Source organism: Daejeonella sp. (assembly GCF_017495225.1).
Lineage (GTDB): Bacteria > Bacteroidota > Bacteroidia > Sphingobacteriales > Sphingobacteriaceae > Daejeonella.
Map to the genome: position 1 here is coordinate 173,015 of NZ_JAFEIG010000007.1, position 48,796 is coordinate 221,810.

Here is a 48,796-nt window from a genome sequence, read left to right on the forward strand (position 1 = left end):
AACACCAATTGTGTTAAGCACTTCTTGAACACCGTAATTACTATTTAAAGCATATTCTGTTGGTTGATTTTTTCTACCACTCTTGGTAGTAACTACAATTACACCATTTCCACCTTTCACACCATAAATTGCGGTGGTAGCTGCATCCTTCAATACGTTTATTGATTCAATATCAGCAGCATTAATTGAATTTAAATCATCCATACTTTGAATTGATCCATCAACTACTACTACAGGATCAGTCCCAGTGTATGAAGGAATACCTCTAATAAGCACTGTTGGCTTAGAGCCTGGAGAACCATTAGAAATTACAGTAACCCCTGAAGCACGACCTTGCAAAGCATCCTCTGCACGTACAGGTCTTAATTTTTCAATGTCAGCTGCCTTTACAGTTGAGATAGCTCCAGAAATTTTAGTAATCTTCTGAACGCCATAACCTACAACTACTACTTCATCCATTGCAGTTAATGAACCTTCAAGTTCGATAGTAATTGCATCGGCATTGTTAACCTGATAACGAAAAGGATTCATTCCCGTAAAGCTTACTAGCAATGTAGCTCCCTTTTGAACGGAAATTTTAAAATTTCCCTGAGCATCAGTTACTGTAGCAGTAGATGCTCCTATTACAGATACCGTAGCACCTGGTAGGGTTTCTTTGGTGGTTTTGTCTTTTACAATACCTGAAACACTTAGCGTTTGAGCTATTGTTTGTTGGTATAACGCAACCAAAAACAAAACTGTGAAGACTAATTTGATTTTAAATTTCATACAGAAATTGAGTTTAGTAAATAATAATTGTTCTTTAAATTTTAAATTCTTTATAATTGGAGCATAAAGGTGCGGTTAAGCAATACAACAATCAAAAAAATAACTACTTCAATACTACATCATAATGCAGAATTGAATCAATTATGCGATATTTAAAATACAACAATACTACATCATAAATTTTGAGAAAACGCCCACAATAGCTTTAATTTATATATTCATGAGAAAATTATTATTGTTATTATTAATTCCCTTTCAGTTGTTTGGACAGAATACCATCGGACTTCCGGATGTAATCAACTACGACAAGCAACAATACAATGCCGGTTTACAGAATTGGGACATCAAACAAGATAAAAATGGGATCATTTATGTGGCAAATAATGAAGGTTTACTCACCTTTGATGGTAAGTATTGGAATTTATTCCCATTACCTAATAAAACCATTGTTCGATCTATTGAAATCGGCTTAGACAATAAAATTTACGTTGGTGGGCAGGATGAAATTGGATATTTTGCTCCAACAGCTAACGGAAGGTTATCTTATCATTCATATACCTCATTAATAGATGAGAAAAACAGATCATTTGGCGATGTATGGGATATTGTACGAATCAATCAAAATATATTTTTCCGCACTTCAAACAAGATTTTCAAGTTAATTAATGGCAAAATAGCTAGTTATAAAGCTTTGAGTGAGTGGAATTTTATGGCAGCGTCTGAGGGCACTTTATACGCTCATGATTTTAAAAGCGGATTAAATAAGTTTGAAAATGATACGTGGGTTCCTATACTACGACAGGAGGAACTTCCTAAAAACGACCCTATTACAGGTATTTTGCCTATTCAAAACAAACAATCAATTGTAACTACATTAAAAAACGGCTTGTTTTTACTCAATAATGAAGGTTTAAGCAAAATAAAAACTGCTAATCAGAAAATTTTTGAAAATGAAAGAATCTATTCTGCTACATCTATAAATAAAAATTGGATTGCAATAGCTACAAGCAATGGAGGGGTTTATATCATTGATTCGCGAGGTAATACTATTCAACGTTTTTCAAAGATTGAAGGGCTTCAGAATAATAATGTTTTAAGTATTTTCTTAGATCAGCAGCAAAATTTATGGCTAGGATTAGATAATGGCATCGATTTCATAGCTTATAATAGTCCCATAAAACAACTAAATCCTATACTTCAAGATGGTTCAGGATATGCCGCCATGCTATTTGACAACCAGCTGTTTTTAGGCACTTCAAATGGACTTTTTAGCGTTACCTTACAAAACACCAAGGATTTAAGTTTTAGTAAAGGCGATTTCAGGGCGGTTGAAAACTCAAAGGGACAAACATGGGGGCTTTCAAGAATCAATAAAGATTTGCTCCTAGGGCATCATGAAGGCGCTTTTTTAGTTAAAAACAATAAATTAGAGCAAATATCCAATCTTAGAGGCTATTGGAACTTCTTACCCTTAACTGATGCATTCGGGAAATCACAAATGGTAGCAGGCACCTATGATGGTTTAGTGATTTTCGATTCAAACAAGCAAAAATTCATCCCTAAACAGAAAATACCCAACTTTACTGAGTCATCACGATTTCTTGCTATCGATAATGACGGTTTTCTATGGGTTTCGCATCCATATCATGGCGTTTATAAAATCAAGCAATCGAACACTAACAATTATTCCATTTATACCTTTACCCAAAAAAACGGTTTACCCTCAAACGTAAATAATCACGTTTATAAGATTAAAAACGAAGTATTAGTTGCAACAGAAAAGGGAGTTTATAGCTATAACAAAAGCAAGAATTTATTTGAGGTATCAGAATATTATCAAAAACTACTTGGCGACGCAAGTTTGCGTTATATGAAAGAAGACGCAAGTGGGAATATTTGGTTTATCAGAGAAAAAACATTGGGTGTAATAGACTATACCAGTGAAAACCCGAAGGTAATTTACCTGCCTGAATTAAATAACAAAATGCTGAGTGGGTTTGAATTTATTTATCCCATCAATCAAAATAATATCTTAATTGGTGGCGAAAAGGGCTTTTTCAACATAAATTATGAAAAATACAAACAATCCATTCCAAAATTGAAAGTCCAGGTAAGATCCATCAAAATCAACAATCAAAGCGATAGCCTTCTTTTTGGTGGATTTTACAATACGAGTCAAAAGGAACAAATTATACCAGAAATAACAAGCGATTGGAATACAATTCAAGTGGAATTTTCATCACCATTATTCGGATTCCAATCGAACATAGAATATAGCTACCGATTAAAAAAATTCGATAGAAACTGGTCGGAATGGTCGAAAAGAACAGAAAAAGAATATACCAACTTACCCTTTGGAGATTATGTTTTTGAAGTTAAAGCGAGGAATAATTTAGGAAATGAATCGGAAGTAAGTAGTTATTCGTTCAAAGTTCTTCCTCCTTGGTATTTGTCAGTTTGGGCAAAAACTTTCTATTTCGGAATTATTGTGGGATTAATTTATGTGGTTTATATATGGCAGGAGCGTAGATTACAAAAACAACAAGAAAAACATCAAAAAGAGCAAGCCAAACTATCCTATATCCATGAGCTAGAGTTAAGTCGCACAGAAGGTGAATTAGCGCTATTAAGAAATGAGAAACTAGAGGTAGAAATTAATTTAATGAATTCCGAATTGGCTTCATCCGCTATGCATCTTGTGAAAAAAGCCGAACTTCTGAGTAAAACTAAAGAAGAGCTCAATAAGGTAATTAAAGTAATTGATCATCCAGAAGCCATTTCTGAGCTAAAGAAAATGGTTAAAACATATAATGAGGATGATCGCATGGACCAAGAATGGAAAAACTTCACTAAACATTTTGATAAAGTCCACAGTGATTTTCTAAATATAATTAAGGAAAGACACCCCAATATCACATCCAATGAGCTTAAATTATGTGCTTATTTACGCATGAATTTAAGCACTAAAGAAATTGCACAATTTGCAAATATTTCAGTTAGAGGAGTAGAAATAGGACGGTATCGATTACGCAAAAAATTACAAATACCTACAGAAATTAGTTTGTTCGACTACTTGATTGGGATAGGTTAATTAATAGCTTTGAGGAATAAAAATTAAATGAACTTTCTAGAAGCTAAATGGGAGAATCTGATTATGGCAAATTATGCTGTAGAACCGGATGTGCTGATTCCATACCTACCAAAAGGAGTCGAATTAGACCCCTTTGAAGGTAAATTCTATGTGAGTTTAGTAGGTTTTATGTTCAATAAAACCAAGATATTTAAAATACCTATCCCCTATTTGGGTTCGTTTGAAGAAATAAATCTGAGGTTTTATGTAGTCAGGAAGCAGGAAGGCAGAACAAAAAGAGGAGTAGTTTTCATCAATGAAACAGTTCCTTATGCACCCGTTGCATGGATGGCCAATTACCTTTATAAAGAACATTATACGGCTGTGAAAACAAAACATGATTGGCAAATTACTGAAGGCCTAAAAAAAAATAGATTATGCTTGGAAAAAGGATAAAAAATGGAATAATATCCTTGTAAATGCACATAATCAAGGCAATGAAATGAAAGCTGGTAGTGTGGAAGCTTTCATATTTGAGCATTATTTCGGTTATACTCGAGTAAATGAGCATAAAACATTGGAATATAGAATTAATCACCCAAGCTGGAAAGTGAATCAGGTAATTGACTATAAAATTGGCTGTGATTTTGAAAAAATGTACGGTTCTAATTTTAAATTTTTAAATGGCATGCAGCCAGACCATGTAATACTTGCTGAGGGTTCGGATGTTTCTGTAAAGTGGAAACGAATTTCAATTTAAACATTAATTTATCGATATGAAATTTATCATTAGCCTATTTTTAACTGCATTTTGCACTTCGCTATTTGCCCAAGAAGTTCAAAAACCTATAATTAATGTCAATAAAATTAGCATTGCGCGCGATAATTACGGCGTGCCACACATATTTGCACCTACAGACCCTGAAGTGGCCTATGGCTTAGCTTGGGCTCATTCGGAAGATGATTTTAAAACAATTCAAACCTTAATTTTAACAGGGCAGGGTAAGCTGAGCACTTACTTGGGTAAAAGTGGTGCACCCGTTGACTATGTATTTGGCTTATTAGATACCAAAACTACAGTGCAGCAGCAAATAAAATCTATGGACCCCAAATTTATACAATTGGTTCAGGGTTATCTCATGGGACTAGAAGCCTATGCAAAAGCACATCCAAATGAAGTTTTAAATAAAAACGTATTTCCCATAGCAATAGAAGATTATATTGCCACAACCATGTTTTCTGTTGCAGTTTTTTGCGGTGTAGATAAAACATTACCCAAAATACTCAATGGATCTATTGCTAACTTGCCAGGCTTTACCGGCGAAGGGAGCAATGCATTTGCAATTAGTGCTTCAAAATCAGCTACAGGTGAGCCCATGTTGGTCATTAATGCACATCAACCCATTGAGGGCGCTACGGCCTTTTATGAAGCGCATGTTCAAAGTGATGAAGGTTGGAATATCTTAGGGGGACTATTCCCAGGGGGGCCACTCATTTTTCACGGGGTCACTCCTAATTTAGCTTGGGCGCATACCGTAAATTTTCAAGATAAAATTGATGTGTTTCAATTGCAAACCGATAAAAAACGTCCTGGGCAATACCTTGTGGATGGAGAATGGTTGACTTTAGAGAAGAAAAGAATCAAGCTTTCCATCAAAGGAATTCCATTTCCCATTTACAAATCAGCCTATAAATCAATTTACGGACCAACAGTTAAAAGTCCTAATGGACAGTTTTTCTCACTGCGACTTCCAGCATTGATGGATGCCGGTGCTCTTCAGCAATGGTACGCCATGAATCGTTCTACTAATTTAAAAGAGTTTAAAGAGGCCCTTGAACAAAACCATTTGGCCATGTTCAATATTATGTATGCCGATAAGGAAGACAATATATTCTATATCTCTAATGGGAAAATGCCCTACCGTAATCCGGATAAAAGATACGATTGGAGTACAACATTGCCTGGAAATACACGTGCAACTCTGTGGGACAAATTCAAGCCATTGAGCGAATTACCACAACAATTGAACCCAAAAAGTGGATACTTATTTAATACAAATCATTCCCCTTTTCTGGCTACATCCGAAAATGAAAACCTGAAAGCCACCTCTTATGACAAAAATGATGGATATGAAACCTATCATAATAATCGGAGTCAGCGGGCAAAAGAATTAATTGAAACTTATGATAAAATTAGTTGGGATGATTTAAAGCGAATAAAATTTGACCGTCAATTGCCCACTAAAATATTATACCCTTATGGCTTTTATTCAGATGCGTTTTTTGAGGTTGATGAATCTAAATACCCGAAATTAGAGCCCCTAATTAAAGAATTAAAAGCTTGGGATCACAATACAAACCCAGAAAGTAAGGGCGCTTTAATTTATAATTTAGCTTACTATCAAATTTCAAACACGATGAACGAGCGTCCACAAGATACGCTTAGCAATGAAGGTGCGGTAGAAGTCTATGAGTTTATCCATAAACATTTGATGAAAAATTTTGGGACTCTAAATGTAAGTTTGGGAGATTTTCAACGATTACAAAGAGGAAAAGAAGATTGGCCACAAGGAGGTATGCCAGACGTGTTAGCCGCAGTAATGACCAAGCCTTATGTGGATGGCAAACGCAGCATGACTAGCGGAGATGCCTATATTGGCTTTGTGAAATTCCCGAAAGGTGGTGGTTTACCATTAATTGAGACTGTAAACACGTTCGGAGCAAGCTCTGATCCAAATTCAAAGCATTTTTCTGATCAAAGAGAGCTGTACCAATCTCAAAAAACAAAAAGAATGACCCTTGATAAGGCAGAAATATTAAAGAATGCACAAAAAGTTTATCAACCTAAATAAATACTTTGATTCATTTTTTATGATTATAAACTGGAAATACTAGCTGGAAAATTTAGGCTCGGAAAACTATTCCACCCCCATCAAATTTGCAATCCATTTTAGGTTCTGTATTACTTCAATACGTTTTGCAGAAATCTCATTGGTCTTTTCCCTAACTTCTAATAATTTCTGCTCTCTGGAGTTAACAAGAAAAAGGGAGCTCTCGCCGGCACTAAACTTGATTTCTTCGCCCTTTAGTAAACTGGAACTATTTTCTTCCATTCCTCGGTACAATTTGATTTGATTATCAAGGTTTTGCAGATCATTCTTATAATTTTCCCACTTAATTGCTGTCAAGTTCCTTTTATCCAAAAAAGCATATTCCGCATCCTTTAATTTCAATTTGGCAAGGCTATAACTTGCTCTTTGCTTGGTGAAGGTAAGTGGCATAGAAAAAGTAAAACCGAACTTTTGATTATTTTGTAGCCATGCTGGATTCATATTATTAAAAATATTTCTGCCAGAATTTAGCAAACCAAGATTCACATTTAAGCTTGGTTTAATTTGATCTAACTTTAAGCGTCTTTCCACCTCCAATTGTTGAACTTTTATTCCGTAATTCTTGACTTCCGGATTTAAATCAGCTATAATCGAGGGTTCTTCATTCAAAAGACCATCAGGCAAATTCAAGCTTAATACTTGGGGGTCGGGACTGATATTTAGGAGTTTTGGATCTACAGGAATAGCATTCTCAAGCCACAGGTAGCTCGCCAAATCATTTTTGCTAGTTATTAATTTCGTCTCATAATCAATCAATTTTTGCTGACGAGATTGCAATAAAATCAATGCCTCAAGCGTATCAATTGCCGGTAGGTCGCCATTATTAAACAATAATTTAACACCCTCTGCACGTTGCTTTGCCAACGCTACAGCCTCACGATAAATTTCGGTATTTAGCCAATTATTGAGCCATTTTACATAAGCACCAGTAGCATCCACAAACAATTGATTTAGAATTTGTTGCTGCTCATTGGCCGCCATATTTTGAAATAAACTAGCTTGTTTTAAGGCCGCTCTACGCTCATCAATAATTAATCCGCTACCCAAGGGAACGCTCAAGCCTACAAAGCCCAAACCAGCCTCCGGGACTCTATTTTCAGGATTTACAAAATTACCTGAGTAAGTAGTATAGCTACCCTTCAAATCAATCCCATACCACAATGGCAACTTCACTTGAGGAATCAAATAATCGTAGTAGTTAGTCCCATTAAAAACCTTTTTCTCCTGGGCCAGCTCCAACTTCGGATCAAAAGCACCCAAGGCCTCACGACGAAGATAAAAAGCACGATCTACCCCAATTCCAGCCTGTAGAGCCACCGGGTGATAGCTTTTTATTAATGAAAGATATTCATCCAAAGTCAAGCGCTTTTCTTGAGCCCAAACAGAGTTAAGAGATAGAAATAAAACAAAAAAGCTTAATTTTTTCATTTCTGGATATTGGTTTCTTTAGATTTTGGATTATAAAAATTAGGTGGGAAGCCATTAAATCGGCGCCATAGCTCATACCAAATTGGCACATCATCAAGCAAAGCAATAGCCTGACAACCAGTCCCATAACGCAAATTCTGAGGCCATTTTTTATCACCTTGGACTGGGATTACCCAAACTTTAAATTTCCCCGATTCATCAATAGTATTGTCGATTGCCGAAATACGGCCACTAAATAAACCATAAGATGCTTGAGGCCATCCCGAAAAAATAATGGCAGGGAAACCATCAAACTGTATTCTTACCAGCTGTCCTAAATTAATGAGTGGCATATCATTTGGATCGACTTTTATTTCAATAGCCTGCATCAACTGAGCTGGGACTATCGTTAATAGCTTTTCTCCATCTTTAACCGTTTCACCAATTCCCGCCTTTCCGCTCTGAAGTACTTGTCCATCTTGAGGTGCAATGATGTAGTGAAAACTCTTTCTCGCACTATAATTGAAAAGTACATTCCGAAGCTTCGAGGCTTCGCCATCACTCGAGGCAACCTCAGATAAAGCAGCGTACTTGTCGCCAGCTGCCTTAGATATTTTCTCTGAATATTCTTGTGAAGCTGAAGAGAGCTCTAATCGTATGTTTACAAGCTCATTCTTGCTATTTTGAAACTTGTTTTCAGTCCCAATTTTTTTCGCCAGCGCATCCTGAAAATATTGTTGTCTAGCTTCTAATTCCACCAAAGATTTTAAACCTGCTTTAAAAAGCTCTTCCTGCCTTTGAACTTGAACGCTAGCAATTTTAAACTGACCAGCAGCGGCAGTCATCGCCATGCTATCCGATTGAACTTGAAGCGTATATTGCCTAAGCTTAATTTTGAGCTGCGATAATTTAAGCTCCAGACCCTCTTCAAGCGCACTTATTTGTTGTAGGCTAGTATTTACTTTATTTCTGTAAAAATCTGCCGACTGACTTTTAGCATTGAGCTGTTCGGTGGTTCGCTGCAATAGCTCCGGATCTAAATACTCATCCTTTGTTTCTGCCAAGGCCAATAAAGTATCTCCCTTTTTAACAAAATCGCCATTTTGAATATACCATTTGGATATTCTAGCGCTAATTAAGCTATTCACCTCTTGCGGGCGCTGCTCTGGGTTAAGCGTAGAAACATTCCCCCTTGAACGGATATTCTGTGTCCATGGTAAAACTAGCGCCGCAATCAATACACCCAAAATAATTAGCATCCACTTGGTTTTGCGCAGGCGTTTAGTGGGCGCTGCTGTAACCACAAATGATTTGAACTGCGAGAAGTTCGTTAAATCTGTCTTTTTCTCAAGAAACATCGTCTTATCTTATTTATTATTCTTTGCAATATGAATGGTACGGTCGCAAGCAGATACTAGTTCTGGAAGGTCTGTAATGGCAATAAGACTAAAAGACTTATCCGAAATTAATTTATTCACAATGTGTTGTCGGTATTCCATTTCTATAGCTTCCCATCCGTTTTCCATCATTAATATTAAAGGCTTTCTCAATAAACAGCGCGCTAAAAGAATTTTTTGAATAACGCTATGAGGAAGCTTCTGCCCTTGTGAATCAATCATAATATGATAACCTTCTACCTTGCTTTGTATAAATGGAAGGAGCCCTACAAGCTTACAGGTTTCATTAATTTCCTCAAGCGATCTATCGAGATTGCCTAATGTGAGATTTTCGAGCAGCGTGCCATTAAACAGCTCCTCTTGGGCAAAAAATACGGCTATACCATTCCTCCAATCATCCACAGGAATATTATGAAGTGGCAGCTCATTCACCAGTATTTGACCAGAATATCCACCATAAAGTCCTGATAAGACCCTAATCAAAGTCGTTTTGCCCGAGCCCTGATTACCACTAATACAAATCTTCTCGCCAGGTTTTAGTTCAAATGAAACATTCTCCAATACCTTTTTCCCATTAGGGAATGAGAATCCCAAATTTCTTACCGAAAGATCAAAGCCCTTCGAATAATCGGAATCGAAACCCTTAATACGCTCTAGATCTCTGTCTTGGGGCTTTTGTAAAACATGATCTAATTTTTCAATTGCTGTAAGTACATCATAACCCGTAGCTAAGCTCAAAATCAATTTTTCTACGGAATTTAACACAGCAATTATGATCAGTTCGGCTGCAATAAACTGTCCTAAATTGATTTTTTGATCTAAGAATAATAAGGTTCCAATAATCAACATGGATCCTGTAATCAACACTTTGAAGGCAATTAAGGTCTTGTATTGAAGAACAAGCACTTGAAAATGTAAACGTCTTGCCGATAAGTATCCTAGGATAAGTTCATCCACTTTATTTAAGTGAAACTGCCCTTTTTGAATGAATTTAAAAGTTTTGATTGCTCTTGAAATCTCTTCTAACCAATGCCCCACGCGATATTTGAAATCGCTCTCCTCCATGCTAGAGTTAAGTCCCTTATTGCTACTACCCGATATGATAAAAACAATGAAGATTAAAAGTATGAAGCCAAAAACAGCGAAAGCAGGATGATAAAAGGTTAAAAGCAGTATCCCGAAAATAATTTGAATGGAAGCGGTTGGCACATCTAATAATAACTTTGCTAATCCCTTTTGAAGATTTGCAGTATCAAAGAAGCGATTTACAAGTTCAGGGAGATAATAATTGTCGATGCTCAATAAATCAATTCTCGGAATCCGATAGGCATAGGCAAATGTTAAACGAGTAAAAATACGCTGCTGGATATTCTCTGTTACATTCATCTGCATCACCTGAATAAGCCCTCCCAAAAACACACCAACAACCACAAATGCAATCAAAACAATAAGCGAAACCGATAAAATTCCGCCAAACAATAAACCAACTATGGCCTGTATACCTAAAGGAAGAGATAATTGAATCGCTCCAATAAGAATTGCATAAAAATAAATTTGTCCTACCTCCCTTTTCTCAAGGTTGATGAGTTGAACTAGTTTTTTTAATGCCGCGGTAAAAGAATACCTAATTGCTTTATTCATAATTTTATTAAAATTGAATTCAAATATTTATCATTAACAACTTAACTGATATCTAGTTTAGAACTTAAATGGATGGCTCCATTTTTACGCTCTATAAACTCGCAGGCTTCAAACAATATTTTTTGCAAGCGGTGAATAGACTCAGCATAGTGTGCAATTTTATCTGGGTCATTTTCCAATTCCACATTCCTTTGGTACATGCTAATCTCCACATGGATATATGCCGTTAATATTTCCATCGCATCTTTAGCTTTAAAATCACCTTCTGCTAAACTGATTTCCTTCATATCAATTCTTATTAATTTGATATTGCAAAATTGTTAAGTCCAATTCATATATTTTCATTTATCTTTATAATGTTATCCATAAAATATTTTTATGCATTATACTTTACATCAGCTTCAGATCTTTTTAAAGATTACCCAGACTAAGAGTATCACAAAAGCGGCCGAAGAGTTGCATCTCACGCAGCCTGCAGTTTCAATTCAATTAAAGAATTTGCAAGATCAGTTTGATATTCCGCTTACTGAGGTGATTGGGAGGCAGTTATACATCACCGACTTTGGGGCAGAGCTTGCTATAGCAGTTGAGAAAATATTGGCTGAAGTATATGCAATCAATTACAAAACGCTGGCTTATAAGGGGCAGCTTAGTGGGCGACTTAAACTCTCTGTAGTATCTACAGGTAAATATGTGATTCCATATTTTTTATCTGATTTTTTGAAGCAGCATCAAGGCATTGAGCTTTCGCTTGACGTAACAAATAAAGAGAAAGTAATTGAAAGCTTGGAAAAAAACGAGGTTGATTTTGCTTTGGTTTCGGTCTTGCCCGAAAAGTTACAAATTGAGTCTATAGAGCTTATGCCAAACAAACTTTATTTGGTTGGTGGTTCAGAAAAAATGCATAATTATGAGGAAAACAGTCATGAAATATTAGAGAGTTTACCAATTATCTATCGTGAGGAGGGCTCAGGAACCAGACATACCTTTGAGAAATACCTATCCTTACATAATCTTAAAGTTAGAAAAAAAATGGAGCTCACTTCCAATGAGGCAGTTAAGCAAGCGGTAATTGCCGGTTTAGGATATTCAGTTATGCCCTTAATCGGGATAAAAAATGAACTTATCAATGGTGAACTTTCGATCATACCTATCAAAGGCTTCCCTTTAAGTTCAGTATGGAACATTATTTGGCTAAAAAATAAAGGATTTTCTCCGGTGGCAACAGCATTTTTAGAGAATTTAAAGAAAGAAAAAGAAAAAATAATCGATGAAAAATTTAATGGTTTAAGGAGTATATTGGACGAAATTAGTAAAGTTTAAAAAGATAATTTTAGGAAAAAAATTACCCCCAATAAAAAACATGAAAACACCACCCAAATGGAAATTTGCAATTATGGTTTGGATAGCCATTTATCCTACTATTACCTTAGTACAATTTTTAATTGGAGATTCGCTTGTTCACCTGCCAATACCATTAAGAACCCTGTTTTTAACCTTAATTTTGGTCCCCCTAATGGTTTTTATTTTACTGCCAGGTTTGAGGAAAGTGTTCGATAAATGGCTACATAATTAAAAACGCCACATAATTTGAATTTTTATGTGACGCCTTTTTTCAATACCAGTGTTTACACTTCCTTACCTTTCAGCATTTTATTCCAATAGAGGTAAGGCAGAATATATTTTTTGAGCATCCATAATCTCCAATGCTCTTTATAGCTTTTAAACACAAGCATTTGCTTTAATTTGGGATCGGGGGTGAATTCATTTTTATAATTAAACTCGGCTAGAACCATTTTTCCATAGCCAGTTACTAGCGGACAAGAAGAATAGCCATCATATATTTTTTCAGCCAATTTATTCTCCTTAATAAGTTGTAAAATATTGCCAATTACAACAGGCACCTGCTTACGAATGGCAGCACCAGTTTTTGCTGTTGGGAGTCCTGCAACATCTCCAAGTCCGAAAATATTAGCATACTTTTTATGTTGAAGTGTGTGAATATCAACGTCTAACCAACCCGCATCGTTCACTAGGTCCGAATTTCTTACAAATTCGGGAGCTACTTGAGGGGGTGCAATATGAAGCATGTCAAAAGGCATCTCTACGAGTAAATCGCCCATATATTTTTCCTTAATTGAGGAGTCGGCATGTATTAAACTCTCTTCCGCAACATTCACCTTAAAGGTTATAATTTTATTCTCCCCATCAATTTTTACAGGAGCATAACTTGGTTTAAACTTAATTCCATAGCCTTTTACTACCTCCATTAAGGTTTCTTTAATCAGCTGAACTCCAAAAATAACTGTCCCAGGCATGGCTAAAACCACATTTGTTTTAGATTGAATACCCGTTTTCCGGAAGTAATCTGCTGCCAAATAAGCAATCTTTTGAGGAGCGCCGCCACATTTAATGGGCGTAGTTGGTTGGGTAAAAATTGCATTCCCTCCCTTAAAATTCTTTAAAACTTCCCAGGTATGCTGAGGATTGGTATAATTACTACACACAACACCCTTTCCTAAAGCTTCGGTTAATCCTTCAATTTGGGATGTATCCATAACCAAACCAGGAGAAACAATTAAAAAATCATAAGAAATATCACCAGAAGCTTTGGTAGAAATGCTATTTTTTGCGGAGTTAAAAGCTGTCGCAAAGTCTTTAATCCATGTAACACCCTTAGGCATAACATCGGCCATTTTTTTTCGTGATTTCTCAAAATCAAAGGTATTTGCCCCTACTAGAGTCCAGGCGGCTTGATAATAATGATATTCAGCAGGCTCTACTATTGCAATGCTCAAAGATTTATCTTTAGCCAATAAAGTAGCAGCAGACATGATTCCGCCAGTGCCTCCCCCAATAATTACGATTTGAAAATGATTATCCATAATATATTATTAACTAGTTTATCTATTAATCTTGGTATATCTCAATTTACACAATTTTTATGAGTATTTGAGTAACATTTGTTACATATGCCATGATTGTTGAAATAAGAATCAAATGAAAAACCCAGCGGCTTTTGACCACTGGGCTGTTAAAGGTTAGTTAACATGTTTTCCTTAATTCAATATCATTATTCGAATCAATACTTTAAGGGTATAAATCAAATATTATTTAATGGATTAAAATAATTCTGAATTTTTTAAAAACAGAAATTACAATTAATTACCAAGTCTAAGAAGCATTAATCCATTAAATAATTCTTTTGATGATACGATTAAACAAGTCTAATCAATAATTCTCCGAAGCCCTAAATAAATTGCGTTATTCGTGTGATGTAACGGAATGTAACAGGTTATTGGGGGCTTAAATAAATTTAATTCGAGGATTTCGGGGACATAATAAATCCCCAAAATTGATTTTTTATTGCAAGGAAAATTTCCAGAGAAAGAAAATAATCAGCGCTCATTTTGCATGCTTGTATTTTGATTTAATCAAAAACAGGAATTCTATTATTTGTAAAAGGATACCTCTTGGGATTATTTATTGACCAGATATTTCCTCATTCCCAAATTAGATATCAGACAAAATCTATCATTTCATCAAGCTTAAATTGACGCAATTCAAAAAAGCCGAAATTAAAACAAGCTTGTCAAATGAGGATTTGAGGAAAGATTTAGCAATAGTTTTGGTGAAAGATTTAAAGGCCTAAAGCAAAAAATACTTTTTTAAATACAAAGGCCAGATTTAAAATCTACAATTATTGATGTTATAATTAAAATCATGCTGAATAATAATTCAAAAACAGAAAGCCTCCTTTATCATATTATTATAGATAATAGCAAGAGTATGCAAGTGCATCAGCCAGAACTCTATACGATGTTGATCAGGCATTTGCAAAATTTAAATAAATCAATTACGGAGCAGGGGAAATTGATCCATATTTCTTGTGGCTATTTCAATACCGAGAATTTAGGTTTTGAAGAGAGTTACCTCCCCACTTTAAAGTTCCTAAAGAAAAGCAGAAACATTGAACTAAGCGGTAATAGCAATATATTCGATGCCCTCGCAGAAAATTTGAGCTACCTCAATCAAAAACTAGAAAGCCCTGAATTTAAAAAAGTAAGCAAAGTATATCTAGCTCTTATAAGCGATGGTCATGAGAATAAATCAAGCAAAACTACATCGCAAGAATTAAACAATGAACTGATAAAATTTCGTGAAAATCATGGAGCCGAATTTATAATAATGAGTGGTGTTTTCCATAATTTAGACTATGATATCAAGCTAACTATACCCCTAATGGCCCAATACGCAAAAGATCCCTTATGCATTCAAAATGCTCTTAGCAACCTGGAAAAATATATTTGTGGCGACTTGATTTAAATCTCTCACAAGAAAATTAATCGTGTTAAAATTATATTTTATAATTTGGCATTAAATAATCTCTATTCTAAGCATATTCTACCACATATCATGAAAAAAATTAATTATAAAGTATGGTTAGTTCGCTCACCAGAAGTGAGCAAAATCGAATATTGGAATGTGTACAATCTCCTAAAATCGATTCCTGGTATAATTACTTATTTAACTAATGAAAAGGAAGATTTTAATGTAGAAGAGGAAGAGAATGAAATTCGAAATATTTCTGAAGAGAAGATTAAGCATAACTGGTTTTTTGAACAATGTGATAAATTTAGATATGATTCAGATATAGCTGAAACAGATATGGTTCTATATCTCACCGATCTTCCCAATGAAAATAATCTTTTTCTTAAATGCGATGAGGAAAATAGGCTGAATGCCTATATTCAAACTTCAGATTACCACAAATATTTCCCAGGTAACGATACTCGTTATCCTATAGCCTATCATATTGCAGTTACAGTTTTAATGATGCAGTGGTTCGAAAATACAGAAGAAGCTACAAAAACTATCAATATGAACAGGAGTAAAGGTGGTATCCTAGACTTCTGCAGTTATAAAAAAGATGTGATTTTAAAACTTCGTACTGCCGACCTTTCTGCTGAAGAAATTGATAGTCTTATTGAGAAAAAAGTTGACCCGAACCTGATTTTAACAGTGCTGGAGATTTTAGAAAAATTAAGAAGCTTCATGCTTTTGAAAAACCGTTGGGGCTTAGCACCTAAACCTCTTGTAATGACCATAGACCTCCGAACTAATAAATTTTACTTTGAGGAATTAGGAAATATTGAAGTGGCTTTAAATCCTGTTCAAATGGCACTTTATCTGACTTTCTTAACTCATACAGATGGGATTATTTATGATAAAAAGAAATCTCATTTGGAACATCGTAACCTAATGTATAAGTATTATAATAATATGAAATCTGATCCATTAGACATTTTAGACTCTGGTTTTAAGGATAGAATGGCTTTAATAGAAAAAACTTGGAAAACCAATGATTTTAGTATTCAACTTGCCAAAATAAAAAAAGAATTCATTAAGACTTTAGGCAGTGAATTAGCAAAACTATATTATATAACCATTGATGAAAATTCAAAGACAAGAAATATTGTTGTTGATCGTCAATATATTGAAATATTAGATTGGAAAGGTGAAGTTCAGGATACTAAGTCCTATTTACAAAAGTATATTGAGAAAACAAGCTTGTAAAATAGGAAATTAGCTTAAAAAGCATCCTTACCTTTGAATATCAAATATGAAATTCCATTCTTGTTTGATTTTGTGATTAATAATTGTGTTTGAAAATTGAGCGCCGTTTTTACGGCCTCAATTTTTTATTTATAGCTAATTGTAAATTAAATAGATGACATCATTCTACTCAACAAAATACCCCATGATTTCATAAAATCAAAAATAATTTCAAAATACAAGCTTGTAAAATAGAATCTGTTTACAATTAGTTCTAACACCTTTGCAACATCAAAAGCTAGAACATGAACACAGAAACTTTAATGACAAACACCACAGTAAGAGAGAAAATTACAACATCTTGGGACTTCATGAATGAAGATGATTGGTACGATGATATCGATTGTTTCCCAGGTGATTATGATGAAGAATATGGCATTGAAGCCGATTTTCATGATAAAGTGGATGAAGTAATCAACTTAAATCTCAAGAATGCATTAAGCCGTTTGGAAACAGTTTTGGAAAAATTTCCTATCCATCATATTTCTGTGAGTGTGGATTTAAATGGGATGGAAAATACCGACGCATTCTGTATGAATTCAGGCGACTTTGAAACTACAGGAAGAAATAGTATCGGAATTGGCGTAGGACCACGAATGTTAAGATCATTTCTGGAGAAGCATTTTTATGCAAACTCATTTAATGACCCCTATTATGAATTAAATTTTGATCATGAATTAATTCACGGAATGGATCAAAACCTATGGAAATACAGTCCGAAAGGACTTAGTGCGAGGACTCCTAAAGAACATCTTTTACATTATTTATTGAAATACCAAACCGAAGGTCTAGCCTGTTTTTCAACTTTTTTAAGAGGTCATTTAGCCGAAAAATCGTTTATCAAAGCCGCATCAAAATTTGACAAGAATTGGAGATTGATAACAAATTTTGATGAACAAAATCCAGAGAATTGGAAGAACATATCAAACAAGATGGAGAGTCATCAAAATGATCCATATAATTTAGGTCCCATGATGGTGCTTCAGGCAATCAAAGTAAAAACCAGCGAAAGCAATGATTCAAGGCTTCTAGATCTGCTAGAAAAAGCAATGAAAATTGAGTATTTAAACAATGATGAGATTAACCATTTAATTATCGCCGGACTTGAATTAAGCTTTCCAGAATTTGTAAATGGATTATATAAACCTGATTTAAAGGGACGATCATTCATGAATAAAAATGTTTTATTTGCTGCATTTGAGCAGGTAAATTCATGGGAAGATTATCTAACAGAAGAAGAAAAAAATAAAGCTTCACAAAAAGTCTCCATTTCGGATTTGGAACATGAACTTAATTCCATTAATCATCTTGAAGATGAAACGTCGGTATTAAAGAAATTGGAATTAAATTATCACATTAAGACTGGAAAAGAATATCAAAATTACCAGGCAAAATGCCATGATTTCTATGAACAATTGCTTTAGCCTAGCTATAATATAATCATTTTTTAATAATTATCCTATATTTAATACAAAAAATCTATCATGGCAATTACAAAATTTTCTATTGAATTAATTGAAGGCGCGCCAGTTTTTCGCGATAAGGGAAACATTATCTTATTGGATACGGGTGCGCCAAAAACTATCCATACTTCTACAGAATTATTTTTTTTAGGTAAAAGTTTTGATGTAATCACTACTTATGGACCTATTAATATGCAAACCATTAGTGGCAATATGGGCACACCCATTACCACGCTTTTGGGTATGGATATAATAAAAGATTACAAAATCATTTTCGATTATAAAAACTTGGAAATTAGTTTACTTACAGCCGATGAAGAGGATGTACAGGGAGAGGAAATTCCAATGACAGAACATTTGGGCATTCCGGTAATTGATGTTTTACCTATAGATAAATACATTCCTATGTTTTTAGATTCAGGTGCTCATTTATCATATATCAAAAGTGATCATACGCAAGACCATAAAAATTTCGGTCAAACAGAAGACTTCCACCCTACTATTGGGAAATTTACAACTACTAAATTTTTAATCTCCAGTAGAGTTGGTGAACACTATATTGAAGTTTTTTATGGTAATCTACCTAGTCAGTTAGTATCATTTTTATCCTTAATCAAGGGTGATAATGGAATTTTAGGATATGATTTCTTCGCGAAATTTAAGATCTGCTTGGATATGAAAAAAATGAAATTGACGATTTTGGAAGGACCGCATTATTATTAATATTGTCCGAAAAAATAAAAAAACAGGGCCAGAAAGCGATTATTGATTGGGTGATTTCTGGCTCTGCTTATGATTAAATATGTGACAGGTTGTGGATTAACGTAAGTTACAGGTGACGTATTTATGGAGAATGACTTTAATAAAAGAGTTATTGTGAGTAATAAAATTTATGATATAAAAAATCTATATTCATAAGCATAATTATCAATTTTATCTATATCCCTATAAAGAAAATCTATTTTACTCGATAAAAATTGCTCTCAATTTCTATTCATTAAAATTTTAATGAATAACTTTTCTGGCTAGAACCCCAAAAAGCCCTTTTTTTTTAAAAAAAAACAAGCTTGTAAACTGAGCATCCTCCAAAAAAAGCTGAATACCTTTGCTGAACAATTTAAAAAGGTAATAATTAAAAAAATAGGAAAGATGAATATTAGTCAGGCGTTAAAACAGAAATCTAGAATTATTAGAGACATTCAAAGAGAAAGTAGTCGACTCTATAAGTGGAACATTTACACGGTAGGTTCTACAGTGCCTTATGAGGCAAAAGAAACTTACCAGATTTGGTTAAATCTTAAAGAGGAGTTAATCCTTTTGAAATCTAAAATCCACAGAGCCAATCAAGGCATCCAGGAAATGATTTTCAGACTCTCAGAACGTAAAGATACCGTAGAAAGCTTAAAAGCTTTGAGTTGTATTGAGGGTGAAAAAATAACAGAAAGTTATTCAAACATAAGCGTGGAGGTTTCAAGTATATCTTTATTAGAACGAGATAAAATAATTAAAGACTTGGAAAATGAAATTGATGAGATTCAAAATGAGATAGAACTTTATAACCATAAAACTCAGATTTAAGATATTGGTCGGTGAGGGATTAATTTTTTCGTTTAGGTGTGATAAACCAAAGCTCGCAGGGGTACGATTTAGATAATGATATTGAATGAAAAATTCAAAACTCAGTCTTCAAGATTAGCACTTACCCAGTGAAATTCAAAACTCAAACCTTTTTCATCACATTTAATGGATTAATTAACCCAAACCGACTTATTTTTACAAAAAATCAATCAAACTAATGGAAAAATTAGATCATTACGAGGGACAAGCCTTCAACGGTAAATTTCACGGGAAAGGAAAATTAACAAATGCCGAGGGAGTAATTGCGGAAGGGATTTTTGAGAATGGATATTTAGAAGGCGAAGCAAAAGTTTCATTTCCTGATGGACGCATTTACCTTTTGCAAATCAAGGATCGAGTAGCCATTGAGCATAAGCTTGTGCAGGAGAAAACTGTAATAAATAAACAAACAAAAGCACGTAGTCCATATCAACCTGGTCCGGGATTAAAATCTAAACCAAAAGGAAGTATTTTCCCGTTTTTTGGAATGAATTTTAGTGCTGAATAGTTTCTAATGATTAAAGAAATATTGCTCCATTTTAGAGAAATTTTTTCATAAAAAAATCCTCATTTTTTGAATGAGGATTTTTTAAATATTGGAACCATTTAGAAACATCATTTTATTCTAAATCGGCATACAATGAAATATCTAATTTTCCAGGTTTAGGAGAATTTTTAAAATCAAGATCATTCTTTGAATTAAAACCATCTCCTAAACTCGCCAAAAACAATTGATCTTTCTCAAATTGATTAGATAAAACAGTATCATTTTTAGGATTTTTTACTTTCCATAATCCTTCGGGGAAGGCATCCTGTCTGTAAATAACAGTCTTCGAAATAATATCAATTCCTTTCTCAATTTGAACCAATAATTTATAATCATTTGAATCTGTTTTTACCAAATCACAAGATATAAGTCTAGACTTATTCTTTTTCGCGACACTACGTGCCGCTCTACAATTATGATCAATCTTCCATTCATTGTACTTGGTCCACAAAATTTCTTCATCATCACCCCTATTGGCAACTAATAAAGATTTATAAATGGCCGCAATCCAATTTCTGTTAGACATTGCATGTCCACTAGCGTTTAAATAAAGTTGCTCTGCAACTAGGTAAAGAAATTCTGTATTCATAATATAATTTAAAGGTTAAGATTTTTATCTGTTTTACAATGCTCAAAATTAGAGAGATAAGAATTACCATTCAGGAATTTACAAGCTTGTAAATTGAAAAATCACATTTTGAAGAGTTTTATTTTTACAAAAAAATCAGAAACAAAATGGACAATTTACAGCTATCTACAACTCTTATTATTCATCCAGAAGACCTAACCACTAAATTCCTGGATCCCATTTACACCTCTATTCCAAATAAGAAATTAATTCGTGATGAGTTAAATTCTGAACGATTGAATAAGGAAATGGAAAGTCATTCTAGAATTATCATGCTGGGGCATGGTACCTCTATCGGATTACTTTGTCCTTGTCCCGAGACTGGTAGACTCGAACAGATAGTCAATATTTACCATGCTTGGGAGCTAAGCAAGCATTCTGAAAATGTTTATATCTGGTGTAATGCCGACCGCTTTGTTTTGGAGCATGACTTATCAGGACTCTATTCTGGAATGTTTATTAGTGAGGTGGGAGAAGCAGCCTATTGCGGATTAGGTGTGGTAAGTCAAGAGCTGGTGGATGAATCAAATACCCGCTTTAGTGAAATTATGGCTGAATTCATACATCTAAATAAATTTTCAATCCTTCATGAATTAAAAGTTAGATATGGTCAATTAGCGAAAACTAATCCCATAGCAGCATATAATGTTGAAAGATTATTTGCTCGATAAGTAATTTTTATCTATAAACCTTTCATTAACAATTATTTATGTCAATAAGTGATGAGACATTCTGGACCTACTGGTCTATTTACATGGGGACTATCTTCCTTATCTGGATTTTTAAAAAAGATAAGGATGATAAAAGTCCGAGCGACAAGCAATACAAAGCTTGGAGGTCGCAGTTCTTATTAAAGACAAATAAGACAGCCTATATCAGGGCGGTTGTTTATTGGTGCGTTCAGAATTTGGGCGTTCCAAAAGGGAATAATAAAATACCCGGAATTGTTGTCCGATATGTGAAGCAGGACAAATTTTTGGGTCTTTATTGTTCGGCCAGAAAAGAAATTATAATCTATATAAAGGCACATGATGACTTATTACAATTAACAAATACTGTAATTCATGAATACGATCATTTTTTAAGAATAAGGAATGTAAACGACCAGAAAAATTACAATAAAGTTCTCAATGAAATTGGTTATGATAAACATCCCCTCGAAATATATGCGAGAGAAACTGCTGATAAACATGAGCTTAGCTGCTTCAGGGAGATGGCGGAGAGAGGTTTATTATTTAGAAAATAGAATTTAGAAAATGAAAACAATTTATTACCATTTGCTGATAGACGCCAGTAAGAGCATGTCCAGATATTGGGAGGCCTTAGTCAAACAGTTAAATGCCCACTATAAAACTACTAGAAAAGTCGAAGCGCTCTACACCATCGAGTTGAAAACAGGAATTGGTGTATTCAATTTAGACAATATTTTTCTAGACATGATTGTGCAATCACCAGCTATATTGAAAACAATAAAACCTGATAGCCGAACAGCACTTTATGATGCCATTATAACCAATATTGACTTTGTTGAAAATGAGTTGTTAAAGGCCCAATCAGCAATTGATACCACTATCGTGTTTGTCGTTTTAACTGATGGGCATGAAAATGCCTCTAAATTATATGATGCTCAAGATGTAAGAGAAACTATAATGAAATTACAGCAAGAAGGCAATTGGGAATTTATATTTTTGGGAGCTGATTTAGACGTAAATGAAATCAATAAAATATTAAAAATACCTCAGTTCAACTATCATAATTTTGAAAGATCAGAACTGAAATCGGCATTTGAAGAGCTCAATGATATTATTCTCAAAACTTTAAAAAAATCAACTCAGGCACAATAATTTTAATTGGCATTTTTTGCTATTTTTATATTTATCTACGCAAAAAACAAATCTTTTATAAACGTTAAAATTAAAAATATGCCTAATGTTTGGTTAGTACGTTCGCCAGAATATAGCTTAACTAAGTTCAGAGAAGTTCGTGATTTATTAAATAGCTTCAAGGGAGTTCTTAAATTTTTTCCAGAAAAATCCGAAAAGGAAGAAGAACTTCCCCTTTTAGAAAATGAAAAGAATACTGATCCTAGCAGCACCTTAGAACCTAAAGAATTGACATGGTTTTTTGAAAAGTGTAATGAATTTAGAAAGCAGGAAGACATTGGTGATGAGGAAATGGTCATGCTCTTAACGGATATACCCAATCCAAATAGATTTTTCAATGGAATTGATTTTGAAACGGGCTTAAACATGATGGTTCAAACATCGGAGTGGGACAGGTTTTTTCCGGGTAGCGATGAGTCTTATCCCGTGGCTTATCATGTGGCAGCAACAGTTTTAATTAGAAATTGGTTTAGTTCAGAAAGCGAGGCAAAAGCAATGCTTAATATGATGCCTAAGGGCTGTATGATGGATTTATGTAGCTTCAAGAAAGATGTTAAGTTAAAAATCCTTACGGCAGATATAAGTGAAGAAGCCTTAAAAAGTATGGCTGAAAATAAATTGGATCCGAATTTAATCAGTCAGACCCTTCGTATTTTCCAAGGGGTAAGAACCGAAATTTTATTTAAAAAATACAATGAACTTATTCAACCTCGACCAATTAAACTTAGCATTAGGGGAGGTAAAAGAAATATGTATTTTCCTGAATTAAGTGATAAAAAAATTAAATTATCTACTTTATCGAGAACCGTTTATATTTTCTTACTTCAACATAGTAATCCTCAGGAAGGTTTTGAACCAGTTAGAAGAGCAGATGAAGAAAATATAGGCCTCTTATTTGAAATTTATAACAAAACGTTTTCATTCGAACTTTATCCAATAGATGGAATAGAATACAGCAATAGAAGGAAAACTATTGAGGAACTTTGCGACACTAGAAATAATAAAAAATGGGAACAATTAATCTCAAAAACCAATAGTATTATAGTAGAAACCTTAGGCCCAGATTTGGCAAAATTATACATCATTGAAAGTGGACGCGGGGTAAGCAAAAAAATAGCGGTAGACAGAAAATATATAGAGGGCCTTTATGACAATCCTAAGGTTTAAAAAAACAAGCTTGCCAAAAAAATAATACTAAATTTTACCTTCTTACCTTTGAACCGTGATTAATATTTGTGGTTTGTGTGTGTTATAAGTCGCCATTGAAAAATGGCGACTTATTTTTAAGAAGCTTAACTGAGATTAGAAACCTAGTATCCTTAAATTTTTGAGAATACAATTATCCTTAATCAAAATATAAATGAAAATACTTGTAACTGCAGACTGGCACATTGGTAAGAAATTACATAATGAGGATTTAAGTGAAGATATTAGCTTATTTTTTGATTGGTTATTGGAAAAAATTAAGGCAGAAAATATTAATTATTTATTGGTTGCGGGTGATATTTTCGATAATAATAACCCTTCAAATGAAGCCTCAAGAATTTACTATTCTTTTTTAAAGAAATTGAGCGCACTTCAATGCAAGGCAATCATTATTGCTGGAAACCATGATAGTCCTTCATTTATAGACGTTCCCAAAGACCTGCTTAGTGTATTTGATGTGCATGTGTTTGGTATTTTCCCAGGCATAGAGAATGTTGAACAAATTTTTGTTCCCTTAACAGATTCGAGCGGCAAGGAAGTTGCCGTAGTTGCCGCCATACCATTTTTACAAGACCGTATGGTTAGGCAAGTTGGTGAAGGAGAAGGTGCCAAAGAAATTGCCGAAAAAATAAAACAAGGCATGAAAACCCTATTTGCAGAGATTGGCGCTGCCATGAAAGAGAAATATCCAAACATTCCTAAAATTGCCATGGCTCATTTACATGCACAAGGAACACAAGTAAGTGAAGCAGAAAGAGATATTCAAATTGGTAATCAGGAGGGAATAATTTCAAAAGATTTAGATCAGTTCGACTATTTGGCTTTGGGGCATATACATACCGGACAAACTGTTATTCAAGGTAAAATTCAATATGCAAGTAGTCCAATTTCCTTGGGATTTACAGAAAATACCTATACCCATAAAGTGCTGCTTTTAGAAATTGAGAATAATCAAATTAAAGAATCAGAAATTCGGATACCTAAACAACGCTCACTTTATCAGATCAATGGTACGATGCAGGAAGTAAGCGATGCCGTTAAAAAACTAAAAAACAAGTATAAGCTGCAGGTATTATTAGACCTTAAAATTGAAGAAGAACAATTTAACCCCCGAGTAACTGATCAATTGGATGCGCTTCGCGAATATTTAGCTGCTCAGGGTTCAATGAAAATTATTAATACCCGCATCATCTATAAAGACAAGCCTGCTGCACGTTTTTCGACCTCATTTCATACCGCTGATTTACATGATTTAAAGCCAGATAATGTTTTTAAAGATTTAATTGCCACCAGAGACGAGAAAGAACAAATAAAATTATTAGCCCTATTTTCTGCCATTTATGCAGATGTAAACCAAGCATAATATGAAAATAATTTCATTACACTTCAAAAATTTAAATTCTTTAAAGGGTGAATTTAAAATAGATTTTAGCAGACCTGAATTGGCTAATGCAGGTCTGTTTGCCATTACGGGTCCTACAGGTGCTGGAAAATCAACTATTTTGGATGCCATAACTTTGGCACTTTTTAGTTTTGCACCTCGCCTTGGTGACATTAATAAAAAAACAATCTCCGAAAAAGGAGTTATCGTTACTAAACATACCAAAGAAGCATTTGCGCATATTATTTTTGAAATTGGCGCTGATCGTTACAAGGCCGAGTGGGCTATAGCTACCACAAATAGAGATAGCTGGGGCGAACTAAAACATACTTTAAGTCAACAAATTGCTGGCGTATTTACTGTAATCACAGATAAAAAATCTGATACCTACCGAAAGGTGAAAGAAATTATCAGATTAGACGAAAATCAATTTACCAAAGCTATTGTGCTTAGTCAAGGTAAGTTTGACGAGTTTTTAAAGGCGGATAAAAACAATCGTTATGAATTGTTGGAAATTATTACTGGCACACAGATTTATCGTAAAATTGGTCAAAAAGTATTTGATGCCTTAAGAGAAATAAATGCAAAAGTACTGGCAATAGAAACCCAAATGGGTAATATAGAAATGCTTAGTGATGAACAAATTGCAGAAATTCTTCAAAAGAAAAATGAACTCGAAATTGAAGCCAATCAGCTTAAAGCTCAACTTGCAGAATTAGATAAACTAAAACAAACTAAAATCAACATCGCTAATTTGTTGGAAGAGAAAGATAAGCTAGAAATCGAGCTCATCCAATTGAATGAAAAAATTGAAGCATTTCAGCCAAAATTAATTCAGCTAAAAAATCACGAAAAGGCCCTTCCTCTTCAAGTAGATTATAGTAAATGGAAAATGCTCCATCAGGATATTGAATTAAATTCTAATTCAACGATTGAGCAAACTAAAACATTAGCGGAACAGAAAGCAAATAAAGAAAAACTTATTCAGCAGCTTTCTACAGACCTCAAAGTAGCTGTTAATGAGTTAAATTTTTCTGAACAATTAGAGCAATTCATTTTAAAAATAACTGATTTAGACAATGAAATTACAGTATTTCAAGTAAAAATTAAGGAAAAAGCAGAGTTATTAAATAAATGTTATAAATCTATTCCAGAAGTAAGTTTAGCAAGGATTAAAGATTTCAGAACTGTTGTAAGTGAATTGAATAACTACCTTATTAACGCTGAAAATCAATTAAGTGCTTTGACCATACCTGCTGATTTTGATGGATTATCTTATGATGAAATGCTTGACTCATTATTGGAGCAAAGCAAAAGCTATACAAATTCCATTCGATTGAATACCGAAAGGGGAAAACTTTTAAAGGAAGAAGAGGATTTAAAAAAAACACATGCAAATTTAACCAAGGACATAACTGACAGTCAAACTGCGCTCAAAGAATTGAGCAAGAATTCCACTCAACTTAATGAGGAAATAGGATTGCTACAAAATGCTTTTACTGCTAATCAAAATTTGATGAAGCTTGAGGATTTTAGAGCGGCATTGGTAGAGGGTACTGAATGTCCTTGTTGTGGTTCAACAAATCATCCTTTTGCAAAGGATAAACCGAAAGTAAATAATAAAATTGAAGAAAAACTAACCGAGAAGAAAGGTGAGTTAGAGCAGATGGGTAAATCCATCAGAGTTTTAGAAGATGCTTTATTGAAGCAAGAAACCAATAGTAATAATTTAATTAAGAGATTAGAAGAACTGAAAAAATTATCAGTTGATAATTATACTGAGTTAGCTGAACAGTGTCTTAAAAATAAAATCTCTTTAGATTTATCTCTCGAGGGGTTAAATACACTCTTGCAAGCCACCGAAAACAATATAAACAATGTAAAAGCGCATAAAGTGTGGAACGATACTAAAGTTCCATTGTCGAACTATATTAAGCTATTGGAGGAATACGAAAAGTTAGACCAAGGTTTAAAGCAAATGATGAAAGAGCGTTACGACCTTTTTGGCGATAAGGTGATGATGGATTACAAGAGCAAATTAATGGTGAGTTGGAGTAATGTGAGAAGAGATATCATCAGCACCGAAAACGCTTTAAAAGAACAAGAGATTAAAAAAATAGGTTTGATTAAAGACCTAGAAACTTTGAGTACAAGCCTAACAAATAAAGCGAAAGCAAATGGTTTTGAGTCGATTGATTTACTAGAATCTATTTTATTGAATGAAGAGGAATTCAAATCCATTAAAGATGAAAATTCAAAAATTGAAACAAAGAAAGTAGAAATTTCTACCCAGCAAAAAACAAACCGCGAACGATTAAAAGAGGCTGAGGAAGCAGATGACGAGAAAATAACTTTACCAGATTTAAGTGATGAAATTTCGTTAAAAGCAGACCGAAGAGATTTTGTTTTGAAAGAGGACAGTAAATTCACGAGTGCATTGTTGAATGATGAAACTAATAAACGAAATGTAGCGAACTTACTTGCGCAATTGGCAGCCACTAAGGAAGAGCAAGGGTATTACATAACCTTGGCTAATTTAATTGGCGATAGCACTGGGGATAAATTCAATAACATCATTCAACGTATCACGCTAAGGCATTTATTTAAGATGACCAATAAGCGTTTACTAACACTTATGGATCGCTACCAAATAGACTTAGGATCTGAAAAAAACGAAGATGAAATTTGGGTAATTGACACCTATATGGGCGATGAAAGGCGCGTAATTGACAGTGTTTCGGGTGGAGAGCGTTTTGTTATTTCCCTAGCTATGGCACTAAGCTTAAGCGATTTAGCTTCCAATAACGTTAAAATTGATAGTATGTTTATCGATGAGGGTTTTGGTAGTTTATCGCCAGACGATTTAGATAATGCTATTACCATGTTAGAACGCATGCAAGTAGAGAACGAGAAAACAATTGGTATCATTAGCCATGTAGAAAGCCTTAAAGAACGAATTAGCACTCAAATACAAGTTAAGAAGTTGCAAAACGGCGAGAGTGCTTTGTATTTAAAAGATAATAACAATCAAATAAATTTGAGTGTATAAAAAATAGCTAAAAAACATTTGTGCTATTTGAAATTAATGCGGGACAATTTGAATTTAAGAGGTAAACCAAGTGATTATAAAGCCCATAAGGCCGAAAGCAGGTTTACCTCTTTTTGATGTTTTTAAAGATTTAGGTTTATCAAATCACAAGCAAAAAATTGATCTGAAATGCTGTGAGGATAGCTTTACCTAAAAATATCCATCTCACGAACACCCTCTTTTTTCCTCGAAAACTGGATACGTTCGTATAAGAAATTTCTTATTTGATCTCCATTGGTAATGCCATTTAAAACCAATCTTGGTTTGGCATAATCAGATGTTTCGATAGTAAGAATGGAGAGACCTACAAGTCTGTATAGAAAGGGTTTATCTAATGTTACTGACTTAATTCTAAAATAATGATTCTCCGTTTCCTTGATAGAAAATAAACCCTTCTTCTCTAAAATTTTCTGTTCCGAGAAATTGAACTTCCAAGAATTAAGATCCAAATACACATAGATTGTAAACAATAAAGAAGGTGGAAAAACAAAAGCAATTGCAATACTTATAAGATACAAATGGGCATTAATCCAGTGAGATGGTTTAATCTGTAAAAGCAAGTTATCTTGAAATTTGGCAAGGGGATTTAAGATTTTCATAATGTTTAATTTCTAATTATTTTATGATCAAAATTAAAGGTTCAAAAATTATAGAATTTCAAATTACAAGCTTGTAAATCTTCCACTAATAAAATTAAAGCGAATACCTTTACACCTATGCAATTCACAATTTGTGTTTTGCATATTTTAATATTGCCCAATTTTTTGTCGCTAATATGAGCGGCCATATTTAAAAAACTAAAAAATAGATACACCATAAATGACTCATAAAGAAGCGTTTAATCTTAAAAATCATCGTTTAATAGAAATTGCTGTGCAATTAAAAAATGAATTTATTGGGATTGACCAAATTATTGATCAATTAATTTATGCAGTAAAGCCTTGGTATTTAGCTGCCGAATTACAAGAATCGCCTTTGGTTATCAATCTTTGGGGCATGACGGGTGTCGGAAAAACCTCCTTAGTAGAACGCTTTTTAGAATTAGCACTTATGAATGAGCCGATACCAAGCATCACTTTTAATCTTGGTGATAAATCATTTGCTGAGGATGTACTTGATCGCTTGGAGTATCTCGAAAAATCGAAAGATGATCGTGTTGTTTTGATATTCGATGAATTTCAACATGCCAAAACGCTAAAAGAAGATAGTACTGAGCTTGATAAACCATTCAGTCGTTTGATCTGGCCTCTACTTGATGAAGGCTGTTTTTATTTTTTACCGCTAAAATATGAAAGACCCCAAGTTCATGACTGGTTAAATGGCTTAGAAATTTGTCTGGAAAGAGGTGTAAAAATTGAAAAGGGCAAAGTAGTCGAATTGGCTGATGTTTACACGCAAATTATGGGAAATGAGAGAAGAGAATCGTATTTTCCTATTGGAACAACAACAGAAAATAATATCAAAATACCAGATCCAAGCTTTTTTACTGAGGGGCAGATATCCGATTTAGCTGATTTATGCACAGGTAAATTTAAATTCAAATCCGACTTAAGAGCATTTATATCCACCCTTAATGGAAACCAAATAAAAACATTTTTAGAAGAGATATCTTTAAGTTCAACGGGCGCTAAGAAAGTAAATCTCAAAAAATCTTTAATTTTTGTTTTGGGAAATTTAGATGCCGCCTATGACATGAGCTATTCGATGTCGTCTGAAGATCATGCGGATTATTTCCATGAAGAATCTAAAAAAGTAAGTTTTAATGAAATTAAAGATGTTTTAAAATCAAAATTTCGTTTAGAGGAAATTGCAAGATTAGGAAATATACATCTCATATATCCTGCATTAAGCGGTGATGTTTTTAGGCAATATATTCAAAAACAATTGATCAATATTCTTCAGAAGTACGAATCGGAATTTAGCTGCAAATTAAATTTCGATGCTTCGATTAATAACATGTTGTATGAAGAGGGAGTCATTCCCGCACAAGGTTTAAGGCCCTTGAAATCAACTGTTCGCTATTTGCTTGAGCCAGTTATTTTGGAAATGTTAGGATCTGTGGCACCAAAGCAAAATCGTATGATTAATCTTAAAGTTAATGGAGACACCTTTGAAGCCATTTGTGATTCAGAGAAAATATTCTCCAAAGAGCTACACTTGCCAATCAGAAAAGCCAAAAATAGGGTGCAAACTGCAGATCTAAAATCTGTTATTGCAGTTCATGAAGCAGGGCATGCATTGGCCTATATGTTATACTTCGGTAAATTCCCGAAAAAGATCACAATTAAAACCGCCGCTTCATCTACTGGAGGCTATGTGCAAATTGATAAATTTTCGGAAGTGAATAGCTTAGCCAAAGTTCGAGCAGATGTAAAAGTTGGCTTAGCAGGTAAGTTAGCCGAGGAGCTTGTTTTCGGAACTGAATATGTTTCAGATGGTGGAACATCCGATTTACTTATGGCAACCAAATACCTTATGTATGGCGCAACAGAATGTGGTTTTACAAAACGTAATGTGAGTATGGAACATATTTATAAAGGAGATGGTGAACTTCTGCCAATTGATCAAGAAGTAAATTTATGGGTAATGAAAGAATTAGATGATGCTACCAATGAAGTTAAGCAAACACTTTTCGATTTTTCTTGGGCCTTAACCATCATCATCAAAAATTTACTAGAGTTAGAAGAAATTGGCCAGGAAGAAATTGAAAAAATATTTATTGAGAATAATGTAAATATCAGCGAATTATTCCAACATAAAAGTCTGTATATCCCCTATCAAGAAAAGCTTCAAAATTTTCTTAAAAACTAAAAGCGAATGCTTTAAACAAATTAGCCCTTGTTCAAAAGGGCTAATTTAAAAATTGATATTATTTTGGATGCTTTAAGGAAATTAATATTTACAGTATTTCTTATAAATATCCATGTACTCAAAAATTATATCGATTGCTTCTTGCTTTAAATCTTTATACAGAACTTCAGGATCATTTCTTACGCGATCTGTTAAATTATATACCTCACACCACTGCCCAATATTTAGTTTATGCTGTGCCGAAATTAAGGCCCTTATAATATGTGCAGAGTAATTCCCGGGACTCTTAAATACTCCTATTCCGGCATAGGTCTCGGCCTCAGAGGTATCAAAATAATTATCCATAGCATATAAATAGGCTAAAGAAATCATTTCATCCCCATTACAATTTTCTAATAAATCACCTTCACTTTTATAATTCCTTGTTTTAGTCAGATACTCGAAAAAACGCTTCCCATTATTTTGCCCTTTAATGCTCCAGCCGAGCTGATTTATTAGGGCGAGTTTTATCTCAATTGGATTGGACTCATTTGCTAAATAGCCTAACATCTCCTTGCTTATCTTACCATTTGATTTCGCAGCTTTCGCTACAATAGGTTCGCTAAGAAAAGCCCTACCAAAGGGCGTACTGGTAAGTGGAGAATCGGCATAAGTGTTAAATGAAAGAAAATTTAAAAAAAATATGATTAGTAAATATTTGTAATGAATGTTCATAGCTTTTCAATTTTATAATTAAAGTTTACACTAAAATACCGTGTATTTTTTTAAGTTCTGGACAAATACAAGCTTGTATTTTTTAATCATAAACCCAATGTATAATTAATTTTGATGTTTAAGAATCCATAAAATTCCATGTAAAAAAAGAAAAGCTATAAACCTTTCGATCGGAATTCAATTGATTTTTAACCGGATTATATTTAGTTAAAAAAGCATTTGCAATATTTTAAATTAAAATAAATATTTCTATGAGAAAAATTATTAATTCAAAAAAGAGTTGTCATAGCAAAATTTGCATAATCCAAATTATTTTTCGATTTTTTGTAAATTACCTATAAACACAAGCTGAAAGAAATGGAAAACGAAATTGCAAAATTGTTTCAACTTTTTGGACTAACACCCATTGCGTACGATGATCTGTTAAAAAAGATCAAAGATATTTCTCATTTAAAAAAAATTGTACCCTCTAGTTTTTTAAATTCCATTTATTGTGAGGATGATTCTTTATATGATTTATTACAATATTCTGAAGAAGATTTATACCAGAAATTTCGTGGCTTCGGTGTAGGTAAAGTAAACCAGTATTTCCATTTCAAAAAGCAAATATTAGAAATGGAATCAAAAATTGAGATAACAAAATTTTACATAAATGAGGTAGCCGAAATTACCCTCCCCTTTAATTATTCGAACCAAAATGCCATTTCTACAACTATTGAGCAGCTTATTAATGACATTTTTATTGTCTATAAAAATAGAGGCAAAGATAAATTAGTCGAGATTTTGAAACTCTACTACGGTTTAGAGGGCCAGCAGATTCACGAAACTGAAGAAATTGGCGAACTCTTAGGCATGACAAAGGAAAGAATCAGACAATATATAAGAACACCCCAGGGATCTGAATTGAGCTTATTATTTAATGAGCCCTACTCAAGTTATGAGAGGATTAAAGTGCATTCCGATTTATTTGATAGAGTAATTGAATTAAAAAATCAATGTTTATACAATCAAAATTTATTTGAACACTTTTCAAATGGGGAGAAAATTGAGAATATTCAACACCTTGAACGTTTAGTCGAGTTTTTTGATGTGAAAATTTCAAAATACGGAAATTCAATATTCCTTACTGATTCAAAAGTTGCAATTACATTATTTGAAGAGCATTTTAGAGCAGCGGAGCAAGTTTTAAAATCTGAAGATTATTGGATTGATTGGGAACAATTGAAGAATAAAATCAAAAAGGAGATCAATAAAAAATTTCAATTTAATGAGGATCTAACTAAGAGAATTCTTGAACAAAACCCAAGTCATTTTGATACGAAAACTGAAAATATGACTTCATATTTTCAGGTAGCGTGGAATAATTTAAGCAATCAAAGTTTACAAGTACGTAGAATTTTATTAGATGAAAATAGAGTACTAAAAAAGGATGAAATTCTTGCCATTTATAATCAAAAGTGTCGGGAATTTGATCAGCCTCAGATATCAGAAAATGAACTTTATCTCTCAGGGAAAGAAAAGATAATATCCTTTGGCAATAATACATGGGGATATGGTGAAGCTGACGAAGAACGTTTAACAGGGCAGCAATTCATAGAACAATACTTACAAAATAATAATGGTTTTACTCATTTCGATACCATTAAAAATGTGTTAATAGAAAACAATTATAATTATCCAGACAATTCTATACGCGCATATTTGACTCAAAATTGTAGAATTTCACTGGATGATAATCAAATTTTTATTCATGAAGATTTTATTTCTCAATACCCTAGCATTAAGTTGAGGAATAAAATGAATAAAGAGCTTGGCGAATGGGTTTTAGAAAAAATATTTGAGGGTTTTTCAAATAGAGCCACTATCAAAAAACAAGAACTTCTAAAATTAATTGTTTCATGGGGCAAAAAAGAAGATATCAAAGGTAAGATTAGAGCTTCTATAGATTATAATCTTAATAAATTAATTCAAATCGGAGCCATCAAAATCGATGAGAACAACGAGCTTTTATTAGATAATGAGCTTTTAGAATCTATAGGAAAGATAAGTTTAAGGCAAGAGCCAGGCTATAGAAAGGTGATTCGCTCACTAGCAATTGATTATTTAAAAGGTACAAAAAATGCAGCTGTTCCTTTAAAGAAATTAGTTGAATTGTTTCAAGAGCATATCCCATCAGAAATTAAAATTCAGAATCTGTATAAAATTTTTGGTGAAGACTTATTCTTAAAAACAATCATAAATGGTAAGCCACACATTCAATTAAAGATTGAGAATTTACCAGAAGCAAAAACACGAGAAGAAGAGACAATCGATACCACAGTACCGTTTGAAGAATTGGAATCTGCTATTATTGAGACAAAAATTCCTATTCCCGATAGTCGCCCAACTGCCGAAAATTTCAAATATGTTAATGAAAGAGAAGCATTTGAATTTTCGAAATTTGATAAACAAATTAGAAAAGAACTTATTCAAATTGGATTAAATAACGAATGGATTTCAGATGGTTTAACAACCTTTTATAATGCCTTAAAAATTAATGGAGAATACAGTCGCTGGGGAAGATCTTTATTACAATCAATTTATGATTTATGGTTTTCGCGTACCGACTTTTTTGATAGAGAGGCATGTATAATAAAACTAACTCATGGTTTTGAAACCTATCTAAAAAAATTAGACACTGAATTATTGAATTTAGACGGATTAGGAACTTGTATACATTCAAATTTCCAGTTAGAGTCTCTATATGCCTATAACTTTGAAGCAAAATCAATTCCTTCTTCCTTGATTAATCATGAAAAAAGAAAGTTTTCAAAAACCATTAGAAGTTTAGTGTTTTATAGAAATCTGTTTACACACGATAACAATAGTGAGCATCTAGAAATGGGTCTTCACAACCAAATTAAGTTTGCATCTGATTTTATTGCACTTTATGTATATGTGGGATATTTGTTGAAGGATTAGGAAAAATATTGAACAGTATAATTTAAAAATTACAAATGAGTAAAATTAACAAAATAGAAAACCCTCAACCAGAAGAAAAGGTTTGTTTTAATTGTAAACATCTATTATGGATGGTGGGAATTGGGCAAGGGTTAAAATGTGGCTTAGACAGAAAATCATTGTCAAGCAGGTATTATACTTGCGAAAAATTTGAAATGAAAATAAAAGCTTAAATAAGCCAATTTAGATTGGCTTATTTAAATTTAGCTCATTGAAAAATCATTATTTTATTTCAAAATTGTAGCTAATAAAAATATATTTCTCCTTGATTTTAATGGTTGAGTCACTCCTTTTAATATTTTTATGAGAAGTTACAAAATCAAATATTCCATCTTCGTTGAGGTCTTTAAGATCTTCTTTGTAAAAAATTAGACTTTCAGCCCATACTCCATCCCATTCCCAATTTTCATGAGCACATGGAATACCATTTAATTCAATTAAATTCCTTGAAAACAATTTAGTATCTTTTTCAACAGGAATATCACTAAAATCTCTATTATTCATTTCGAGGGATTTAATTTTTTTAGAATGATTAGATATTTATTTGGTGGTATAGGTCTTTCGAGAATCATTTTCGTAATTCTGAATATCTTCAAAATAGGCCTTTGCCTTCTCATGATTCCAGCCAGTTTTTTCAATAATATACTTTATTTGATTGGCCTCATCTAAAAAATTGCTTTTAGACGAATTGGCAGATGGAACCTGATTTAATTTCGGGTATTTAGATAGATTTGCCTTATTCAGCTCATCTTCAATTTTATCGCAGAATGATTTCGACTCTTTTAAAGTCCAGCCCGTATTTTTAATGATGTAGCTTATAGTTTCTAACTTACCAATTGCGACTATTTTCTCACGAACATTGATTTCTAATTCTTCTTTTGAAATATGATTTTTCAAAGTTGGAGAAGGTTCTTGTGGCATCTCAGTAGACTTAGCCTTTGGAACATGAACAGTTTGTAGCTTTATTTTGTCGCAAAAAGCTTTAGAATCTGCTAAATTCCAGCCCGTTTTATCCATCACGAATTTTAGTACTTCAAGCTCGTTTAAAGACTCGAATCTAGCCTTTGTATCTACAGCCAATTTTTTCTCGTCAATAAGTGATAATACAGTGCCTCCCAATTGCGATTTTAAGGCATTGTAAACTATTTTTCCAACCTTCAAAACAAGATATAATATGGACAGAAAAAAAATAACTTTAACAAAGAATAATACTATTGCACTCATAAAAAATGTTAAAAATAAAGCAAGAACTAAAAAAAGTCGGTTTTTCCCCTTTCGGGCTTAATAAAGTTTAAATATAAGAAGGCAAATAATAGATGTATTAAATATTATATTCCAAATATTTCAATTCGAATATATTGTTAAATTTAAAAAAAATATATTTTCCAATTTAAAAAAATTAATTTAGTTCAAATCTACCATAACAAACTACCAATAAATTATTAATTAGTTAGTGTAATTAATTAGTTTCTCATAAAAAACATGGCTCTTTCCCTACAAGATCAACTTGCAAAAAAAATTAAGGATTTACATCCAACAGCAGAAGTAAAGAAAATCAATAAAGACAATTTTTTGGATATTCATATTCCTTCTGTACATCCAAAAAGAGGAACGCACTTATTCTTCAATACGAGCAAAGATTTAATTAAAACTGGATTTTATTGTCGCGAAGAGGATTTTATCGAGGAAATTTTACAAAGAACTAAAAGTTTGGAGCGCTATAGCCAGGGAATCAGACCTCTTGGCAATCCAGAATTTAATTCCGTAGAGGAAGCTATTTCATCTGCTAATTCCATGCTCAATAATATGGTTAAAGCACCTATTAAAGCATCTAAGGAAGAGCAAAAAGGAGCTAAGCCAACGAAGGAACAAGCTTCAAAAAAAGAATCGGATAAGAGTCTACCAACTCAAAAAGAGGAGGCGAAAGCAAAGCAAAATTCACAAACAAAGTCGGGTCCGAATAAAGCCAATAAAAAAGAATCAAATGAATATTGTTTTGATGATCCTGAATCCTTTCTTACATCAATTCAATTATTAAGAAATTATTATTTAGCACTTTCGAGTAGTTCTAACGGGTTCAGAACCAGTTTTGAGAAATTACTTTTAGACTTTACCAGTTTATCTGTGGTTCCCAAAATTGGAGATGACATATTAAGAATAATGCACGAAGATGGATTTGGTATTGGGGCACTCCTATTGAAACCCATGCATGATGCTGAAAAAATTTATGATGAAGAGTTTGAAACACATAATGAATATGTAAATTATTTAGAAAAGTATGTGTCTGATATTAATGCACTTTCAGACCAAACATTACTATTAGACACAATTAGTTTCCTTATTAAACTTGGAAACATACTTGATGAAAATGAGTCGCCAAGTGGTAATTTATCTGCTCAAGACCGATATTTCCCGGTATTTTTAATCTTAAAAACAAATCCAAATTTAGAACTAAACCGATTGAAATCAGTTCTAAAAGAAATTGACTATAAAGGTGTAGACACACTTTTATTAAAGGCTTCTGGGAATTTTAAGCAACTGAGCGCTGACGAAAAATTTGCTTTAATCTTATATGATTTTATTCTTGTGGATGAGAATCCAGGATTAGATATTAAAATGGATGACATTACGGCTGCCAAGAGTATTTATTCGAGAATTACACAAAATAAAAATGTTGATCAAGTGCTTGGGGGATTTGATGATAATGACTCATTTGAAGTATTCCAATTCTTCAATGTGTATTTTGAAAGGGAAGGTTTTCATAACTTTTGCTTAGAACGTTGGAAAGAATTAACATCGGACTGGAATCCACTAAAACTCCAATTGGTTTTGGGAGCTATAAAACATGACTTCCATCCTTTAACCTATGTTAATAACGAGGTTTTGGATTCATACCTTGAGATTTATGGGGGTGTTGCAACAAAAAACAGTGAGAGTGAGAGTGCAAGCACTAAACCGAATGCTGACAGTAAAAAATCAGCTCCCAAAACTGAAGAAAAACCTAAAAAAGGTAAAAAAGTAAAAATTGGCGATCGCATAGTTATTGATGCATCAACAAATACGCTTATCTGCAATCTATTTCATAAAATATTGTTTGTTATTATTACCACAGGTTCAAATTTTAAACCAGAAGGAGAATATGATGAGGATGAGGATGAAATTTTAAAGTACACCGATGATGCAGTTAATGATGTATCTCAGTCGGCACTTGCCATGGGAAGTTGGTTTAATTATGATGAAGATGATTGCGCTGACTTTGTAAACGAGACCTATGAAATGATTGGAGAATTAAAAAAACAATCGTTCATCTTATCGGATATAACTGCTTCATTCTGCTATATAATCCATGAAAACATTGATACGGAGGAAGGTCGAAATGATATTGTTAGATTCATGATGGATCACGCACAAGTTGATGGGGAAATTGATGAATTAGAAGACATAAATCTTGATTTAAATAAGAGTAAGATTTTATTTGGCAGACTATTTTAATTTATTGATTTCTATTTAAAAATTTATTTTCAGAACTGTTCAAAGCTTTGGATTTAAATTTTTTTTTAAAATTTACGTTTAAAATCATAAAAAGCCACTGAGGACACTTAGTGGCTTTTTATTTTTAGAAACTCTTGCTTGAATTTTAGTCTTATCAATTATAGTATACCTGATGTTGTACTAAATGCTTTTACAAAGAGCAAATATCCGGACTATTGATTTTAAAATAATTGTGAAAATTAATATTAAATTAATTTATTGAATATGAACACAATAAAAATATTTATGAATTTAAAAAGATATATTTATCTTAAACAAAAATCTACCAAGATCATCTAGAATATTAAACAATTAATCTCTTAGGGTAATTTATTAAGCCTATAGCTAAGAAAGACATGGCATCAGAATCATCACACAACTCAAATTCAGGATTAAGTTTACAGGAGCAATTATTTGCTGGCATTAAAGTCGTATTCCCAGATGCTGAAGCAAAGAAAATTAATAAAGATAATTTCCTCGACATCTACATACCAACTGTGAGTCCTGCTAGGGGAACTCATTTATTTTTTAATACCGTTAAAGGAGCAATTAAAATCGGTTATTATACAAGAGATGAGGATTTCATAAATAAGGTTGTTTCTTTGGCATATCAATCCATTGATGCTGCTAGCAATGGCTTGAGAATTAAGGATAATCCTAAATTTGATGATGTAGAATCTGCTGTTGCTGCAGCACTAGATTTCTTGTCAGCCATTTTAAATGAGAAGCTTGACCAACCAATAAATACGTCTGTAAAGCAGGTAACTGAAGTCCCCGAAAAAGAAGAGATTAATCAAGACTTAATTGATGCATTTTTAGAAATATATGGCAATGATGATTTAAGCGAGTTTTTAGAAAATTATTTGGTAGATGGAGAGATTATGGTCCTTACCATTGACTCAGAAGATTTCATAGCTGCCGTTAAGGATGACACTGGTTATAGTGATTTAGTAAACACTTTAGGCAGTGTTGACATGGATTCATGGTCTGATTTAGCAGAACTAATCGGAAAAAAAGAAGCTAATAAGGCAAAAAAAGAATATAAAGATGAAGATCCAAGTGGAATAGTATTATTCTATTGTGATGGCAAATATGTTTATTCATTTTCTAAACCAAAAGAAGAGGATTCTGATGAAGATAATGATGAATTAATAGAAGAAAATGGACCGCTTAAAATTGATAGAGTTACTATCCCTCAAATTCTAGAAGAAATCAATTCTGATAAAACCTTAAAGCATATTCAAATTACCTTTTATACTAGACAATATTCAGATTTGAATTATTCTTTGGTTTACAAAGTAAAAAAATCAAATATTCAGGTTAATCGTGTTAATTGGTTTAATGACTCTTATTGGATAGGTAAAATTGACCGAAAAGAATTAGTTGAAGGGTTAAAAAACTACTATAAGGGTCAATTAAGTAGAAGAGAACTAATTGATGACTATTTCGCTTGGGGTAATGTTGAATATGAATTTGATAGAGCAGGAAATTTAGATAATGGAGTAGAGTTTGAAATTACCGACCTAGATGGCATAACGGATATTCCCAAAAATTTACAAGATGAGGATGGGAATTTAGACGTTTGGGAATTATCTAATTATGTAGCTCCAAGAGAGGAAGATCTTTATGATGATAATGTTGGGGAAGCTTATAGTTATGAGATTTCATTAAATGGAAAAACTTATGAGCTAGTATTAGACGAATTAATTGATGAGTACATTAATCCAGAAGGCGAAGAAGATGAAGAAATAAACGAGTACGAAGATGATGAGGATCAAAACGACGAGGAAGAGGTGCAAGAAGATGATGAGGAGAATGAGGAGGAAGAAGAAGTCTTAACAAACAAGTACCCGATTTCTGATTATAGTGATTTTAAAAAACTGATCGAAATTATAAAAGAAGATATAAATCAGATCCATTTTGCAGATGAGTCCTTACTCAAAAATGAATTAAATTTAAAGGCGTTGATTGAAGTAGATGCTGATATCTTTCCGCTATTAGCCCCAATTTATACAAGCTCGGACGATATCAGAAAATTCGCGGCTGAAAATGGATATTATGACTCAACATTCCTAGAATATATTGACCTAAAGGATCAAGCAAGCTTGTACAAAGTCATAGAATATAATTATAATTATTACGAAAATCTTCCTGATGAGTATAAAAATAAAGAATTAACAAAGATCGCTGTTAAAAATGGATATAATGAAATTACTTTTGATATCCTGCCATCTAATCTCCAAAATGACCCTACATTTTTCAAGGAACTTTTGACTTATCTTAAAGAAGATTCTGAATATAGTATTCCAGGATTGTCATACAGTAAATCTCTTTTGCAGGGTTATCAGCAGTTTTTTAGTGATGACGCTGATTTTATTGTAAAATTTGGATTATTAAAATATGCTGATGATGATTTGTTGAAGGATGAAAAGTTTTGTTTTAATTATCTTAAAGCAAAACCGAATAGTTATAGCACACTTATTAATAAAAACGATGATCTAAAAACTAATGAAGCATTTGCTAAACTAGCTGTGGAAGTGGATGGGGCAATGAATTACCCTGAACTTCCAGATGAATTTAGGCAAAATCGAGAAATTCTAAACATTGCCCTTAAAAGTGCAGATGGTGGTCTAATGTTAACAGAATTACCAGATGAAGTTCTTCTTATTGATGGCAAACTTGATCTAGAATTGGTGATTAGTATCATAAAGGAAAATCCATTTAACATAAGCAAAGTCCCTAATTCATTTATGATGGATAAGGATATTGCCATGCGATACATCCTTGCTGCTAAAGCGCAAAATAATGTTCTATATTATGCTCCAGAGTTTTTAAGAAAGGATAAAGAGTTTGTGGGCAAATTAGTAAATGAAAATATTTTTACCATTGCATTCGCTGATAAGTCCATTTTAGCAGATAGAGAATTCATGAAAGGCATTGTTGCAAAAATGCCAGTATTTATAAAATTCTGCTCTGCGGAGTTAAAAGCTGATAAGCATTTTGTGAAGGAGGCTATCAGTTTAAATGGCATGGTTATCCGTTATATTGACGAAAAGTTATTAACCGATCCAGAGATTTATTGGACCGCACTTCATCAAAATCCAGAATCATATAAACTGCTCCCTTCAGAAATATACAGTGATAAGGCAATTATAGATTATATTTCTAAAATCAATGGTGGGATTTTTAGTGATTTTAGCACATTATCTCACTCTAAAGCAATTAAGTTTAGTTCCATTTTAAATTCAGCCGAAGGTTCCTATACTGAAGAACTAAGGATTATAAAAACCTTAGGAGATAAGCTTAGTACGAATGAGATTTTGGAAATGATTAAAATTGATCCTACCCAAATCGTATTTCTATCCGAGGAGTTTTTGATTAAAAACAAAGATTTATTATTATCAATTTTAGAAATTACCTCCTATCCATTAAAATATAAATCTTGTAGAAAAGCTTTAGGTGAACAAGAAATTAAAAAACAGTTAAAGACTCATTCTTGGGCTCTAAAATATCTTGAAGAAGATGAAACATTATCCAATGAATTCTTAAAAGAATTATTGTCAATTAATGGAAATCTTCTTCAGTTCTTATCGCAAGAACAAAGAAAGGATAATTCTTTTGTTGAAATCGCCTTAAAACGCAATCCTGAGGCTTGTCATTTGGTATCTAAAGAATTTGATTGGACAACGCAAGAGGCTAAGTCTATTGCCAAAAAAATACTATCCATTGATCCGCTTTTACTTAGCTATTTTATAGAGAGGGATCCATCTCCACTTGATGACTTTTTCATACATGCTTATTCTATTGATTCGAATGTTTTAGAGCTGATGGATCATACTTTCTTCGAAGATCCATGGTATTTTGTATCCGATTCAAATGGATCATATCCACTAAGTGAGGATCAATTAACACATGGATTAAATCAAAATGGCCAGGTTTACTATTATGAACCTATTAGCAATACCATAAAAAATGTTTGCTTAGCCATTGAGAGTGGATTAAATCTTAACTGGGAGGAATTATTTACAAATTGGGATAATGATTTACAAATAATAGAAAAAGCCTTCGAGTATTTTCCGACAGAAGAAAACTATAATGCCTTAAAGAAAATATTGGGTAAGAAATTCAATGAAAGCGATTATGTTAATGCACAAGTCGTGCAAAGAGGATTAGAACTATACCCTCTAATTTCTGCAGGTTTAAAGAAAAACCATGAAATAGCACATGCCTATTTAAAATCGGATAATTATGATGATCTGTCATCCAAGTTTGACAACCTCCCAAGTTCATTTAAAAAAGATGAAGCTTTTTTAAGAAGTCTTTCAGGATTAAAAATTGACTTTGAAATATTGGATGGTTTCTTTGATCATAGCATTCTGTATACTGAAGCTTTTTTAATTCCTTACCTAGAATTAAATTTCGAACAGTATACTTATTTGCCCGAAAAACTGCAAAAAACCAAAAATTTGGCAATGCAATATGGGATAAATAACAATGAAGAATCCTATTGGGGATTAACAGAATTGGCTTTACCAGATAAATTAAGTAAAGATAAAGAACTCATCTTAGCAATTGCGAAAGGTAATAAGTCTAGAAATTTAAAATTTGATGATGCTTTACTAAATGATCAAGATTTCTTGTTCAAATTAATTGAGTTTCAGCCACAATTAGTAAAAGCGCTAGAGGAAGAAAATCGGAATTTAACTTTATTAATGAAGTTAATAGAAATTAACATTGATGTATTTGATTATCTGGAATTAGAAGAGAAGTTTATACCTGAAATATTTAATTTCATTGTTGCTCATGATCCTTCGAAAATACGGAACATCGAGTGGTCTTATTCTTTACAAGATTCATTAATCGAAATCACTGAAAAATTAAATATTCTGAACTATGTTAATTTATTTGAAGACAGCGATTTTGGCGATACTCTTTCTGCTAAACATACCTTTGAAAGTATCCTATTAAATAAACAAACCAACGAACACGAAACTGGTGTAGGAACTCAATACTATATAGCTGAACCAGGCACTATTACGCTTGGATATGATAGAAATTGTTACCTAAGTGAAGATGTTGCAGGTGAAGTTTCTGATGAAATAATGCTTGAATTTTTAGAGAGTGACGACTCTTGGTCAGATTATATCTATAGTAATTCTTGGCATGAATGCAGTGATATTTATCATACCTATGGGATGGGTGAGCCAGCCACTGATATGCAATTGCCTAATGGAAAGATTGTAGCTATCTCTTTGAAATATGAACGACCTGATTCAGATAATCTTAAACTATGCTTTAATATTTCAATCAAAGGTAGTTTTGTACACATCGCTGTTTCAGATGAAAAAGCCTATGGTTGGGGCCAATGGAAAAGTTATACCTTAGAGGTTAAGCCTGGTATATTTGATATTAATAATATATCAGTAGAGTTTGATTCAGGTATAGTTTCTTCTTATTCGTATAATTTACCTGATGGCGACTACGACCAATTTGACGAAAAAGAAGATTACACAACTACCGGTCAAGGATTTACCTCTACATTATACTTTAATAATGGTAAAGAGTTAATTGATGCAGATGATATCAAAGATTTGCTAGAAGAAAATGAAATTGACCTTAGGGATATAAAAACGATTAAAGAATTTTTAATGCAGCATTATGAGTGAGAATAATATCCAAGAACTGATTAAAGAAATTGAGGAAATACAAGCCAAAGAGTACCAGAATTCGATTAGTGCAGGGTACAGAAAGGTTAAAGTAAAGACATTACATGATAAGTTAGATGCTTTGAAATACGAGGGGCCACGACCACCTAGGGAGTGGAATCAGATTTTCCGAAGCTAACTAACCTTTTTGCCTTTTAATTTAGCCCAAGGGCTCTACTAGGTGGTATTGCAGGTGCAATAAATCACCTAATCACAATTAACAAAAAAGCCACCAAGTTTATCCTTGGTGGCTTCAAATTTTTAAGATCTTTTACTAAATAAAATTATTTAGGTAAAACAACCGTATCAATTACGTGAATAACGCCATTACTTGCAGCTAAATCGGTAGCAACAACAGTAGCTACACCACCATTTTCATCAGTTAAGATAACTTTACCGTCTTTTAAAGAAGCAACCAAAGTACCACCACTAACAGTTTTAATACTCAATGAACCTTTAGCGTCAGTAATTGCTTTTACAACAGTAGCAGCATTTAAATTACCTGCAACTACGTGATAAGCTAAAACTTTAGCTAAAGTAGCTTTGTTTTCAGCTTTTAATAATGTTTCAACAGTACCTGCTGGTAATTTTGCGAATGCTGCATTTGTTGGAGCAAATACAGTAAAAGGACCAGCGCTTTGTAAAGTAGCAACTAGGTCAGCAGCTGTTACAGCAGCAACTAATGTAGTGTGATCAGCAGATCCTACAGCTACATCAACGATAGTTTTTTGAGCATTAGCAGAAAAAGAGATTGCTACAGCAGCAAATAATGTTAGAGCGATTGATTTAATTTTCATAAGAAATATTTTAATTGGTGAATGCTAAAAACGTGAATTCGTTTTTTTAATTTTTTCTAAAAATACTGATAATTAAGTGGTTAAATCAGAATTCCAGTCCTTTGACAATTGGATTACCTAGGTTTTACAATCACATTACAATCAGCATTATTGGTTTTCACGGCGCTCATTGAGTTAAAAAATAATATTAAGCAGTTTAAAGAATGAATAGAGGCTTTTATAGAAATTATACCTAGAAAATCAATACGATGTAATTTCCTTTACGCTCTCTACCTGACTAACATTGTTACGAAGTTAGGAACGCTTACATTTAATAATCGCTAGATCCTGAAGATCAAATTCATGACCTCCAAATTGATTTAGCGACGCTTTAAAGCTTTTTCCTCCATTTAATAAAGCTTACACTAATAGTAGCATCATTCTGCTCCTCAGAAAGCTCTTTAGGCGTTTCCTTGCTATGCAGATTTTTTGACTCCAAACGACCTCTTATTCTTGCTAATAAATCTGCATACATTAAACCTGGCTTTTTATATTCTTGATTTGAATTTAATTTTTCGTTTTCCATACTCTTCCAATAAAATAAGGCTTATATAAGTCTTTTGTGTATTTTAATTGTTAATTAATACTATTATTCTTTAAAATTTATCACGCCATTTCTTTGAACATCGAGATGAGCGGACATGCCCCTATCTTTAGCAGCTTTAAAAAGAGCAATTAGATAAAGTGACTGTCGGTGAACACCAAATATGCCCTGCTTTTTTGCCTCACTACATTTCTGACTGAGCTCCTCATCATTAAGTTTTTGAAAAGCTTGAAAATAATTTTCAATGATTTCTGCGTCGCCCGCGCGATCTGAATAAATTTGTGATAACATAATGCAAATAATTTAAATGAATAAATATTGCATAACGATAAAATGTGGGGATACAGTTTTTTATTTTGATTCCGTAAATCCGCATCGTTTTACCACCGTGGTGTACTTCACTCGGTTGGTGCCATTTTCAATTAAGATTGGCTCGTAATGCAATACAAAGATAGAAAATTATTTTCGTTAAACAAAATGTTGAGCTTAGAATCGCAGGCTTGTGTGTCTTATCAAATAATCAATTACCTTTATAATATTGACATAAATGGACTATAATTAATCTGATGACCACACTTCAAAAAATTGTTTTAATACTTGTTTCACATCTTTTATTTTTCTGTATAATCGGATACGAAGAAATCCTCAGATACATTGAACATGGAATGCATATTCACAAATATATGAGGCATACCAATTATAATTTCTATCTAGGTTTTTACATAATTAGCTTGGTTTTTGTGGTCTTACCAATTTGCTTAATTATGATAATTAGGAAATATTGGCTCAAGGGGAAAGCTGTATAATAAAAGCGTATAATAAGGTTTCAAGACAGATTTTACAACAAAAAACCTGCCCTATTTTTTCAAATAAGGCAGGTTATTAATTTTAGATTCCTTAATTAGACTTATTTCTTTTTATTAAATAGGTTTTGAACACTTACCTGTAAAGCCAATTCGAATGTACCAAGTACATAATTCGAAATTGGGCTCTGCGCATTATTGTACATCCCTAAAAACTGCCATTCATTTTTATGTAAATAACTGATGCCAAAAGTTGAACTCTTATTGGTATGGTACATCCCCGTAAAGCCAAGCTTGTTATTAGATGTTCTTACTTCCGCACCTATATCCACAATATCTGTATAATTTTTGATGTTACGATAAGCCAACTTAGTATTGATTCGCCACTCTGCCATCGGAATTGAATACGATGTTCCTACATAAAAAAGATTGAAATCGGTGCCCAAATTTAAATCGCCATTATCTTTACTGAACTGCGATTTTAAGTTATAAACTGCACCATCAATGCTAAAGCGATCACTGGTATAGCCAAATCCGAAATCACCATCAATTAATGCTTTACGATCGTTGAAATTGGTAATATTCCTATCATTGGGATCACCAATAATATTTTGAGTGTCGAAATTAACCGTCTGAACGCCCAGATTCATTCCGAAGTGTAGTTTAGAACCCTTATTAACCTGTATAGCATAAGAATAAGTTCCATACATCTTGGTATGACTTATCTCTCCTGCCCTAGCATTAATTACACTTAAACCGGTTCCCACCTTATCTCTGCGGTAGTCCATGGTGAAGTTCTGATCAATAGGTGCTCCCGGCACATTGCTCCACTGATTACGATAGCCCAGATTAACTCGCAAGCCTCCATCCAAACCAGCCATTGCTGGATTAGCAAGGTAACGATTCTGGAAAAATTGGGCATCCAACAAACTGATTTGTGAATACGTATTTAAGCTGTTCAACAGCAAAAAAGAAAGTATAAATAGATAAACTTTAGGTCTCATTATGTATTAATTATTTGTTTGAAAATAGGGTGATGTATCCAATCTTAGGACGTATTCCTGGACCAAGATTAATTACATAATAGTAAGCGCCCTCGTGAAGTGTTTCTCCATTTAACTGACCATTCCAGTTATTCTGGTAATTTCTTACACTATAAATCACTCTTCCTGCTTTATCAAAAATCTTGACTTCATTATTTGGATAAGTGTTTAGGTTTTCAATGGTCCAGAAATCGTTCACACCATCTCCATCGGGACTAAGCACGTTATTGGGCGTAATGTTGTAATCATCAAGAACTATAACTGTAATGTAAACATCCGTAGATACTCCCTGAGCATTTGTTACGCGTACAGTATAGGTTGTAGTCTGAGTCGGATTTGCTATCGGATTCGAAATATTTGTCGCACTTAATCCTGTACTCGGACTCCAAGCATATTTAACGATGTTAGAACCACTTAAATTAAGGTTTGCACTATATCCCTTACTAATGGTAACATTCTGCCCTGTAGCTGATGATTGCTTGTTTTGAGGAAGATTTGCACTACCAAACAATACAGGTGATTGAAGGATAGTAATTCGAATGGCTTTATTGACCGTTAAACCACCTGCATCAGTTGATTTAACAACAATGTCGTAAATATTTTTTGTTGCATGAGTATAAACCACATTAGCCTGTAACTGGTTGCCGCTAATCCTAAATGCTGCAACATCTCCACTTACTAGACTGTAGCTATGCTTATCGCCAGCATCTTCATCTGTACTACTTAAATTACCGATTACTGCACCAACACCATTCTTCTCATAAATGGATATTGTGCTTAATGCGATATTAGTAGGTGCTTCGTTAACGTCAATTACATTTATATTTATTGCCTTTTCAAAAAATAAGCCTCCTTGATCTGTGCTGCGTACTCGAATAGCATATGACGACTTAGTCTCAAAATCTGGACTAGCTGTGATACGTAAATTACTACCACTAATATTAAACGCTCCATTGTCCGTAGCTCCTGTGCCACTTACTAAAGTATATGTGAAGGTACTGCCCGCATCCACATCGCTAGAGCTCAATGAACCAAGGGTTGAATTAGCTGCTACGTTTTCGTTAACGCTATTTGCGCTCAAGGCGATATCGGTTGGCGTTTCGTTTAAGTCAATCACCGTAACAGTAAATGCTTTCTCAAAAAATAAACCACCTTGATCTGTGCTGCGTACTCGAATAGCATATGACGACTTAGTCTCAAAATCTG

At 33.2% G+C, this 48,796-nt stretch carries 40 protein-coding genes and 1 riboswitch (1 of these 41 only partly in view); of the genes, 24 read left to right on the forward strand and 16 right to left on the reverse strand.

Annotated features, from left to right (window positions below):
• Positions 1 to 768: the 5' end (the start) of a TonB-dependent receptor gene (locus QZ136_RS03565; RefSeq protein ID WP_291400403.1), read on the reverse strand. Its footprint begins 2,331 nt before the window's first position; 768 of the gene's 3,099 nt are visible here — the first part of the coding sequence; it begins with the start codon at positions 766 to 768; the stop codon falls past the left edge of the window.
• Positions 769 to 988: 220 nt separating this feature from the next.
• Between QZ136_RS03565 and QZ136_RS03570 the strand changes: the two genes are divergently transcribed.
• Genes QZ136_RS03570 through QZ136_RS03585 form a run of 4 tightly spaced genes read left to right on the forward strand, consistent with a single transcriptional unit; the run spans position 989 to position 6,690 of the window.
• Positions 989 to 3,859: a triple tyrosine motif-containing protein gene (locus tag QZ136_RS03570; RefSeq protein WP_291400405.1), complete on the forward strand. Its 2,871-nt coding sequence runs from the start codon at positions 989 to 991 to the stop codon at positions 3,857 to 3,859.
• A 27-nt stretch (positions 3,860 to 3,886) separates the two neighbouring features.
• The gene (locus QZ136_RS03575; RefSeq protein WP_291400407.1) at positions 3,887 to 4,294 is read left to right on the forward strand and encodes a DUF2071 domain-containing protein; all 408 of its coding nucleotides are present in this window, start codon (positions 3,887 to 3,889) and stop codon (positions 4,292 to 4,294) included.
• A gap of 13 nt (positions 4,295 to 4,307) precedes the next feature.
• Positions 4,308 to 4,598 carry a DUF2071 domain-containing protein gene (locus QZ136_RS03580; protein ID WP_291400495.1) on the forward strand — a complete coding sequence of 97 codons (291 nt, stop codon included), beginning with the start codon at positions 4,308 to 4,310 and terminating at the stop codon, positions 4,596 to 4,598.
• A 16-nt stretch (positions 4,599 to 4,614) separates the two neighbouring features.
• On the forward strand, positions 4,615 to 6,690 hold the full coding sequence (locus QZ136_RS03585; RefSeq protein WP_291400409.1) for a penicillin acylase family protein: 2,076 nt from the start codon (positions 4,615 to 4,617) through the stop codon (positions 6,688 to 6,690).
• Between the two features lie 66 nt (positions 6,691 to 6,756).
• Here QZ136_RS03585 and QZ136_RS03590 read toward each other — a convergent pair whose 3' ends face one another.
• From QZ136_RS03590 to QZ136_RS03605, 4 genes are read right to left on the reverse strand one after another with little or no spacing between them, the layout of a single operon-like run.
• Positions 6,757 to 8,157, reverse strand: a complete 1,401-nt coding sequence (locus QZ136_RS03590) for a TolC family protein (protein ID WP_291400411.1) — start codon at positions 8,155 to 8,157, stop codon at positions 6,757 to 6,759.
• Positions 8,154 to 9,494, reverse strand: coding sequence for an HlyD family efflux transporter periplasmic adaptor subunit (locus tag QZ136_RS03595; RefSeq protein ID WP_291400412.1), 1,341 nt, complete (start codon positions 9,492 to 9,494; stop codon positions 8,154 to 8,156). The genes QZ136_RS03590 and QZ136_RS03595 overlap by 4 nt, the downstream gene beginning before the upstream one ends.
• Positions 9,495 to 9,503: 9 nt before the next feature.
• A complete protein-coding gene (locus QZ136_RS03600; protein ID WP_291400414.1) occupies positions 9,504 to 11,174 on the reverse strand; it encodes an ABC transporter ATP-binding protein in 1,671 nt (556 codons plus the stop codon).
• Between the two features lie 41 nt (positions 11,175 to 11,215).
• Positions 11,216 to 11,461 (reverse strand): hypothetical protein, encoded by a 246-nt coding sequence (locus QZ136_RS03605; protein WP_291400416.1) that lies wholly within the window; start codon positions 11,459 to 11,461, stop codon positions 11,216 to 11,218.
• A gap of 91 nt (positions 11,462 to 11,552) precedes the next feature.
• On the opposite strand from QZ136_RS03605, the gene QZ136_RS03610 reads away from it, so the two are divergent.
• Positions 11,553 to 12,497 carry a LysR family transcriptional regulator gene (locus tag QZ136_RS03610; protein ID WP_291400418.1) on the forward strand — a complete coding sequence of 315 codons (945 nt, stop codon included), beginning with the start codon at positions 11,553 to 11,555 and terminating at the stop codon, positions 12,495 to 12,497.
• Positions 12,498 to 12,537: 40 nt separating this feature from the next.
• Positions 12,538 to 12,750, forward strand: a complete 213-nt coding sequence (locus QZ136_RS03615) for a hypothetical protein (protein WP_291400420.1) — start codon at positions 12,538 to 12,540, stop codon at positions 12,748 to 12,750.
• Positions 12,751 to 12,802: 52 nt separating this feature from the next.
• Here QZ136_RS03615 and QZ136_RS03620 read toward each other — a convergent pair whose 3' ends face one another.
• The gene (locus QZ136_RS03620; protein WP_291400422.1) at positions 12,803 to 14,059 is read right to left on the reverse strand and encodes an FAD/NAD(P)-binding oxidoreductase; all 1,257 of its coding nucleotides are present in this window, start codon (positions 14,057 to 14,059) and stop codon (positions 12,803 to 12,805) included.
• Between the two features lie 838 nt (positions 14,060 to 14,897).
• Between QZ136_RS03620 and QZ136_RS03625 the strand changes: the two genes are divergently transcribed.
• The 6 genes from QZ136_RS03625 (at position 14,898) to QZ136_RS03650 (ending at position 20,378) form a co-directional block, all read left to right on the forward strand.
• Positions 14,898 to 15,500, forward strand: coding sequence for a hypothetical protein (locus tag QZ136_RS03625; RefSeq protein ID WP_291400424.1), 603 nt, complete (start codon positions 14,898 to 14,900; stop codon positions 15,498 to 15,500).
• Positions 15,501 to 15,590: 90 nt separating this feature from the next.
• Positions 15,591 to 16,751, forward strand: coding sequence for a hypothetical protein (locus tag QZ136_RS03630; protein WP_291400426.1), 1,161 nt, complete (start codon positions 15,591 to 15,593; stop codon positions 16,749 to 16,751).
• Positions 16,752 to 17,035: 284 nt separating this feature from the next.
• A complete protein-coding gene (locus QZ136_RS03635; protein ID WP_291400428.1) occupies positions 17,036 to 18,214 on the forward strand; it encodes a hypothetical protein in 1,179 nt (392 codons plus the stop codon).
• Positions 18,215 to 18,274: 60 nt separating this feature from the next.
• Entirely contained in the window at positions 18,275 to 18,976 is a 702-nt protein-coding gene (locus QZ136_RS03640) for a hypothetical protein (protein ID WP_291400430.1), read from the forward strand.
• A gap of 426 nt (positions 18,977 to 19,402) precedes the next feature.
• A complete protein-coding gene (locus QZ136_RS03645) occupies positions 19,403 to 19,831 on the forward strand; it encodes a hypothetical protein (RefSeq protein ID WP_291400432.1) in 429 nt (142 codons plus the stop codon).
• A 217-nt stretch (positions 19,832 to 20,048) separates the two neighbouring features.
• Positions 20,049 to 20,378 (forward strand): hypothetical protein, encoded by a 330-nt coding sequence (locus tag QZ136_RS03650; protein WP_291400435.1) that lies wholly within the window; start codon positions 20,049 to 20,051, stop codon positions 20,376 to 20,378.
• 112 nt (positions 20,379 to 20,490) lie between these two features.
• Here QZ136_RS03650 and QZ136_RS03655 read toward each other — a convergent pair whose 3' ends face one another.
• The gene (locus QZ136_RS03655) at positions 20,491 to 21,006 is read right to left on the reverse strand and encodes a hypothetical protein (RefSeq protein WP_291400437.1); all 516 of its coding nucleotides are present in this window, start codon (positions 21,004 to 21,006) and stop codon (positions 20,491 to 20,493) included.
• Positions 21,007 to 21,152: 146 nt separating this feature from the next.
• Between QZ136_RS03655 and QZ136_RS03660 the strand changes: the two genes are divergently transcribed.
• From QZ136_RS03660 to QZ136_RS03685, 6 genes are all read left to right on the forward strand, one after another.
• Positions 21,153 to 21,716, forward strand: coding sequence for a hypothetical protein (locus tag QZ136_RS03660; protein ID WP_291400440.1), 564 nt, complete (start codon positions 21,153 to 21,155; stop codon positions 21,714 to 21,716).
• A gap of 38 nt (positions 21,717 to 21,754) precedes the next feature.
• On the forward strand, positions 21,755 to 22,291 hold the full coding sequence (locus QZ136_RS03665; protein ID WP_291400442.1) for a hypothetical protein: 537 nt from the start codon (positions 21,755 to 21,757) through the stop codon (positions 22,289 to 22,291).
• A 10-nt stretch (positions 22,292 to 22,301) separates the two neighbouring features.
• Entirely contained in the window at positions 22,302 to 22,889 is a 588-nt protein-coding gene (locus QZ136_RS03670) for a vWA domain-containing protein (RefSeq protein WP_291400444.1), read from the forward strand.
• Positions 22,890 to 22,967: 78 nt separating this feature from the next.
• Entirely contained in the window at positions 22,968 to 24,095 is a 1,128-nt protein-coding gene (locus QZ136_RS03675) for a hypothetical protein (protein WP_291400446.1), read from the forward strand.
• A 193-nt stretch (positions 24,096 to 24,288) separates the two neighbouring features.
• On the forward strand, positions 24,289 to 25,497 hold the full coding sequence (gene sbcD, locus QZ136_RS03680) for an exonuclease subunit SbcD (protein ID WP_291400448.1): 1,209 nt from the start codon (positions 24,289 to 24,291) through the stop codon (positions 25,495 to 25,497).
• 1 nt (position 25,498) lies between these two features.
• Positions 25,499 to 28,564 carry an AAA family ATPase gene (locus tag QZ136_RS03685; RefSeq protein ID WP_291400450.1) on the forward strand — a complete coding sequence of 1,022 codons (3,066 nt, stop codon included), beginning with the start codon at positions 25,499 to 25,501 and terminating at the stop codon, positions 28,562 to 28,564.
• Between the two features lie 185 nt (positions 28,565 to 28,749).
• Here QZ136_RS03685 and QZ136_RS03690 read toward each other — a convergent pair whose 3' ends face one another.
• On the reverse strand, positions 28,750 to 29,202 hold the full coding sequence (locus QZ136_RS03690; RefSeq protein WP_291400451.1) for a PH domain-containing protein: 453 nt from the start codon (positions 29,200 to 29,202) through the stop codon (positions 28,750 to 28,752).
• A gap of 220 nt (positions 29,203 to 29,422) precedes the next feature.
• On the opposite strand from QZ136_RS03690, the gene QZ136_RS03695 reads away from it, so the two are divergent.
• Positions 29,423 to 31,414, forward strand: a complete 1,992-nt coding sequence (locus tag QZ136_RS03695) for a hypothetical protein (protein WP_291400453.1) — start codon at positions 29,423 to 29,425, stop codon at positions 31,412 to 31,414.
• An 81-nt stretch (positions 31,415 to 31,495) separates the two neighbouring features.
• Here the strand turns inward: QZ136_RS03695 and QZ136_RS03700 are convergent, their stop codons facing one another.
• Complete coding sequence (locus QZ136_RS03700; protein ID WP_291400455.1) at positions 31,496 to 32,128, reverse strand: hypothetical protein; 633 nt, start codon at positions 32,126 to 32,128, stop codon at positions 31,496 to 31,498.
• A 357-nt stretch (positions 32,129 to 32,485) separates the two neighbouring features.
• On the opposite strand from QZ136_RS03700, the gene QZ136_RS03705 reads away from it, so the two are divergent.
• On the forward strand, positions 32,486 to 35,089 hold the full coding sequence (locus QZ136_RS03705; protein ID WP_291400457.1) for a hypothetical protein: 2,604 nt from the start codon (positions 32,486 to 32,488) through the stop codon (positions 35,087 to 35,089).
• 35 nt (positions 35,090 to 35,124) lie between these two features.
• On the forward strand, positions 35,125 to 35,301 hold the full coding sequence (locus tag QZ136_RS03710) for a hypothetical protein (RefSeq protein WP_291400459.1): 177 nt from the start codon (positions 35,125 to 35,127) through the stop codon (positions 35,299 to 35,301).
• Between the two features lie 49 nt (positions 35,302 to 35,350).
• Here QZ136_RS03710 and QZ136_RS03715 read toward each other — a convergent pair whose 3' ends face one another.
• Together QZ136_RS03715 and QZ136_RS03720 are read right to left on the reverse strand one after the other, a co-directional pair.
• Positions 35,351 to 35,632, reverse strand: a complete 282-nt coding sequence (locus QZ136_RS03715) for a hypothetical protein (RefSeq protein WP_291400461.1) — start codon at positions 35,630 to 35,632, stop codon at positions 35,351 to 35,353.
• A gap of 36 nt (positions 35,633 to 35,668) precedes the next feature.
• A complete protein-coding gene (locus QZ136_RS03720; protein ID WP_291400463.1) occupies positions 35,669 to 36,352 on the reverse strand; it encodes a hypothetical protein in 684 nt (227 codons plus the stop codon).
• 258 nt (positions 36,353 to 36,610) lie between these two features.
• On the opposite strand from QZ136_RS03720, the gene QZ136_RS03725 reads away from it, so the two are divergent.
• From QZ136_RS03725 to QZ136_RS03735, 3 genes are all read left to right on the forward strand, one after another.
• Entirely contained in the window at positions 36,611 to 38,620 is a 2,010-nt protein-coding gene (locus QZ136_RS03725; protein ID WP_291400465.1) for a hypothetical protein, read from the forward strand.
• 395 nt (positions 38,621 to 39,015) lie between these two features.
• Positions 39,016 to 44,325 carry a DUF4116 domain-containing protein gene (locus QZ136_RS03730; RefSeq protein ID WP_291400467.1) on the forward strand — a complete coding sequence of 1,770 codons (5,310 nt, stop codon included), beginning with the start codon at positions 39,016 to 39,018 and terminating at the stop codon, positions 44,323 to 44,325.
• A complete protein-coding gene (locus tag QZ136_RS03735) occupies positions 44,318 to 44,503 on the forward strand; it encodes a hypothetical protein (RefSeq protein WP_291400469.1) in 186 nt (61 codons plus the stop codon). Before QZ136_RS03730 ends, QZ136_RS03735 begins: the two co-directional genes overlap by 8 nt.
• Positions 44,504 to 44,648: 145 nt before the next feature.
• Here QZ136_RS03735 and QZ136_RS03740 read toward each other — a convergent pair whose 3' ends face one another.
• From QZ136_RS03740 to QZ136_RS03760, 5 genes are all read right to left on the reverse strand, one after another.
• On the reverse strand, positions 44,649 to 45,161 hold the full coding sequence (locus QZ136_RS03740; RefSeq protein WP_291400475.1) for a fasciclin domain-containing protein: 513 nt from the start codon (positions 45,159 to 45,161) through the stop codon (positions 44,649 to 44,651).
• Positions 45,162 to 45,531: 370 nt separating this feature from the next.
• Positions 45,532 to 45,726: a hypothetical protein gene (locus tag QZ136_RS03745; protein WP_291400477.1), complete on the reverse strand. Its 195-nt coding sequence runs from the start codon at positions 45,724 to 45,726 to the stop codon at positions 45,532 to 45,534.
• A gap of 63 nt (positions 45,727 to 45,789) precedes the next feature.
• Positions 45,790 to 46,035 carry a hypothetical protein gene (locus QZ136_RS03750; RefSeq protein WP_291400479.1) on the reverse strand — a complete coding sequence of 82 codons (246 nt, stop codon included), beginning with the start codon at positions 46,033 to 46,035 and terminating at the stop codon, positions 45,790 to 45,792.
• 51 nt (positions 46,036 to 46,086) lie between these two features.
• Positions 46,087 to 46,191: riboswitch (SAM-I-IV-variant riboswitch) on the reverse strand.
• Positions 46,192 to 46,651: 460 nt separating this feature from the next.
• Positions 46,652 to 47,551: a PorP/SprF family type IX secretion system membrane protein gene (locus QZ136_RS03755; protein WP_291400481.1), complete on the reverse strand. Its 900-nt coding sequence runs from the start codon at positions 47,549 to 47,551 to the stop codon at positions 46,652 to 46,654.
• A gap of 10 nt (positions 47,552 to 47,561) precedes the next feature.
• On the reverse strand, positions 47,562 to 48,796 hold a 1,235-nt coding region (locus QZ136_RS03760; RefSeq protein ID WP_291400483.1), incomplete at its 5' end, for a gliding motility-associated C-terminal domain-containing protein.

Coding starts and splice junctions, on each gene's coding strand:
- QZ136_RS03670 (WP_291400444.1), top strand. CDS start 22,302: ATGAAAACAATTTATTACCATTTGCTGATAGACGCCAGTAAGAGCATG.
- QZ136_RS03705 (WP_291400457.1), top strand. CDS start 32,486: ATGGAAAACGAAATTGCAAAATTGTTTCAACTTTTTGGACTAACACCC.
- QZ136_RS03620 (WP_291400422.1), bottom strand. CDS start 14,059: ATGGATAATCATTTTCAAATCGTAATTATTGGGGGAGGCACTGGCGGA.
- QZ136_RS03695 (WP_291400453.1), top strand. CDS start 29,423: ATGACTCATAAAGAAGCGTTTAATCTTAAAAATCATCGTTTAATAGAA.
- sbcD (WP_291400448.1), top strand. CDS start 24,289: ATGAAAATACTTGTAACTGCAGACTGGCACATTGGTAAGAAATTACAT.
- QZ136_RS03755 (WP_291400481.1), bottom strand. CDS start 47,551: ATGAGACCTAAAGTTTATCTATTTATACTTTCTTTTTTGCTGTTGAAC.
- QZ136_RS03745 (WP_291400477.1), bottom strand. CDS start 45,726: ATGGAAAACGAAAAATTAAATTCAAATCAAGAATATAAAAAGCCAGGT.
- QZ136_RS03590 (WP_291400411.1), bottom strand. CDS start 8,157: ATGAAAAAATTAAGCTTTTTTGTTTTATTTCTATCTCTTAACTCTGTT.
- QZ136_RS03595 (WP_291400412.1), bottom strand. CDS start 9,494: ATGTTTCTTGAGAAAAAGACAGATTTAACGAACTTCTCGCAGTTCAAA.
- QZ136_RS03625 (WP_291400424.1), top strand. CDS start 14,898: ATGCTGAATAATAATTCAAAAACAGAAAGCCTCCTTTATCATATTATT.
- QZ136_RS03655 (WP_291400437.1), bottom strand. CDS start 21,006: ATGAATACAGAATTTCTTTACCTAGTTGCAGAGCAACTTTATTTAAAC.
- QZ136_RS03720 (WP_291400463.1), bottom strand. CDS start 36,352: ATGAGTGCAATAGTATTATTCTTTGTTAAAGTTATTTTTTTTCTGTCC.
- QZ136_RS03715 (WP_291400461.1), bottom strand. CDS start 35,632: ATGAATAATAGAGATTTTAGTGATATTCCTGTTGAAAAAGATACTAAA.
- QZ136_RS03585 (WP_291400409.1), top strand. CDS start 4,615: ATGAAATTTATCATTAGCCTATTTTTAACTGCATTTTGCACTTCGCTA.
- QZ136_RS03570 (WP_291400405.1), top strand. CDS start 989: ATGAGAAAATTATTATTGTTATTATTAATTCCCTTTCAGTTGTTTGGA.
- QZ136_RS03685 (WP_291400450.1), top strand. CDS start 25,499: ATGAAAATAATTTCATTACACTTCAAAAATTTAAATTCTTTAAAGGGT.
- QZ136_RS03635 (WP_291400428.1), top strand. CDS start 17,036: ATGAACACAGAAACTTTAATGACAAACACCACAGTAAGAGAGAAAATT.
- QZ136_RS03630 (WP_291400426.1), top strand. CDS start 15,591: ATGAAAAAAATTAATTATAAAGTATGGTTAGTTCGCTCACCAGAAGTG.
- QZ136_RS03710 (WP_291400459.1), top strand. CDS start 35,125: ATGAGTAAAATTAACAAAATAGAAAACCCTCAACCAGAAGAAAAGGTT.
- QZ136_RS03690 (WP_291400451.1), bottom strand. CDS start 29,202: ATGAAAATCTTAAATCCCCTTGCCAAATTTCAAGATAACTTGCTTTTA.
- QZ136_RS03610 (WP_291400418.1), top strand. CDS start 11,553: ATGCATTATACTTTACATCAGCTTCAGATCTTTTTAAAGATTACCCAG.
- QZ136_RS03675 (WP_291400446.1), top strand. CDS start 22,968: ATGCCTAATGTTTGGTTAGTACGTTCGCCAGAATATAGCTTAACTAAG.
- QZ136_RS03615 (WP_291400420.1), top strand. CDS start 12,538: ATGAAAACACCACCCAAATGGAAATTTGCAATTATGGTTTGGATAGCC.
- QZ136_RS03740 (WP_291400475.1), bottom strand. CDS start 45,161: ATGAAAATTAAATCAATCGCTCTAACATTATTTGCTGCTGTAGCAATC.
- QZ136_RS03640 (WP_291400430.1), top strand. CDS start 18,275: ATGGCAATTACAAAATTTTCTATTGAATTAATTGAAGGCGCGCCAGTT.
- QZ136_RS03665 (WP_291400442.1), top strand. CDS start 21,755: ATGTCAATAAGTGATGAGACATTCTGGACCTACTGGTCTATTTACATG.
- QZ136_RS03725 (WP_291400465.1), top strand. CDS start 36,611: ATGGCTCTTTCCCTACAAGATCAACTTGCAAAAAAAATTAAGGATTTA.
- QZ136_RS03750 (WP_291400479.1), bottom strand. CDS start 46,035: ATGTTATCACAAATTTATTCAGATCGCGCGGGCGACGCAGAAATCATT.
- QZ136_RS03575 (WP_291400407.1), top strand. CDS start 3,887: ATGAACTTTCTAGAAGCTAAATGGGAGAATCTGATTATGGCAAATTAT.
- QZ136_RS03650 (WP_291400435.1), top strand. CDS start 20,049: ATGGAAAAATTAGATCATTACGAGGGACAAGCCTTCAACGGTAAATTT.
- QZ136_RS03660 (WP_291400440.1), top strand. CDS start 21,153: ATGGACAATTTACAGCTATCTACAACTCTTATTATTCATCCAGAAGAC.
- QZ136_RS03600 (WP_291400414.1), bottom strand. CDS start 11,174: ATGAATAAAGCAATTAGGTATTCTTTTACCGCGGCATTAAAAAAACTA.
- QZ136_RS03735 (WP_291400469.1), top strand. CDS start 44,318: ATGAGTGAGAATAATATCCAAGAACTGATTAAAGAAATTGAGGAAATA.
- QZ136_RS03605 (WP_291400416.1), bottom strand. CDS start 11,461: ATGAAGGAAATCAGTTTAGCAGAAGGTGATTTTAAAGCTAAAGATGCG.
- QZ136_RS03645 (WP_291400432.1), top strand. CDS start 19,403: ATGAATATTAGTCAGGCGTTAAAACAGAAATCTAGAATTATTAGAGAC.
- QZ136_RS03700 (WP_291400455.1), bottom strand. CDS start 32,128: ATGAACATTCATTACAAATATTTACTAATCATATTTTTTTTAAATTTT.
- QZ136_RS03730 (WP_291400467.1), top strand. CDS start 39,016: ATGGCATCAGAATCATCACACAACTCAAATTCAGGATTAAGTTTACAG.